General features: G+C 42.8%; 44 protein-coding genes and 1 pseudogene (2 of these 45 cut by a window edge). 24 read left to right on the top strand and 21 right to left on the bottom strand.

The genetic code is table 11. From position 1 onward, the window contains the following. Positions 1–295, bottom strand: the beginning of a protein-coding gene (locus ACIGBM_RS06085) for a response regulator transcription factor (protein WP_397477102.1). 392 nt of this gene lie to the left of the window's left edge; 295 of the gene's 687 nt are visible here — the first part of the coding sequence; it begins with the start codon at positions 293–295; its stop codon lies off the left edge, out of view. A 365-nt stretch (positions 296–660) separates the two neighbouring features. On the opposite strand from ACIGBM_RS06085, the gene ACIGBM_RS06080 reads away from it, so the two are divergent. Beyond that, on the top strand, positions 661–1,188 hold the full coding sequence (locus ACIGBM_RS06080; RefSeq protein WP_397477101.1) for a Spy/CpxP family protein refolding chaperone: 528 nt from the start codon (positions 661–663) through the stop codon (positions 1,186–1,188). A 150-nt stretch (positions 1,189–1,338) separates the two neighbouring features. Here ACIGBM_RS06080 and ACIGBM_RS06075 read toward each other — a convergent pair whose 3' ends face one another. Continuing rightward, entirely contained in the window at positions 1,339–2,931 is a 1,593-nt protein-coding gene (locus ACIGBM_RS06075; protein WP_397477100.1) for a hypothetical protein, read from the bottom strand. Between the two features lie 55 nt (positions 2,932–2,986). Further along, the gene (locus ACIGBM_RS06070; RefSeq protein ID WP_397477099.1) at positions 2,987–5,080 is read right to left on the bottom strand and encodes a hypothetical protein; all 2,094 of its coding nucleotides are present in this window, start codon (positions 5,078–5,080) and stop codon (positions 2,987–2,989) included. 339 nt (positions 5,081–5,419) lie between these two features. Between ACIGBM_RS06070 and ggt the strand changes: the two genes are divergently transcribed. The 5 genes from ggt (at position 5,420) to cysE (ending at position 13,824) form a co-directional block, all read left to right on the top strand. Beyond that, positions 5,420–7,378, top strand: coding sequence for a gamma-glutamyltransferase (ggt, locus tag ACIGBM_RS06065; RefSeq protein WP_397477098.1), 1,959 nt, complete (start codon positions 5,420–5,422; stop codon positions 7,376–7,378). A 294-nt stretch (positions 7,379–7,672) separates the two neighbouring features. Further along, the gene (dnaE, locus tag ACIGBM_RS06060) at positions 7,673–11,392 is read left to right on the top strand and encodes a DNA polymerase III subunit alpha (RefSeq protein ID WP_397477097.1); all 3,720 of its coding nucleotides are present in this window, start codon (positions 7,673–7,675) and stop codon (positions 11,390–11,392) included. Between the two features lie 72 nt (positions 11,393–11,464). After that, positions 11,465–11,845, top strand: coding sequence for an Hpt domain-containing protein (locus ACIGBM_RS06055; RefSeq protein ID WP_397477096.1), 381 nt, complete (start codon positions 11,465–11,467; stop codon positions 11,843–11,845). Then, positions 11,845–12,726, top strand: a complete 882-nt coding sequence (locus tag ACIGBM_RS06050; protein ID WP_397477095.1) for an RNA methyltransferase — start codon at positions 11,845–11,847, stop codon at positions 12,724–12,726. The genes ACIGBM_RS06055 and ACIGBM_RS06050 overlap by 1 nt, the downstream gene beginning before the upstream one ends. A 189-nt stretch (positions 12,727–12,915) precedes the next feature. Beyond that, a complete protein-coding gene (gene cysE, locus ACIGBM_RS06045) occupies positions 12,916–13,824 on the top strand; it encodes a serine O-acetyltransferase (RefSeq protein WP_397477094.1) in 909 nt (302 codons plus the stop codon). Positions 13,825–13,996: 172 nt separating this feature from the next. Here cysE and ACIGBM_RS06040 read toward each other — a convergent pair whose 3' ends face one another. From ACIGBM_RS06040 to pheA, 6 genes are all read right to left on the bottom strand, one after another. Further along, a complete protein-coding gene (locus tag ACIGBM_RS06040) occupies positions 13,997–14,551 on the bottom strand; it encodes a 2-amino-4-hydroxy-6-hydroxymethyldihydropteridine diphosphokinase (protein ID WP_397477093.1) in 555 nt (184 codons plus the stop codon). Beyond that, a complete protein-coding gene (gene folB, locus ACIGBM_RS06035) occupies positions 14,511–14,948 on the bottom strand; it encodes a dihydroneopterin aldolase (protein WP_397477092.1) in 438 nt (145 codons plus the stop codon). Before folB ends, ACIGBM_RS06040 begins: the two co-directional genes overlap by 41 nt. A gap of 42 nt (positions 14,949–14,990) precedes the next feature. Beyond that, a complete protein-coding gene (gene rarD, locus ACIGBM_RS06030) occupies positions 14,991–15,953 on the bottom strand; it encodes an EamA family transporter RarD (RefSeq protein ID WP_397477091.1) in 963 nt (320 codons plus the stop codon). Positions 15,954–16,148: 195 nt separating this feature from the next. After that, positions 16,149–18,482 carry a bifunctional prephenate dehydrogenase/3-phosphoshikimate 1-carboxyvinyltransferase gene (locus ACIGBM_RS06025; RefSeq protein WP_397477090.1) on the bottom strand — a complete coding sequence of 778 codons (2,334 nt, stop codon included), beginning with the start codon at positions 18,480–18,482 and terminating at the stop codon, positions 16,149–16,151. A gap of 110 nt (positions 18,483–18,592) precedes the next feature. Further along, positions 18,593–19,735, bottom strand: coding sequence for a histidinol-phosphate transaminase (hisC, locus tag ACIGBM_RS06020; RefSeq protein ID WP_397477089.1), 1,143 nt, complete (start codon positions 19,733–19,735; stop codon positions 18,593–18,595). A gap of 119 nt (positions 19,736–19,854) precedes the next feature. Further along, positions 19,855–21,027: a prephenate dehydratase gene (gene pheA, locus ACIGBM_RS06015; RefSeq protein WP_102092477.1), complete on the bottom strand. Its 1,173-nt coding sequence runs from the start codon at positions 21,025–21,027 to the stop codon at positions 19,855–19,857. A 482-nt stretch (positions 21,028–21,509) separates the two neighbouring features. Here pheA and ACIGBM_RS06010 point away from each other — a divergent pair, with 482 nt between their 5' ends. Together ACIGBM_RS06010 and ACIGBM_RS06005 are read left to right on the top strand one after the other, a co-directional pair. Beyond that, positions 21,510–22,454: a transaldolase gene (locus ACIGBM_RS06010; protein ID WP_102092478.1), complete on the top strand. Its 945-nt coding sequence runs from the start codon at positions 21,510–21,512 to the stop codon at positions 22,452–22,454. Between the two features lie 110 nt (positions 22,455–22,564). Beyond that, complete coding sequence (locus tag ACIGBM_RS06005) at positions 22,565–23,032, top strand: hypothetical protein (protein ID WP_397477088.1); 468 nt, start codon at positions 22,565–22,567, stop codon at positions 23,030–23,032. A 151-nt stretch (positions 23,033–23,183) separates the two neighbouring features. On the opposite strand, the gene ACIGBM_RS06000 is transcribed toward ACIGBM_RS06005, so the two are convergent. Beyond that, entirely contained in the window at positions 23,184–23,750 is a 567-nt protein-coding gene (locus tag ACIGBM_RS06000) for an adenine phosphoribosyltransferase (RefSeq protein WP_397477087.1), read from the bottom strand. A 365-nt stretch (positions 23,751–24,115) separates the two neighbouring features. On the opposite strand from ACIGBM_RS06000, the gene ACIGBM_RS05995 reads away from it, so the two are divergent. Then, a complete protein-coding gene (locus tag ACIGBM_RS05995; protein WP_011280463.1) occupies positions 24,116–24,280 on the top strand; it encodes a rubredoxin in 165 nt (54 codons plus the stop codon). 27 nt (positions 24,281–24,307) lie between these two features. Next, complete coding sequence (locus ACIGBM_RS05990) at positions 24,308–25,357, top strand: alpha/beta fold hydrolase (RefSeq protein WP_397477086.1); 1,050 nt, start codon at positions 24,308–24,310, stop codon at positions 25,355–25,357. 271 nt (positions 25,358–25,628) lie between these two features. Here ACIGBM_RS05990 and ACIGBM_RS05985 read toward each other — a convergent pair whose 3' ends face one another. Continuing rightward, positions 25,629–26,651: a WG repeat-containing protein gene (locus tag ACIGBM_RS05985; RefSeq protein ID WP_397477085.1), complete on the bottom strand. Its 1,023-nt coding sequence runs from the start codon at positions 26,649–26,651 to the stop codon at positions 25,629–25,631. 481 nt (positions 26,652–27,132) lie between these two features. Here ACIGBM_RS05985 and ACIGBM_RS05980 point away from each other — a divergent pair, with 481 nt between their 5' ends. Beyond that, positions 27,133–28,065, top strand: coding sequence for a DMT family transporter (locus tag ACIGBM_RS05980; RefSeq protein WP_057759795.1), 933 nt, complete (start codon positions 27,133–27,135; stop codon positions 28,063–28,065). Between the two features lie 151 nt (positions 28,066–28,216). Here the strand turns inward: ACIGBM_RS05980 and ACIGBM_RS05975 are convergent, their stop codons facing one another. After that, positions 28,217–29,641 (bottom strand): solute carrier family 23 protein, encoded by a 1,425-nt coding sequence (locus ACIGBM_RS05975; protein WP_397477084.1) that lies wholly within the window; start codon positions 29,639–29,641, stop codon positions 28,217–28,219. 530 nt (positions 29,642–30,171) lie between these two features. On the opposite strand from ACIGBM_RS05975, the gene ACIGBM_RS05970 reads away from it, so the two are divergent. After that, positions 30,172–31,608: an L-serine ammonia-lyase gene (locus ACIGBM_RS05970; RefSeq protein ID WP_397477120.1), complete on the top strand. Its 1,437-nt coding sequence runs from the start codon at positions 30,172–30,174 to the stop codon at positions 31,606–31,608. Between the two features lie 115 nt (positions 31,609–31,723). On the opposite strand, the gene ACIGBM_RS05965 is transcribed toward ACIGBM_RS05970, so the two are convergent. The 3 genes from ACIGBM_RS05965 to xthA all read right to left on the bottom strand — a co-directional run bounded on the left by ACIGBM_RS05965 (position 31,724) and on the right by xthA (position 34,731). Next, entirely contained in the window at positions 31,724–32,122 is a 399-nt protein-coding gene (locus tag ACIGBM_RS05965) for a DUF4377 domain-containing protein (RefSeq protein ID WP_057759787.1), read from the bottom strand. Between the two features lie 370 nt (positions 32,123–32,492). Next, positions 32,493–33,716: a bifunctional glutamate N-acetyltransferase/amino-acid acetyltransferase ArgJ gene (gene argJ, locus ACIGBM_RS05960; protein WP_397477083.1), complete on the bottom strand. Its 1,224-nt coding sequence runs from the start codon at positions 33,714–33,716 to the stop codon at positions 32,493–32,495. A 190-nt stretch (positions 33,717–33,906) separates the two neighbouring features. Beyond that, entirely contained in the window at positions 33,907–34,731 is an 825-nt protein-coding gene (xthA, locus tag ACIGBM_RS05955) for an exodeoxyribonuclease III (RefSeq protein ID WP_397477082.1), read from the bottom strand. Positions 34,732–34,936: 205 nt separating this feature from the next. On the opposite strand from xthA, the gene ACIGBM_RS05950 reads away from it, so the two are divergent. From ACIGBM_RS05950 to ACIGBM_RS05930, 5 genes are all read left to right on the top strand, one after another. After that, positions 34,937–35,524 carry a thioesterase family protein gene (locus tag ACIGBM_RS05950; RefSeq protein WP_397477081.1) on the top strand — a complete coding sequence of 196 codons (588 nt, stop codon included), beginning with the start codon at positions 34,937–34,939 and terminating at the stop codon, positions 35,522–35,524. A gap of 7 nt (positions 35,525–35,531) precedes the next feature. After that, the gene (locus tag ACIGBM_RS05945; RefSeq protein ID WP_397477080.1) at positions 35,532–36,368 is read left to right on the top strand and encodes an ATP-binding cassette domain-containing protein; all 837 of its coding nucleotides are present in this window, start codon (positions 35,532–35,534) and stop codon (positions 36,366–36,368) included. 146 nt (positions 36,369–36,514) lie between these two features. Beyond that, a complete protein-coding gene (locus ACIGBM_RS05940) occupies positions 36,515–37,291 on the top strand; it encodes an ABC transporter permease (RefSeq protein WP_397477079.1) in 777 nt (258 codons plus the stop codon). Positions 37,292–37,752: 461 nt separating this feature from the next. Next, complete coding sequence (locus ACIGBM_RS05935) at positions 37,753–39,450, top strand: AMP-binding protein (RefSeq protein WP_296207766.1); 1,698 nt, start codon at positions 37,753–37,755, stop codon at positions 39,448–39,450. A 653-nt stretch (positions 39,451–40,103) separates the two neighbouring features. Next, entirely contained in the window at positions 40,104–41,804 is a 1,701-nt protein-coding gene (locus ACIGBM_RS05930) for an AMP-binding protein (protein WP_296207764.1), read from the top strand. 80 nt (positions 41,805–41,884) lie between these two features. Here ACIGBM_RS05930 and ACIGBM_RS05925 read toward each other — a convergent pair whose 3' ends face one another. The 5 genes from ACIGBM_RS05925 to sohB form a co-directional block, all read right to left on the bottom strand. Further along, on the bottom strand, positions 41,885–42,754 hold the full coding sequence (locus ACIGBM_RS05925) for an SDR family oxidoreductase (protein ID WP_397477078.1): 870 nt from the start codon (positions 42,752–42,754) through the stop codon (positions 41,885–41,887). A gap of 128 nt (positions 42,755–42,882) precedes the next feature. After that, complete coding sequence (locus ACIGBM_RS05920) at positions 42,883–43,647, bottom strand: histidine phosphatase family protein (RefSeq protein WP_397477077.1); 765 nt, start codon at positions 43,645–43,647, stop codon at positions 42,883–42,885. Between the two features lie 48 nt (positions 43,648–43,695). Continuing rightward, on the bottom strand, positions 43,696–44,940 hold the full coding sequence (locus ACIGBM_RS05915) for a phosphotransferase family protein (protein WP_397477076.1): 1,245 nt from the start codon (positions 44,938–44,940) through the stop codon (positions 43,696–43,698). A gap of 241 nt (positions 44,941–45,181) precedes the next feature. Beyond that, positions 45,182–46,432, bottom strand: a complete 1,251-nt coding sequence (locus ACIGBM_RS05910) for an acyl-CoA dehydrogenase family protein (RefSeq protein WP_227526716.1) — start codon at positions 46,430–46,432, stop codon at positions 45,182–45,184. Between the two features lie 258 nt (positions 46,433–46,690). Next, positions 46,691–47,671: a protease SohB gene (gene sohB, locus ACIGBM_RS05905; protein ID WP_397477075.1), complete on the bottom strand. Its 981-nt coding sequence runs from the start codon at positions 47,669–47,671 to the stop codon at positions 46,691–46,693. 374 nt (positions 47,672–48,045) lie between these two features. On the opposite strand from sohB, the gene aspS reads away from it, so the two are divergent. The 4 genes and pseudogenes from aspS to ACIGBM_RS05885 all read left to right on the top strand — a co-directional run bounded on the left by aspS (position 48,046) and on the right by ACIGBM_RS05885 (position 52,920). Beyond that, positions 48,046–49,872, top strand: coding sequence for an aspartate--tRNA ligase (gene aspS / locus ACIGBM_RS05900; protein ID WP_101204567.1), 1,827 nt, complete (start codon positions 48,046–48,048; stop codon positions 49,870–49,872). Between the two features lie 67 nt (positions 49,873–49,939). Further along, positions 49,940–50,821, top strand: a pseudogene (locus ACIGBM_RS05895) (lysophospholipid acyltransferase family protein); the annotation flags it as partial. A gap of 344 nt (positions 50,822–51,165) precedes the next feature. Further along, positions 51,166–51,966, top strand: coding sequence for a glycosyltransferase (locus tag ACIGBM_RS05890; RefSeq protein ID WP_397477074.1), 801 nt, complete (start codon positions 51,166–51,168; stop codon positions 51,964–51,966). A 96-nt stretch (positions 51,967–52,062) separates the two neighbouring features. Continuing rightward, entirely contained in the window at positions 52,063–52,920 is an 858-nt protein-coding gene (locus ACIGBM_RS05885; RefSeq protein ID WP_397477073.1) for a hypothetical protein, read from the top strand. A 59-nt stretch (positions 52,921–52,979) separates the two neighbouring features. Here ACIGBM_RS05885 and ACIGBM_RS05880 read toward each other — a convergent pair whose 3' ends face one another. After that, positions 52,980–54,146, bottom strand: a complete 1,167-nt coding sequence (locus tag ACIGBM_RS05880) for a glycosyltransferase (protein ID WP_397477072.1) — start codon at positions 54,144–54,146, stop codon at positions 52,980–52,982. Positions 54,147–54,405: 259 nt separating this feature from the next. Between ACIGBM_RS05880 and ACIGBM_RS05875 the strand changes: the two genes are divergently transcribed. From ACIGBM_RS05875 to ACIGBM_RS05865, 3 genes are all read left to right on the top strand, one after another. Next, positions 54,406–55,407, top strand: coding sequence for a capsular polysaccharide biosynthesis protein (locus tag ACIGBM_RS05875; RefSeq protein WP_397477071.1), 1,002 nt, complete (start codon positions 54,406–54,408; stop codon positions 55,405–55,407). A gap of 90 nt (positions 55,408–55,497) precedes the next feature. Continuing rightward, entirely contained in the window at positions 55,498–56,664 is a 1,167-nt protein-coding gene (locus ACIGBM_RS05870; RefSeq protein WP_397477070.1) for a nucleotide sugar dehydrogenase, read from the top strand. Continuing rightward, positions 56,664–57,671, top strand: the 5' portion of a protein-coding gene (locus ACIGBM_RS05865) for an NAD-dependent epimerase (protein WP_397477069.1). 6 nt of this gene lie beyond the right edge of the window; the window shows 1,008 of its 1,014 coding nt (coding positions 1–1,008); it begins with the start codon at positions 56,664–56,666; its stop codon lies beyond the right edge, outside the window. The genes ACIGBM_RS05870 and ACIGBM_RS05865 overlap by 1 nt, the downstream gene beginning before the upstream one ends.

Here is a 57,671-nt window from a genome sequence, read left to right as displayed (position 1 = left end):
CAAGCTCTAGACCAATGATACGATCAATCTCTTCCCCTTTTGCGGTCAACATAATGACTGGAATATCGATAATATTTGGTAATTGGCGCAGCACACTCAACCCATCCAGTTTCGGCATCATAATGTCGAGTACGAGTAAATCATAAACCGTATCTTCGTGTGCCACTATTTTGAGTCGTTGTATGACTGCTGCACCATCATGCACGCAGTCACAGCGAATGCCGTGATTGTCCAAGTACTCTTGCAATAACTGAGTCAACTCTTCGTCGTCATCGCCTATCAGGATGTTTGGCATGCTTCTCTCCTTTAATTTTTATTTATCTCTATTTACTCAATCTATAATAATCATGGCGCAATAAGTCCACGTACAAATGTCACTGTAGTATGGTTAGCGAAATTGCCGCCGTGGCATTTTTATTGCTCGTAGACGGTAGTTAACCATATTATCAGGCAAGCACTTGCTAATTCACCAGAAACGTTACCTTTCTTAATACTTCATAAATGTTCGTAACCTTTAACTGTCGTAATATACTCCTATCAACAGCAAGTATTGCATTTCTAAGATGGCTGACCATAACGAGCGATCACGTTCAACAGATGCTACTTGCGAGATAAAAATTTAGTGCTTATGAAATCAAACTCAATGTAATCAAGGATATTATGATGAAAAAATTACTATTAGGCTCAGTATTAGCAGCGTCTAGCATATTTACCGTGACCGCTTGCACCAGCGTTAACGCAACCACTGATACAACGCCAACTGCGCAAATGCAAAAGAACCACAAAGATGGCATGAAAAAAGGTGAGATGAGAGGCCCAATGTCAAAATTGGATCTAACAGCGACACAGCAAGCGCAAATCAAAGCCATCATGCAAAACAAACGTGGCGATCGCACTGCTGACCGTGCAGAACATCAAGCAGAACGCGCGCAAATGGATCAGCAAATACAAGCGCTGACCAATGCCAGCACTTTGAATACTACTGCTTTAAACCGTCTGGCTGATCAACGAGCGGCAAAAGAAAAGCAACGCTTTATCGAACGTGTACAAACCCAACATGCCATCGCTCAAGTGTTGACTGCTGAGCAACGTGCAAAGATGGAACAGATGAAGTCAGAGAGACAAGAAAAAGGTCGCAAGCATTCAAAAGATCGTAAAGGCCATGACAAACAGCATCAAGGTATGTAATAAGCCACTCCGGAAAAGTGTTATTTTGCCCCGCTGTATACGTATAAAATGAAAAAGCGCGCCATTAATAGGTGCGCTTTTTTTTAATGCAAAATTATCCTGTTCAAAAACTAATAATGCTTTCTATTTACTCATTAATACTCTAATCAGTTACTCAACCGAACCAAAACGCTCTCTGACCATCGGCAACATGTTAAAGACCATCTTACCTACTGCCGTGCCATTACCATCTTGATAGTATTGCAGCAGCTCTGGAGCATACTTTCGTAAATCAATACTATTGCTAGCGTTCGGCGTTTGCACATTGCTTGGTAGGTTAGGAAACGCTAAGTCCTTATTGCTAATAGTAGAATACTGCTGCAACACATCTATCCTCATGCCTTTGTTGTTATTCGCTTCGCTAGTGTTATCTAACTGACGACGTAAGTGCTCCCACTTGAGTTGACCGCGTTTATCAAACCCGTACAGTTCCTGTACTTCTGTATTGGCAACGACCTCACCTATCGTTGCTTCCTCATTCATTTGATCTTTTATCATAGCCAGTATTTTTTGTACAACAGACTTACTGGTGAATGCCTTTGGATTTTGAATCGACTCAAACGCTGTCATCGGTTCGGGTTCTTGTACTAGCTCTGGGTATTTTTCACTGATCCGATCATAAAAAATCTGCATATATTTCTGTTGCGACGCTTGATAATCCTCAAAGCGTTGTACTCGGCGAATGATTTGATCACTTGGTAACATAGCCGATAACTGGTGCGCGGGCAGTTTTGGAGACAGTGATGCAAGTGAGTTAGGGGCAACATAATTAAACTGACTGACAGGAGCCGCATCATAAGTCGCATCTAACGCCACAAAGTGGCTTTTGATGACTTCACCACCAAATCCTTTAGGCAATGTACCATCATCAATGGCTATTTTTAACCACTTGTTTTGCCATTTTGTACCGAGTTTATCATCTAACAATTCTGAGTTTAGAATTGCAAAATTATCTGCCCATAGGTAAATATCACCGTTTTTAAGATCCATATAAATAGGCTGGTTGATACTGCTGTGATGATTACGTGCTTGATATTGCGCACTAGCGAGCATCGTAGCCTTGCCTGCCATCGGTTGATAGATCCCTTGAGAGTCGATAGAAAGCGGCTTTAGTAGATACTCCTCTAATAACTGTGCTTTCTTCCTATCTAACGGTCTTTGTTTATCTTCATAATTATCAAATAGCGCCTGATAATCTGGTGCTACTTTTACATCGCTATCGTATTGATGGTCATCCCATGCATGATAGGCATCTACGCACTCAAAATACGACTGCCTTATGCTGTCACGCTTAGTATCATAATCCACTGCCAAGATATCTTTGTTTTGCTGTTCGGCTTGCAGGATTAGAGCGGCGTACGCTTGGTCATGTGCCTCTTCGCAGTGTTCATCTACATAGTCTGATGCCGCCATTTTCTCCGTACTAGTATTAGTATCGGCATCTGTAAATTGTTGGTTATTACCAATTTCAAGATTACTATGATAGCTAAAGGACTGACGACGCTGTTTTTGTAGTGCTGTTTCTAGTGTTTTTTTTGCAATGCTAGGTGCTTGTTTTACAGCCGCCGTGTTGGACTGGCCCAAACTGGTAGACTGGCAACCTGTTAACAACAGCACCCCTGTCAAAAATGCGCTGGTTATTAGCAGATTATTTTTAGTCTTAAATGGCAGACGTTGTGCAATGGTGTGATGTACTGTTTTCATTTTTTATCCTTAATAGATATGAGCGTAAATGCAATAAGATGATGTCATTTGATTTCTATTTTTCATTCATATCATCTTGAGCATCGTCAACTCGGCTCTCATCGACAGCGTTTGCACCATTGTCATTATCGTTACCATACTCATCACGGCCATATTCATCACTGCTATAAGCACCTTCGACACCGCTATCTTGATAGTCGTAGCGTGCATAACGAGCCGTTTGTAATCTGTCTTTTTTCTCGCGCTGCTTAGCCATCCATGCATTGCCATCGATAGGAGGCGTAGCGTCTGAACCAAAAGACTCAGCAAGCAGTGGTGTCAAGGCATGACGGTTAAAGCTGGCTTTATCGTAACGTACTTGGTTTAGCATGGTTGTGGTCGACCCCATAAAATCACTACCGATATTGACACGTTGCTGCTTGGCCAGCAGTCGATCTGAGCTGTCTAAGTAATAGTAGTTGATTTGATTAAACGAGATAGGACCGATGGCTTCGATCAGCTGCAATAGCGAACCGACATCCGCGCTTTGATAGCCTTTATTGTATAATTGCGCTTTAGCAAGTGCTGTCTTTAGTGCGGCACCATCAGGATATTTATCTGGATTGGCATCTACGTATTCTTGCAGTGATCTCGTCACATATTTGAGCGTCTTGCCAATTATTTCACCGCTTTGCTGACTACCAAAATAGACTTTGACTGCACGAGTCGCACCGACTTCTTTGGCAAACGCGTCACCACTGATATCTACTGCGCTAAAATACTCAGGCGCCAGCTCAGCCATGCTGCTCTGTATCGCATTGAGCACCGCATCGTAGAGCACCGCTGGTGGCAACTGTGCCGTGACACTTTCAGGCAAACCAAAGCTCACCGTGTGCGAGGTCATCTGTGCTGGTAGTGGCGTATTCTCAGGGTTAACAAGTGCAACAATCGGCATGATGGCCGATGGATCTACTACGACACTGCTATTATTAAAATCAAATGCTAACGGTATTTGTATCGACGAGCTAATCGTTGGTGTGGCGTAATCGTAGCTATAGACGCTTTGTAATTTGCGCTGCTTGGGACGGTATTGACTGACACTATTGAATATTAAATGCTCATACTGATAAGCATTGGATGCAGCTATTTGCTCAGGAGTACGGTGGAACATATCAAGTATATTGCCAATCATGCCTGTAGATGACATTGGTAGGCTGCCACGATTTACCGTCTCTGTCTTAGCTTGCTGTTTTGCCATTTGCATGGCTTCATACTTTGCAGCCATTGACTTGGGACTTAACCCTGACATTCCTGAGAGCATACCTTCAGTACCGCTACTGTATTCATCATAATTATCATAGTCATCGCTACTGTAATTATCGCTACTATAGTCATCTGCTGTATCGTAAGCATACTCGTTATCGCTGTTGGTATCACTGCTCGTCGGCTCATTCTCCCCTGCTTCCGCCAATATAGCAGCAATGGCTCTTCTTTCTGCTTCAGCTTCTGCTCTAGATTGATCATAATCACTAGGATAGTCGGACTCTATCGAATCTTTCACGTCATCATAATCGTTATAGTCATCATTGTATGGCTCATCATCACTTTCGCTATATGCACTCTCAGGCTGATACGCATAGGTTTCTATAATCGTTCTGAGCAAACTACTCGATCCTACATCGATACTATCTGGGTCAATGAATGGTGCTGAGCGATAGTTGGCTGTAGCGACTGCGACATGCTCGGTCGCCAAGTGTTGACGAATGGCTGCAAGCAAGTGTGATTTGGCTTGGTTTTCGGTATTTGGATACTTCTCTTGATCAAACAGCTGCTCATAACGCGCGGCCTGAGCGTTTTGACTGGCAGTAAAAGCTTGACCCTGACGTTGGCTCTGCGCGGCATCTGCGACACTAAAGTCCATCATGGTACTAGAGGCGCTACTATTCGACGACAGATTGGAAGTTGAGCTAGCTGGAGTTGATTGGCAACCTGCGAGTACAAGCGAGGCACTACCAACTAGCAATGCAATAGAAGTCAATTTACCGGCTGGATATAGATGACCGTTATTATTGTTACCATTATAGTTTTTATAATCAGTGTTCGATAAATAAGCAGGCGCAGTCTCAGAGTAGCGCTGTCGATTGCGGTTATTAATATGGTGTGATGACATAGTAATCTCTTTGTATGAATAGACAGTCGATAATGAGTGTACAGTGGTACCGTTATTTATATCACAAGACGTTACAATTTAGTAATATTAGCGAATATTTTTAAAGGATTTCTTCATTCATAAATAATTTTCTCTATATAACGATTGTCTTATCATTAGCTTCATTTACTTGAAAATTAGCCTCGTTTATTTGAAATAGAGCTGATACAGCAAAGCGCTATAAAAGCGTACACCACAAAAGATAATAAACAACTTTCTACTATTTCATATTTTCGTTACTATTTAGGCTTACCTAATTCCTAGCTCTATGCTTTCCACTCGCGTAAAAAGGACTTTGCGATGTCACAGTTATTATCTCGCCACCATCGAACCGCTCAGCAGCGTAAACCAAAAATTAATACCTTACTCAAATCTAGCGTCGTGCTCATTACCAGTACGCTACTGCTATCTATATCTGTACAGGCTGTAGAGCCAACGACTTCAATAAGTAATGCGACGGTCAACAATACATCAATCAATACCAGTGCCATAAACTTGCCCATCATGGCTGATAGTCCAACGGTACTCTCTGAAACCAAACGCATCACGCGAGCGAAGACAAATACACTTAACACCACATCGAACAATGCTAACAATACTAATAGTGACCAAGCCATCTATTCTGAAGACGCCATTCATCATCCAGTTTGGGCAAAAAACGGCATGGTCGCTACCCAAGAAGCGCTTGCCTCTGATATCGGTTTGCAGATTTTAAAGGACGGCGGTAATGCAGTAGATGCTGGCGTTGCGGTGGGTTTTGCCCTAGCAGTAACCTTGCCGCGTGCAGGTAATATCGGTGGTGGTGGTTTCATGATGATTTATGATGCCAAACAAGGCAAAACGGTGGCGCTTGATTACCGTGAAAAAGCACCAAGTAGCGCCTCACGCGATATGTATCTTGATAAAGAAGGCAATGCTGTCAGCGACTTATCTCGTTATCACGGCTTGGCCGTTGGCGTGCCAGGGACAGTAGCAGGACTACTAAAAGCGCTAGAAGAGCATGGTACGATGAGCCGCGAGCAAGTTATGGCACCAGCGATAGCACTGGCTGAAGACGGTATAGAAGTCACCGCTGGCTTGTCAGAGTCACTCACGGCGCTGAGCGATCGCTTGCAAAAATGGCCAAGTACCAAAAAAGTGTTTTTTAAGCCTGATGGCAGCGCTTATCAGCCAGGCGAACGTTTAAAGCAGCCTGAGCTTGCGCGTTCGCTAAATCGGATTTCGATACAGGGTACCGATGGGTTTTATAAGGGTGAGACCGCTCAAAAACTGGTCAAAGCAGTCAACGAAGCAGGCGGTAGCATGAGCCTAGAGGATTTGGCCAATTATCAAGCCATTGCTCGCGAACCTGTCAAAGGCGACTATCGTGGCTATGAGATTGTCTCTATGCCGCCGCCCTCCTCTGGTGGTATTCACATCGTGCAGATTTTGAATATCTTAGAAGGCTATCCGCTCAAAGACTACGGACAAAACAGCGCACAGACTATTCATTTAATGGCGGAAGCGATGCAGTTAGCATATGCAGATCGAGCTGAGTATCTGGGAGATGCTGACTTTATCGATGTCCCTGTCAGCGGCTTAACGTCACAAGCCTATGCAGATAAACTGCGTACGTTGATTGATCCCAATAAAGCCACGCCAGCAGCTACTATCAAAGCGAACAATCCGCTACCTTATGAAAGCGATCAAACCACGCACTTCTCTATCGTTGATAAAGAAGGTAATGCCATAGCCAATACTTATACGTTGAATTTCTCTTATGGTACTGGTCTCGTTGCGGATGGCACAGGCATTCTGCTTAATAATGAAATGGATGATTTCTCTGCCAAACCGGGCGTACCAAATGGCTACGGCTTACTTGGTGGCGATGCCAATGCGGTGGAGGCCAATAAGCGTCCACTGTCTTCTATGAGTCCGACGCTCGTATTCAAAGACAGCAAACCTTATATCGTTACTGGTAGTCCAGGTGGTAGCCGCATCATCACGACTGTCACTCAGATTATCTCCAACGTCATCGACCATGATATGAATATCGCTGAGGCAACACATGCGCCGCGTATCCACGATCAATGGCTACCTGATGAGATTCGAGTCGAAAAAGCACTGAATATCGACACAGTGAAAAAGCTCGAGTCAATGGGTCATACCGTCAGTCCAAAATCCGCGATGGGATCTACACAATCGATCATGCTCACACCAAATGGTGTTTACGGATCGTCTGACCCACGTATTGTCGATGCAGCAGTAGTTGGTTACTAAAAAACTGACTTTAATTATCAATCATATGGCCCTCTATACTTCGTTGCATTGAGGGCTTTTTGCTGTTACCTATAACCGAGTTTTTATACCTTAATGACTTAACTTACGCAGATTAAACCCTTTGAACCTGTGGCTGTCTGCGGCAAATAATGCTATTATTGACGACCCCATTTAAAACGTATCAATATGGCTATCGAGGTCTTGTCGGCCTCTAGATATCAGCATAATTGATTGATAATAATCAATTATTTTATCGGTAGCTTATTTCTTTGATCGTACCAGTAAGAGTCTTCTATGGCATTTGTACACCTTGGCATTCACAGCGAATATTCCATCACCGATTCTATCGTGCGTATCAAACCGCTGGTAAAAGCTGCTGCGGCTGACAATCAGCGTGCGTTGGCATTGACTGATTTGTCCAATTTATATGCCACGGTGAAGTTTTATCGTGCCTGCTTAGGTGCGGGTATCAAGCCAATTATTGGCAGTGAAGTCATCATGGATAATGAAGACACACGTCTTACCTTACTTGCGATGAATAACGAAGGGTATCAAAACATTACCCGTATCGTATCGCTCGGGTTTACCGAAGGTCGCGCTGATCCTATCAATCATGGCACGCCAGTTATCAAGCGCAGTCATATATTAGAACATGCAGCAGGTGTGATTGTACTGCTCACCGAAAAGTCAGACGTGGGTCAAGCATTGGTCGGCTCGATGCCAGAAAAGGCCGATGAACTACTTACTGAATGGCAGTCAAAATTTGATGATCGTTTATACTTTGCGATCAAGCGTACCAATCGTTCAGGCGAAGATGCTTTTATTAGAGCAGCCATCCATTCAGGTGCCAAACACAGCATTCCTATCATTGCGCATAATGACGTGCGTTTCTTAGAGCAAGATGATTTTGATGCTCATGAAGCCCGCGTCTGTATTGCAGGCTCTTATGTCCTTGCTGATCCAAACCGTCCGCAGACTTACTCGGATGAGCAGTATCTAAAAACACAAGCTCAGATGGAGCAATTATTTGCTGATATTCCGCAGGTCATTGATAATACCTTGCGTCTCGCTACACGCTGCAATGTCACCTTGACACTTGGGATTAACGTCCTACCTGATTTTCCTGTGCCTGAAGGCGAGACGATTGAATCGTTTTTCCGTGCCGAGTCACAACGCGGTCTTGAGCAGCGCTTAGATAAGCTGTTTCCTGTCGAAGCACGTACTGATAATTGGAGCGACTTCCGTCAGAGATACGATGAGCGCCTTGCATATGAGTTAGATATTATTCTATCCATGGGCTTCCCCGGTTACTTCCTAATCGTCATGGACTTTATTCGCTGGGCAAAAGCCAATGGCGTACCAGTAGGCCCTGGACGTGGTTCTGGTGCAGGTTCATTGGTCGCATACGCATTAAACATTACCGACCTTGACCCGATTCATTACGATCTGCTATTCGAGCGCTTCTTGAACCCTGAGCGTGTATCGATGCCCGATTTCGATATCGACTTTTGTATCGAAGGTCGTGACCGCGTTATTGATTATGTCGCGCAAACCTATGGCCGTGATGCCGTCTCACAGATTATTACCTTTGGTACTATGGCCGCAAAAGCGGTTGTGCGTGATGTGGCACGCGTACAAAGCAAATCGTACTTTTTAGCCAATAAAATATCCAAGCTGATTCCAAAAACGCCTGGCATCACACTGAGCCAAGCGCTTGAGCAAGAACCACAGCTCAAAGACTTGATCTCTAATCCCGATAATATGGATTATGAAGATGCCATTGAGATTTGGGAGATGGCGATTAAGCTTGAAGGCGTCTGCCGAAATGTCGGTAAACATGCTGGTGGCGTATTGATTGCTCCGCACAAGATCACTGACTTTAGTGCCATTTACTGTGATGACGAAGGTCACCGCGTCAGCCAGTTTGATAAAGACGATGTAGAAGCCGTCGGTTTGGTGAAGTTTGACTTTTTGGGTCTACGCAACTTAACCGTTATCAACGCAGCGGTTGAAAATATCAATTTGCGCCGTGCAAAAGAAAACGTACCTGCCTTAGTTTTGGAAGATTTGCCGCTAGATGACAGCAAAGCCTATAAGCTGCTGCAAGATGCCAAAACCACGGCGGTCTTTCAGCTAGAAAGTATGGGCATGAAAAAGTATCTGGCCAAACTGCAACCGACCAATATCGAAGATGTCATCGCCATGTGTGCGCTGTATCGTCCCGGCCCACTCGATGCAGGCATGGTAGAGATGTATATCGACCGTAAGCATGGTCGCGAAGAAGTCATTTATGACCATCCCAATCTTGAGCCGATTTTAGAAAACACCAATGGCGTTATTGTCTATCAAGAACAGGTGATGCAAATCTCGCAGGTGATGGCAGGCTATAGTTTGGGCGGTGCTGATATGCTACGCCGTGCGATGGGTAAAAAGAAACCTGAAGAGATGGCAAAGCAGCGCGATATTTTTGTCACGGGTGCCACCTCACAAGGTATCGATGAGGTCACGTCAGGCGGTGTGTTTGACTTGATGGAAAAGTTCGCAGGTTACGGTTTTAACCGCTCGCATTCTGCGGCTTATGGCGTATTGGCTTATCAAACGGCCTATCTAAAACAATACTACCCTGCCGAATTTATGGCAGCGGTCTTAACTTCAGATATGAACAACACCGACAATGTCGTGTTCTTTATCAATGACTGCCGTGAAAACTTTGGGTTAACCGTAGTCAATCCTTCGGTCAATCGTAGTGAATGGCACTTCGTTGCCGATACTCCGACCAATATCATCTATGGTCTTGGCGCAATCAAGGGCGTGGGTGAAGGTGCAGTAGAGTCTATCGTAGATGCACGTCGCCGCGAAGGTCCTTTTAAGGACTTGTATGACTTCTGCCGCCGTGTCGACATCAAAAAAGTCAATAAACGCACACTTGAAGCGTTGGTCAGTGCTGGCTGTTTTGATGACTTTGCCGCCACGCTACGACCTGACTTGCCAGCCGATGAAGCTTACGAGATTCGCGGCGCCTTGATGAGTCAATTGCCAAGCGCCGTACAAGCCGCTGAGCAAGACCGTCAAAACCGCGAAATCGGTATGATGGATTTGTTTGGTGAAATGGACGGTGTGGTCGCAGCGCCGCCGTTAGTGATGACGCCAGAACTCATCTGGGGTGACAAACACCGTCTAAAAGCTGAAAAGAACACCTTGGGGCTGTACTTAACGGGACATCCAATCAATGAGTATTTGGATGAGCTCAAACGCTATACCTCTGGTGCGCGTCTCGATAAGTTAACCGATACTGGTTATAACGGCAGCTGCTATTTTTCAGGGCTTATCATAGATATTGCCAACTTTGGTAATCGTAACGTGATTACTTTGGATGATGGTACATCGAGACTCGAGGTCAGCTGCTACGCTGAGCGTTTTAACCGTGTCAAAGAACAGTTGAAAATCGATGAAGTCGTCATCATCAAAGGCAGCATCCGTGAGCGTGATGGACGCTTATTTGCACGTCTTGATAGTGCCATGAGTATGGTAGATGCCAGACTACGTTGGCTCAAAAAAATCAGTATCAAAGTTCACGGTAGTGATATTAATTTGCTCACACGTCTACAACCACTACTTAAATCAGCCCAAGCTGACATTATTCCCGAGCCGTGTCTGGCTTATAACCAAGAGCAAGACGAGCAAGGTAGCAGCGGTAACAATGTCTATGATCCTGCAATGGGTGGTAGCTTGTATGATGAGAACGGTAATGACTTATTGGCATTAGAGAGCGACATGAACCATGATGCGGCCAATCAAAACGGTATGTCAGCCAGTTATGCCAATAATGCCCTGAGTAATACTGACGCTTCTATCAATGATAACTGTCTGCCACTTGGACTAAGCATTTATGAGGTCTATGGCATCGCAAATGTCGGACTGTCTGAGCACTGGCGCGTTTACCCAAATGACGATAACCTGCAAACATTAAAGACTTTGGTCAGTGAAGAGAACTTACATTTCCATTACAGCTAAGACGTACATTACGTTTTAAAAATTCATTATAGTAATCTTATTGCTTTAACTTTTATAAATTGGACAACCACCATGGATGACACTACAAATAATAATATGCTCGGACAAACTGATGAAGAAATTATCAATCATGAACAGTTCGAGGACATGCGTGACCTGCTCGAAGAAGACTTTGTTGATTTGATACAAGTATATTTTGCTGATAGCAAGCAAAGAGTTGCAGCGCTGCGAATTGCCCATCAAAAAGACGATAATGCCAATGGCTTTGAAACTGCTCATGCTTTAAAAGGCGCCAGCGCCAATTTGGGTACGACTCAATTAGTCCGTCTTAGCAGCCAGTTACAAGAATACTGCCGTGAGCGCCGTATCAATGAGCAAGCCGTCCTGATCGAAGAGATAGCCATTGCGTTACACCTTGCTGAACAAGAAATCAATCAGAGACTGGGACAATAATGAGTAACGACGCTTTATTAGCCGTATCATCACATACAGTGAACGACTACCTTGATTGCTTGCAAGTGGTCATGGTTAATACAACTTTGCCTGCCAATATTGGTTCGGCTGCCCGTGCGATGCATACCATGGGCTTGTCTCGTTTAACGGTGGTCGATCCCAAATTACCGATTGATGAAACCAGTGTATCTCATGCAGCAGGTGGCAGTGAATTATTATCGTCAGCTTTGATTGCACCCACTTTAGAATCTGCTATTTCAGACTGTCAGTTGGTGTTTGCTGCTAGCAGTCGGAGCCGTCACTTACCTCGCCCTGTCGTGACACCTACGCAAGCCGCTAAGATTATGTTTGACTTTATCGATGCACAGGCAGCGTTAAGTGCAGACGAGAATAATGCTGATAACTCATCTGCTGCTACTTCTAACAGATCAAATATTGCTATTCTATTTGGACGTGAAGACCGTGGATTGACCAATGAAGAATTGGCTTATGCCGATTATCACATTCAAATCGACGCCAATCCTGCTTACCCTGTGCTAAATGTCGCATCAGCGGTGCAAGTGATCGCCAGCTTTATTTTTGCTTATGCTCAAACACACACTCAGACAGCTGATAGTTTAGATTCGGATACAAGCACAGACGCCCAATCAACAATCAATGTGAATTTGCGTCAGCAATGGGATGAGCCTGCTATTAATCAGCAGCAGCTGCAACAGCTTACTCAGCGCACCACTGACCTTATGGTGCAGCGTGGATTAGCAAATAGCGAACATCTAAAGTCATTGCCATCACGCTTGTCTAGACTTGGGTCACGCCTACAGCTTGATCAAAAAGAATATCAGCTATTAAGCGCTTTGATTGCAAAACTATCAAAAGACTAAAACAAGCCATAGTTTATGAGCTTGCCTTTATTTGACAGCTTTTTACTATATTTTGCGGTATAAAGCTGTTATAACTTGCAGAAGCTTAGCGAAAATATATATTCCTGATTATCCGAACTTTATGACCATAGATTAGAGACATCGCTGTTTTCGCAACGACACTCTACCGACGAATAGATAGGACGCTTTATGTCATTGCCATCCAAATTATTCAAATCGCTTATTACTATCAAAAACGATTTGAAAGAAGATATTGATGCAGTATTCACCCGAGATCCTGCGGCGCGTAATAGTCTGGAAGTGATCCTAACTTATCCGGGCATACATGCGCTTGTTTTGCATCGCGGTGCACACTGTCTTTGGAACAATGAACAGAAACTAGCCGCTCGCGTGATCTCTTACGGCTCGCGCATCATGACAGGTATCGAGATTCACCCTGCTGCTAAGATTGGTAGACGGTTTTTTATCGATCATGGTGTCGGCGTCGTCATCGGTGAGACGGCTGAGATTGGTAACGATGTGACGCTATACCATGGTGTTACTTTGGGCGGTGTGTCTTGGAATAATGGCAAGCGTCACCCAACGTTAGAAGACGGTGTAACGGTCGGTGCTGGTGCAAAAGTTTTGGGGCCGTTTACTGTCGGTAAAAACGCTAAAATCGGCTCAAATGCAGTGGTAGTCAAACCAGTACCAGCAGGTGCTACAATGGTCGGCAGTGCCGCGCGTATGATCTCAGATCATCACGATGAAAAAGGCAACCCAATCGCGACAAAAGTACAAGACGCTAAGCAACAAGAAAAAGTGGCGCAGGCTGGTGAGAGCAATGATCAAACTAAAGACACTACCCCTACTGCCAAACGTACCAATACCTTCCGTGCTTATGGTATCGACCCTTATTCACAAGACCCTGTCGCAGAAGCTTTTGCTAAAATGCTCGAGCACATTCAACAGTCAGAAAATCGCCTCGATCAACTACAGTCAGCGATGTGCGATATTGATCCCAATTTTTGCAAAAAAGAATATGATAAGCTATGTTTAGAAGATTTAGATGTGATTGGTCGTGCTGATATCAATGACGCAGATAACGAGCAGAAGTAACTACTAGAATTTCAGCAAAAGAAATAAAACTAAGGGGCGTACAATATATTGTACGCCCCTTAGTTTTATCTACTACAAAAATATCAGATGTAGTCAGTGTCAGTTAAAATAAGTCACCCTACTAACTGTCTAAATCTATCACCAATTTTCCCTAAAAACGCTATTCAAATATCTAATCGGCCAATTCCCTGACTCCCGCTTTCTCATGAGCTTTAAATGGATAACGATCGGCCATTGCAATCCAATCAGACATTGATTTAGATATCGACTCTTCGCTTAGGCTATTTTCTTTATCAGCCAATTTAATCATCAAAATATCAATATCCATCGTCACCTGCCGTACTTGATTTGGCTTAGTCTGTCGACATCTATGACAATCGCCTTCAAGCGTTCTAAAGGTTTGCTGTAGTTGTTGTAGGCTCACAGGTGTGATCAGTGCTAGATGGACACATTGATTGGTATAGTCAGGCTTTGGCTGTTCCAAGGTTGCAGTAAAATCAGGATTTTGAAAAGCCGTAGACAATCGCACCTCACCTAGCGCTGCCAAGCGCTGCCGAGCAAGCGGGAGATACTTGTCAGCTTGATAATTACTACCTAGCGCTAACACTAGCTCTACCACAGGCTGCGCTTGCACACTCTCAGGTGCGCATTGTGTTAGCGTTGCCAAATTCAAATCCATTGACGTTTTATGCATCATCAGATTGGCTGACGTTAACTTCTTTGGCATCTTCTTTAGTAGCTAGCTCGTTGGTTGATGCTGGCGCATAGCGCGTTATTTGCACCCCTACCGTATCCGCTTGAGCAATAGCGGTAGGCTTAGCAATGCTCAACGTTATTTTTTGACAGTCATATTTTGCAAATATCTTATCAGAGATTTGACCAGCCAAATGCTCAAGCAGCTTTGCTTGTATCTCTTTACACCACTCACTCACATCATCGCAGACTTCTTTATAACTCAGGGCATCGCTGACATCATCTGATACAGCAGCACGGCTAATGTCAGTCTCAAGCGCGATATCAATGAGTAATGGCTGAGTGATAGCACGCTCCCAGTCATAAACACCGATGACCGCCTCAACTTTTAGACCTTTTATAAATACAACATCAGACTGAGTATGAAACATCCTGTCATCCTTGTTTGCTAATTTTTTTCGTGTTTTTAATATTTACTTAACTGATTTTAACGCTTCTTCACGTAGGCGCGCCGCTTTTAACACTTTACTTGGACGATGGCGCCACAGGTCAATGCTGAATAATAGCAGACCCAACCAAATCAAACCAAATACTGCCAAACGATGTAAATCGAACGGTTCTTTATAATAGAACACCGCCAAAAAGAAAATGAAGGTCGGCGTCAGATAGTTCATAAAGCTTAGAATACTGTATGCAACGAGCTTGGTAGATTTATTGAATAATAAAAGCGGTATTAGCGTAATCGGACCTGCGATCATAAGCAGCCAAATATTTGAGCTAAACCAAAAGCTCAGTTGATGACTTGCTACATCAGATTGCCAAAACCACCAAAGACATAACGGTACTAGCATTGCGGTCTCGACAAACATGGCATCGACAGCAGTCAATGGCGTTTGTCGTTGAATAGTCCCGTAAGTACTAAAGCTAAATGCTAAAATCAACGATATCCACGGCAGACTGCCAAGCATCACCACCTGAATGACCACAGACAGCAGTGCAAATCCAATAGCGACCCATTGTAGCGTGCGCAAACGCTCTTTGAACAAGATCATGGATAGCGCAACGCCGACCAATGGCCCGATAAAGTAACCCAAACTGGCCTCAAGAATACGGTCTTGATTGACAGCCCATACATAGGTCAGCCAGTTGGTCGCAATAATCACACTGGACAATAGAGATAGTGCAATCCATCTTGGGTTTTGCTTGAGCGTTTCTATCCACCCCCAGCGTTTGGTAGCCACTAACACAATCAGTAGGCAACAAAACGTCCAAACGATACGGTGACCTATGATCTCCGTCGCATCATAATCAGATAGCTGCTTGAAGTATAGCGGAAATCCACCCCAAATAAAGAACGCGATAAGCGCAGTAATAATGCCGCGTCTGGTTGTGGTGATTGGGGCAACGGGTTTTTTGATGACATTTTGGGTAGTCATAATATAGGACAACTTTTTAGAGCAAAGCGCACTCTCACCTAATTCTAATTATTATTGTCAATCGAATCGTGAAAGCGCAGGGTTACTACAGTGATATTATAAGGTAAAAAACAATGTACTCATGCCAATAGTGACATGAGTACATTGCTAACGATGTTAGATTAAATCTTTAAGAATTAATGATAGCTTAGCGACTTACTCAGCACCAGTATCTACTTGGATAGACATACCGATCTGGTTGGCAAGTTCAGCAAATCCTGGGAAACTGGTATTAACCGTTTCAACCCCTTCAATGGTAATTTGCTTGGATGCACGCAGACTGGCTACAGAGAAGCTCATTGCAATACGATGATCATGATGCGAGACAATATGACCACCACCAAAGACAGGTTGGTCATTGTTTACTTCACCGTTTTCAGTAGCAGCGCCTTTACCTTCGATAATCAGACCATCATCAGTCACAGTACAATCAATACCAAGTGTATGTAACCCTTCTGCCATCACAGCGATACGATCTGACTCTTTGACACGCAGCTCTTTGGCACCAGTCAATACCGTACGACCTTGTGCACAGCTAGCCGCGATAAATAGCACAGGGAACTCATCAATCGCCAGTGGTACAAGATGCTCTGGTATTTCAATACCGACTAGGTTTGAGCTACGAATCGTAATATCAGCAACTGGCTCGCCGCCCACATGCGTCTCATTGCTTAGGCTAATATCTGCATTCATTAATTTTAGAATATCAATGACGCCAGTACGTGTAGGGTTGATACCTACTTGCGTCAAGGTCAGCTCGCTGTCTTGACTGATGGCCGCTGCCACCATAAAAAACGCTGCAGATGAGATATCGGCAGGAACCGCGATATCGCCGCCTGTTAGTGTGCCACCACCGGTGACACTGATGCGATTGCCTTCTACGGTTACCGGGTAACCAAAGGCCGATAGCATACGCTCAGTATGGTCACGGCTGATCTCAGGCTGTGTGACCGTTGTCGTACCCTCGGCCCATAGACCTGCTAGTAGCAAGCAAGACTTTACCTGAGCTGAAGCAACTGGCATATCATACTCAGTGCCCTGTAATGGCTTGCCAACCGTATCACGACCAGTGATACTCAGCGGCGCAGTACCACTATGACCAGTACTCTGAATCACAGCTCCCATAGACCGTAGCGGTGCCGCCACGCGCTCCATTGGGCGTTTATTCAAGCTAGTATCACCTGTCAACACGCTATCAAACGATTGCGCCGCCAAGATACCAGATAGCAGACGCATACTGGTACCAGAGTTACCCATGTACAAAGGGGTTTTGCTAGGTTTTAAACCATTCATACCGACGCCGTGAATGGTCAAATTGCCATTATCAGGGCCTTCGATAGTCACACCCATATCACGGAATGCTTGTAGCGTTGCTAGCGCATCTTCCCCTTCCAAAAACCCAGTCACATTTGTCACGCCTGTGGCAAGACTGCCCAGCATAATGCTGCGATGCGAGATAGATTTGTCACCAGGAATGGCGATGGCGCCAGAAACAGTATTGCTAGGGGTAATATTATAAGAAGCTGACATAGCAGAAGTATCCGTATAAGGGGTGCTGGCTAACATATGGCCGAAATGTCGCCGTGCGGCTTGCGCGCGGCCCAAAAGTCCCATCAGGGCGGTTGAATCTTTATCAATGATAAGCTGGCGCATTGTCTGTAAATAGACACCATACTCATCAAGGGCGCTGACAATCGCGCTTTGGTTGGCAAAAAATATATCATGCCACATTTTAGGATCACTGGCAGCGATACGGGTAAAATCGCGGAACCCACCAGCGGCATAACGAAACATATCTAAATTGTCATCATGGCTTGCCAATTGCTCAACTAAGTTGAAGGCAAGTAAATGTGGCAAATGGCTGGTGTGCGCTAATATGCGGTCATGGTGCTCAGCATCCATTGACATGACATTTGCGCCTACTGATTCCCATAATAGTCGCAACTTTGCAATAGCGGTTGCACTGGTCGTCGGTAGCTCGCAAATAATGACGCTATGATTAACAAATAAACTGGCGCGGCGCGCATGATACCCTGAATTTTCAGCCCCAGCAATTGGATGCGCTGGCACCAATCCTGTCGGCAGCGAACCGAACACTACTTTAGCGGCATCAATGATATTGACTTTAGTACTACAGACATCCGTCATGATGCAATCACTGGTAAGCTGTCCGTTATCTATCGCTTGTTTGATATCAACAAACACTGCTTGAACAGCCTGTACTGGCACTGCAATAATGATTAAATCACTGCCAGCGATGACGTCCTGTAAGTTTGCACTACCTGCATCTAGCAGACCATGCTCGATGGCTTCTGTGATACTTGGTGCATGCCTATCGACTGCTACCAAACGCTCGCTCAAGCCATTATCTTTAATAGCTTGCGCAAAACTGGCACCAATCAGCCCAAGTCCAATCACACAAACTTGTTTAAATATAGATGGCGTAGTATTTAGAGGCGATTGAAGTTTATTATTTTTCTGACTACTCACGGCTTTTCTCGTTGGACACACTAAGACATAGATAGGGCCAGTCTTAGTGTTATAAATTTTAATGGCTAATTAAGAACAATTTTTAAATTACAAAGCACTTATGGATACGCTTAGTCTTCAGTCAAAATAGAACGCAGAGTATCAATCAAACGTAGGTTGTCTTCAGCCACACCTACTGTGATACGCAGCCAGTTAGGTAATCCATAAGCATCCAACGGACGGACAATAACGCCTTGTTCAAGTAGTGCCTGATGGATAGAAGCAGCAGTTATATCTTCCATCTCAACCTGCACTTCGACCATAATAAAATTGGCATGCGACTTCACAAAACCCAATCCTAGCGCGTCAAACTGCTTTTCTAACCAACGCATTTGCTCATCGTTTATCAGACGAGTTTTTTCGATAAAGTCTTGATCGGCAAGTGCAGCAGCAGCAGCAGCCAAACCGACACGGCTGACGTTAAATGGCTGACGAATTCGGTTCAATAAGTCAGCAACTGCCACCGAGCTTAGGGCATAACCGACGCGCAAACCTGCCAGCCCATAAGCTTTAGAAAAAGTACGCACAATAATGACATTATCGAACTCATCTAATAGTGTGCGGTTGTTACTCTCAGGACTATACTCGATATAAGCTTCATCTAGTACCACCAAGACTGAGCTTGGCACACTGGCAACGAACTGATACAGCTCTTTTTGCTCTAGCTGCGTACCCGTTGGATTGTTCGGATTGGCAATAAAGACGATTTTGGTATTCGGATTGTCTTGTACCGCTTGGCTCATGGCTTTTAGATTGTGGCCGAAGCGTTGAGCAGGTACTTCAATGCCCGTGGCACCTTGCATCTTCGCTAGCATAGAATATACCACAAAAGCATACTGACTATAGACGATGGCATCATCAGCACCCACAAAGCTACGTGCCAAAATATCGAGCAAATCATCAGAGCCATTACCCAAGGTAATTTGATTGGCATTGACATCGTTAAAGTCAGCCAGTGCTTGCTTTAGATAGTAGCCGTTGCCATCAGGATAGCGCGACAATTGTCCTAGCTGCTCAGTCACTGCTAGCGTCACTCGTGGCGAGCATCCCATTGGATTCTCATTGCTAGCCAGCTTGACCACATCTGAGACACCATACTCACGTGTCAGCTCCTCAATTGGCTTACCGGTTTGATAAGGTGCCACTGCCAAAATACTGTCGTAAGCTGGCGTTAACGGCGATAGATCTGACGCGATCAATTGAGTAGTCTGCATGATTTATCCTTAGATGGTATCTATAAATGCTTTGTTTGAATACTATCTCTAAAAGCTAAGACCCATCTATTATGTATGAACACTTGTGAGTAAGCCTATAGTTATCTATAGGTAGTCGCCTATAGGACAGCTTTTGGATATGAGCCTAATATGCGCAAATCTTTGACCAATGGACGAATATCATTGATAGCGGCGCTAACGTTTGGATCATTAACATGACCATTCATATCGATAAAGAATACGTATGCCCACTTGTTAGGACGCTCAGGACGCGTTTCAATACTCGTCATCGATACGCCATGATATGACAAAGGTTTCAAGATTTCGATTAGTGCGCCTGCTTTATCATGAGCAGAGACGACGATAGAAGTTTTGTCTTGACCAGATGGCGCAATCGCCTCATGACCGATAATAAGGAAGCGTGTGGTGTTACTTGGATTGTCTTCGATATTTGAGTAGAGCTTATGCAAGCCATACTCTGCAACAGCGACGTCACCTGCAATCGCAGCTGAATGCCATTCGTTTTTGAGGCGGCGAGCGGCTTCACCGTTGCTTGATACTGCCACACGTTCAACATTAGGGAAGTTTACATCTAGCCAATGACGGCACTGAGCAAGCGACTGCTGATGCGAATAAATACGGCTCAAGCCATCAATCTTAGTATGTTCAGCAACCAAGAAGTTTTGATGAATTGGCAATTCAACTTCGCCAATGATTTTCAAGGTAGAAGATAAGAAGCCATCTAGAGTATGGTTGACTACGCCTTCTGAAGAGTTCTCGACAGGAACCACGCCATACATCGCTGTCCCCGCTTCGACTTCGCGGAACACATCAGTAATGGTTGTCATCGGTACGGTATCCGCTGCTTTACCAAAATGCTTGAGCGCAGCGGCATGCGTAAAGGTACCGACAGGGCCCAAGAAGGCAATACGCTGCGGCGCTTCTAAATCCAAGCATACTGACATGATTTCACGGAACAAACGCGCCATTTTCTCATCAGCGATGGGACCCGCATTACGCTCCATGACAGCTTTTAGCACCTGTGCTTCACGCTCAGGACGGTAAAAGATAGGATTGCTATTGTCATCAGCAGCGGTATGATTTTTCTTTACCATGGCTACTTGCTGAGCCAACTTTGCACGGTTGTTGATTAACGTTTGGATCTCACAGTCTACTGCGTCAATATTTTGGCGAATATTGTCTAAAAACTCTTTTTCAGTTGCGGTATCGCTAGCGCCTGTAGTGGTTTGATTTAGATTATCCATTGTTTGCTCTGGTGACTGCTCGCTCATTACCGCCCATCCTTTTTAGATTTTATCGCTGTTAGATATTACTATTATTTAAATTCTGCTATTACATTGCTATTACTTAGGTAGCTCTATTGCCAAATCTGACTGTTTTCTGTTTTCTGTTTTTAGTTAAAGACTAAAACTGATGATAGAAACTATATTCAAAATCAACCTCAAAACAGTCTATCAAAAACACCCTATATTGCTAGTGCCATTTGGCGTTAATGCTATATTTACTGCCAAATACAGCAGCTTGATACATAGCCGGCTCTACTATAGCAAAAACTAAGGTCAGTGCCCATGCGTAAATGCGTATAAATATACCAACTGCGATTAATATTAGCACAGCTGAGCCAGATAACAGTGACGCATAGCATAACTATGAGGCAACACCTGCCCAAAACTGTGTTACAGTTCCAGTTCAGCTCCCTACCCTGCTATATATAAGAGGAGCATCACGTGATTAATAAGAAAAAGGATACCTGATGAGCGCATTACAACAGCTACGCACTATGACCACGATTGTTGCTGATACTGGTGACCTTGCCGCTATTGCCCGTTTAAAACCTATCGATGCAACCACCAACCCAAGCCTTATTACCAAGGCTCTGATTCATCCTGACAACCAAGGCATGTTGTCAGAGACCATGAGTCGTCACAATGGTGATGTGGATGCCGTGATCGATGCGCTGACCATTCAGGTTGGGTGCGATATTTTAGAGCTGATTGAAGGCCGAGTCTCTACCGAAGTGGATGCTCGCTTATCTTATGATACTCAAGCGACGATAGATAAGGCACTGGCCTTTATGGATGCTTACCAAAAAGCGGGCGTCGATTCAGAGCGAGTATTGATCAAAATGGCGGCAACTTGGCAAGGTATCGAGGCGGCGCGCTATCTTGAGACTCAGAATATCCACTGTAACCTGACCCTACTGTTTGGACAACACCAAGCGATTGCTTGTGCAGATGCTGGCGTGACCCTGATATCACCTTTCGTTGGCCGTATTCTAGATTGGCAAAAACGCCAACAAAGCCGTCAAAATGTACCGGCTTCTGATGACATGGGCGTACAGTCAGTCAAGCTCATTTATCAGTATTACAAACAGCACGGTTACGAGACACAAGTAATGGGCGCTAGTTTCCGCTCTACCGAGCAAATTTTGGCATTGGCAGGTTGTGACTTGTTGACGATAGCTCCCAACCTCATTGATGAGTTGGCAGCCATGGATACCGAGGTAACTCGCCAACTGTCTCCGAGTATGTCGATGGATATGAAGGCGATGACTCAGGTAAGCTTAACGCATGAAGAGTTTAGTGCTGCGTATCAGCAAGACAAGGTTACACAGGACTTGTTACCTAAGGGTATTGATGGCTTTATCGGGGCGCGTGACGAGCTGGCTAAGACATTAGCAGCCATTCGCGGACAATAATAGCCCCACGACAGAGCACGACGGATACTGGGCTGGCACAAAAGATATTTGCCTACTAATAGCAAGTTGGCTATCATTACCTACTTCAAATGACAAGAAGCAAGGCTTATATGAAACGGCTATCAATATTATTGGCAGGCAGTGCTTTAGCGATCAGTGCCCAGGCAGTTAACTGGGTAGAGGTGTCCGAGAGCAGCTCTGGATCAATTTTTAGTATAGATTTGGATTCTATTGAAAGCTCTGACATCAGTATCATAGATGAAAAAGACGTCGAAAATATCACGGTATCTATCCTTAGAACCTATCCTAAAGACACAGATACCAAGTCCGATGACTCGAAGGAAGAAAAAAGCAATATTGACCATAGTGAGCAGCAACTACTCATTTCATGCAAAGATGCCAGTTATTATAGACGAGCCTTTGTTAACTACGATGCTGAAGGCAAAGTAACCAAGTCATGGCAGTCAGAAAAACCAATATTGACCACAAAAGACTTTAAAGTCACCACACCAAAGACAGTTGGTCGTACGGTGATAGAGCAGTCTTGTAAGGACTACGAACAAGACGAAGAGCAATAAATACAGCCTACTTAACACTGTACTTAAAAACATTGATACAGTATCAAAAAAAGCGCCCTGACATAGTATCAGGGCGCTTTTTTATTTGGAGAATCGTTTAGCTATATCGACAATACGATGTGTCTAGTAGTCAAAAACATAGCAATTCATTTTAAGCTTTTAGTACCGTATAAACAGGTACTGGGAACTCGCCATGCAAGTCGACCAAGTCCAGTAACACTAACGCACCGACCACAGTATGGTCAGCTGATTGACACAGCTCGTAAGCAGTGGTCAACGTACCACCAGTCGCCAAGATGTCATCAACCAATAGTACGCGCTCAGGCGGTAGATTGTTTTGCATCTCAAGCGTGTCTTTACCATACTCCAGTGCATAGGCTTTGTTGGCTACAGGGGGTGGTAGTTTACCTGGTTTACGTAGCAAGATCATGCCTTTGCCCAGACGGCCTGCAAGCATACTGGCAAATACAAAGCCGCGCGCTTCTACTGCACCCAGACAATCTACCTCGTCCATAAGCCCTTCTGGCAAAGCGGCAAGTAGCGCATCGATAACAGCGTCAATATGACTGCGCAGTAACGGGGTAATGTCATAAAAATCAATGCCAGCTTTTGGAAAGTCTGGTACTGTGCGAATAATCTGCCAAAACGGATGGTCAGTATTGAGCACATGAGACATCTCATTGTTGGTGGCGGATGTGGCGGCGGCATTGGTACTCATGATGACCCTTAGCTTATGTATTTAGATGGTTTAGTTAGTTTAGATAAGACAACAACTGGATGATATATCAGCGATAAATGCTAAGCATTACTGTGAATTTAGCGGCGATTATTATAGCATAATTGGTTTTCGTGTGGCGGGCTGGCGTCCAGTCTCGTTATTAAGCGCTAATAAGGTAACCTATGTGATTGACTTGATAAAAGAAAAGTCATCTCAATATACAAGTGTAAACTTAACTATGAAAATTGCGGTTATATGCTAAACTACGTGCGTTTTTGCAGTCTAATACAATAGCTGTAATATTAAAAATGAGCGTTTATAGCACGCTGTAACTGTAATACTGGTAATGATCGATAGGACTATTTATGAAACGTTATGAATGTATTGTCTGCGGCTGGATATATGATGAGGCGCTTGGCTGCCCAGAAGAAGGTATCGCACCTGGTACCAAATGGGATGACATCCCTGATGACTGGACTTGCCCTGAGTGCGGTGTCGGCAAGCTTGATTTTGAGATGCTTGAGCTGTAGTAGATGACCCTCTAATTAGGACACTTCATGACAAAATCAAATGACATCAATAGTGCCAAATTGCCTGAAGCTCTAGATAACGACCTAGAAAATCATCTGAATAACTACCCTACTCCTGAGTGGCGCAAGTTTGGGGAGCATCAATGGCGCGACTCCGATTTGAGTAAACACCTTCGTCAAGCGATGATTGACATCGGTGATGGTATCGAGCTGTGCGTCGAGGCTGGCGGCAATCCCAATAATCCGCCGCTGCTGATGATTATGGGGCTAGGCTCACAAATGATATTTTGGCCAGACAATTTTGTGAAGCGCTTTATCGATGCTGGTTTTTTTGTGATTCGTTTTGATAATCGTGATATTGGTTTGTCCTCTAAAGTACAGATAGAGGGCTTACCGCGTATCAGCCAGCTCAAGATGATGGTACGTCTACAGACTGGTCTGTCTAATAAGAGCACGCAGGTTGCTTATAACTTGACGGACATGGCCGAAGACACCGTACGCTTGATTAAGGCACTCAAACTGGGTAAAACCCATCTGCTTGGGGCATCAATGGGCGGTATGATTGCACAAATCGTGGCCGCACGTTATCCAAGTTTGGTGCAGCGAATGGCGCTTATGTTTACCACGACCAATCGTGCGTTTTTGAAGCCACCCAAGCCCAAACAGCTATATACCCTTATCAATCGACCAGAAAGTCATTCTGAGCGTGATATCGTGCGTCACAGCGTGTGGTTTATGAAGACCGTTGGCACACCTGGTCATGTCAATGTGCGTATGGTGCGTGAAATTGCCAAAATTCGCTATCAACGCAATTTTCATCCGCTTGGTACGGTGCAGCAGCTCAATGCTATCTTGGCATCAGGCTCTATCAGTCGGTTTAGTAAGCAAGTCAAAGCACCAACGATTGTATTACATGGTAGCGCTGATGGACTCCTGCCTGCCTCACAGGGCCGAGTTGTTGCCAAGACCATCCCTAATGCTACGTTCCATCTCATCGAAGGTATGGCACACGATATTCCAGAATATTATCAGCCTTATATGGTTGACTTAATCAGTAATCACTTATCGAGCAACTAGCTTTAAAAACATCAATGTCAAAAAAAAGAGTGTAAAACCTATCGAAAAATCATAGGTTTTACACTCTTTTTTATTGCCTATTTAATCCTAGGGTGTGTCCTCAATTCAATCGATAGTTATCTAAATGGGTTAAAAATGGCTAAATCTTGCCAAATGGCGTCAAATAGCTGACTAATATCTCGATATTATCTGCGCTATTTTCCTTGTTTGACTACGATTTATCTCATTTTTATCACCATTTTTCAAATGAGGACACGCCCTAGCAATTGCATCAATCACAAGCAACACCAGCCCCTTCTTTATCAATACACATTTTATTCCCATTCTTTAGGTTACCAATCCACGCCTTGCCACCTGTAAATACAAAGGATGGTTTGCCCTGATAGCTATCGTTAGCGTTCACACCATTATTAGCAAAGCGAAAAGGAATCACTAGCTCACCGCCTAAATTGACAAAGCCCCACTCTTCACCGATACGCACACCAGCATATTCCTCAGAGAACGGACGCACTTCATCAAATGAGTACGTAATCATAGTGACATTATTATCATCGACGAAACCCCATTTACCATCTTGCTGACGCGATTGAAGCGTCGTAAAACGCGCCGATACAGACTGTGATGCTGCGCTAGATTTTTCGTTAGAAGAAGTGGATTTATTCACTGCCTGAGTGTCATTCTGGGCATTCGGATCATTCGCTGCATTACCGTTTTTATCCACCCAACTGGTTGCACGGCCTTTGCGTACACGCGCCACCCCATTACGATAATTGTCGATATCATCAATCGCTGCAGAAAACGAGACAACGGTACTATTGGCTGTATTAATCACACCATAGTTACCCTCTTTTTTTACCACGATACGCCCATCCGATACAGGCCGCGCCCAACCTTGACTCTCTGTCAATATATCGTACATGGCAGGCACGACTTCGCGGCCCTGCATATTGAGATAACCGACGCGACTGTTGCGCAGTACAGGCAACAGACCACCTGACAGTTTATCGGCATCGACTTTTTGATAACGTGATAAATCAACGACTCGTTTGCCTTTTTTATCAATTAAAGCCACCGGCGCACCAAAGTCTTTAATCGCCAAAAAGTAACTGCTACTAGCCGTGCAGGAGACGTTTTTGTAATAACTTTTGGGGATTTTACAACTGGCGGCATGTGCGCTAGGCATCAAAAACAATGCGCCAGACAGCATCGTCACGACGACACTGTATTGCGATATTTTTGGTAGCAAGCCAGACAATGTATGTGGCTGTTTTTTTGACAGCAATCGTTGAAGCATAAATAAACCTAGACAAATAATATAGATTGTTTGGTATAACAAATCAGACGTTAAGTACATTATATCGTCAATCTACTATACATGTGTTGCAGCATTAATGTCGCTTAAAGTGCTACACACATATCCTCCCTACAAATATATCACTTGTATACATTATGCGCTTTCCTACTCCTACGGATCGTCGCCCTGATACAAATATTTTGATATAAGTACTATTACCCAACTGTTATAAGTCTATTGTGAAAAATGCAGCTATATCAAATACTTCGGTTATTTATTTGCGTCTGACATACTCGGAAATTTTCCGAACAGCGATAGTATCTGTATTCAGCATAATAAATTGTGTTTTTACCATTTCATTTTGCGCTTAAAACCACGACAATATGGCTTTATGTCAACATAAGTTCTGACATGATGCAATGATAATAAGAGTGCTGTTATTCAAAATGCTATTATTCAAATACTGTTATAAGGATAAATTATGGCTATTGCTTCAACGCGATCTGCACCTATTGGCTTAGTCATTGGTTGTATCATTTTTGGATTGGGCAGCTTAATTGTCGCTCACGTCGATATTGGTGGTTGGGCCATGTCGTTTTGGCGATTGGCTGTTTCTGGTATTGTATTTGCGGTATTGGCTAAGATAATGGGCCAACGTATGCCCAAATCAAGACGCGCCATTTTTTATGCGCTACTATCAGGGGCGTTTTTGGGATTAGATTTGGCACTGTGGCATGAGAGTATTTATGCGGTTGGGCCTGGTATTTCGACGCTGCTTAATAGTCTGCAAATATTTTTCTTGGCCGCGATTGGGTTTTTGTATTTCAATGAGCGTCAGTCTATCGTACAGCTTATTAGTTTGTTCTTAGCCATGATAGGCGTGGCGATGATAGGTAGCCCTGAATTCGCACACAACACCGCTGCAACTTGGGGTTTTGTCACTGGTATTGTATCGGGTGCGATGTTAGCTGCATCAATGACATTTATCCGCAAAACACACGATACTGAACCGACGCCTATATTTATGCTAATGCAGCTAATCAGTATTGGCGGCGTCTTAGCCATGATTATACCGATGTTTGTATTTGATACAGGTAATATCCTGCCAAATACCTGGTCTGAGATTGGTTGGGTGCTTATCTATGGTACGGTGATGCAGTGTCTGGCATGGGGATTGATTGCCTACTCTATTCCTAAGCTATCTCTGGCACTGACTGGACTGCTATTGTTGACTGAACCTATTGCAGCCCTCGTCATTGATTATAGTTGGCTGGACAAGCCGATTAACACTTTGCAGTGGAGTGGCGCACTATTAACGATGTTTGCTATTTACTTAGGCTCTTTAAAACCAAAGCCACGCGCCCTTCGCCGCTATCGATTTTTTTCGAGGTTTTATAAGCGAGATTATAAATAGTTCCGACACCGTTGTTCGCTACTACTGTTGCTTAATATTGCCATACAAAAAAGCACCCATGCTATCGGTAGCATGGGCGCTTTTTGTTAGATGAGATATGCTTTGACCGTCTTTATTTGATAGGCGCAAACTTCAATCTCATCAGCCTTACTTATTTCGCCTCAGAACTTTGGTTAAACAAAGCGTTTAACACGATAGCGGCTAAAGTAGCAGTACCGATACCGCCTAAATCAAAGCCACCTAAGTGCAAACTAAAGTTACCAGTACCCATAATGACCGTCACTGCCGCGATGATTAGATTGCTGTTTTTACTAAAATCAATATGGCTATCGATCCAGATTTTTATCCCAGCAACCGTGATAAGACCAAAGACAACAATAGAAGCCCCGCCCAATAGAGCCGCTGGTATGGTCTGAATGATCGCACCAAACTTTGGCGACAGTCCCAATATAATAGCAACCAAACCTGCTACGACAAATATCGTCGTGCTATACACTTTGGTAACCGCCATGACACCAATGTTTTCAGCGTAAGTAGTGACACCTGTACCACCAAATCCTGCCGAAAAAGTTGTGGCTAAACCGTCCGCCAAAAATGCTCGGCCCATATAAGGGGTCACACGAGCCTTAGTCATACCCTCTACTGCCTTAAAATGCCCTAGGTTTTCAGCCACCAAAATAAAAGCCACAGGTGCAATTAGAATAATAGCGCTCATCTCAAAGCGCGGCGTATGAATGCTTGGTAGTCCAAACCATGAAGCGGCAGCTACTGTACTAAAATCAATCGCAGTACCAAATCCTAGAATATTGGTCATGACAAAATAAGCAACGTATGACAGCACTAGACCGACGAGTAGCAATAGACGACGCAACATACCGCGAGTAAATACTGCCACACCACTAATGAGCAATACGGTCAAGGTAGCCATCCAAGCATCAAATTGATTGGCAGACACGCCTTGAATGGTCACTGGCGCCAAGTTAAGACCGATAATCATGACAATCGCACCCGTCACGATAGGCGGCATCAAACGCTCAATCCAACCTGTACCCGTCTTCATCACTAGCAGACCAATCAATGCATAAATAATACCGCAGGCCATAATACCGCCTAGCGCAACATTTAGATTGTCATTGAACCCTGCGCCTGCATAAGCGGTCACCGCGATGACTGGACCGATAAAAGCAAAGCTTGATCCCAAGTAGCTCGGCATGCGCCCACCGGTAATCATAAAGAACATTACCGTACAGATACCAGACATCAAGATGGCTAAGTTAGGATCAAACCCCATTAATAAAGGCGCCAGCACAGTTGCACCAAACATGGCAAACGTATGCTGCACACCGAGTAATATACTCTTGGATGGTGGCAAATAGTCATTGATGCCGACTGGATCACGATCCAAGTCGCCCTTATAAGGACGCCATGTCGGAAACCAACGGCCATTTTCAAAATCTGGATTGTGCGGATAATTGATAGTAGCTGAATCAATGCCTGCAGACTCCAAGGCATTTTGAGTCGATAGATCTTGAGCGCTATTGTCTGACGCTGATGAGGGGTCTTTTTGAGATGGCATGCGCGCTTGTCCTATGTGAGCTAAGCTAAAGTAATAGGCTAGAATAACTGATAAAATAAGAATCAAATGGATATATTAATAAATGGACATATTTCTAAGGGCTTGTATAAATAGAAGAACGTTAAGTCTTTCTATCTATAATATGTCATCCCAATTCATTCATTTATGTTGTAATATGACAAACCCAAAGTATTATTTGGTATGATAGCCATATCTTGCTAGATGTATGAATACGGATATGTCTGACTGAAAAAACTAGTCTTTTTTAATCCGTCTTATTTTACGATGATAACCAACTTACAGGATGTTACATAGTTGTTGACTGCGAGCATGATAACGGAGTTTCAAAATAAATAAAAGTTATTATTCAACTGCCCTCAGTGCTCATTTACCTTATAACCTTCATAAATAGTGTCTCGCGCCCACCTATCAATGGTGACTAGGAGCGACGGCTGTCTATTATATTTTTCACAAAAGCGTCTAATGCCACAGGTACAATAGGCTAAAGCGCTTAAAATTTTTGGTGACTTATTATGATCAGTGTTTTTGATTTATTTAAAATCGGCATTGGCCCATCCAGTTCGCATACAGTCGGACCGATGGTCGCTGCAAACTTATTTTTGACCTCGCTAACTGAGCAGATGGAACTGACTGCGGTTAAGACCATTGAGATTGAACTGTATGGCTCTTTGGCAGCGACCGGAAAAGGCCATGCAACCGATACGGCTATCTTGTTGGGATTGCTTGGGCACACGCCTAGCACTATAGACACACGTATGACCAGTAGCTACCTATCTCCTATCTTCTCTGACAAAATTCTCAATGTATCAGGCACGCATACGATTGCTTTTGATACAGAGCAAGACATATACTGGTATGACGACACTGTACTGCCTTATCACCCTAATGCATTGACGCTACGCGCTATCTCAACTGAAGGCGTTCGCTATCAGCAGACTTATTATTCAGTCGGTGGCGGTTTTGTTATTAATGAAGAAGATGCAACTAACCCAGACGAAGATCATGCCAGCCCGACCATCGATAGAGTTCCCTACCCGTTCAATAACGCAGCGGAGCTACTAGAGCAATGTCGTGAGCATGACTTGAGTATCAGCGAATTGGTACTGGCAAACGAATGTCACTTCCATGCCAAAGAAGAAGTATTTGCTTATCTAGATAGCATTTGGGAAGTGATGCAAGACTGCGTCAAACAAGGCTGTGAAAATGGCGGCATCCTACCGGGTGGATTAGATGTAAAACGCCGTGCCCAAGATTTGCATACACAGCTGTGTGCTGAAAAAGACCAACCTATCACCAAGACTGATAAGTTAGCCGCTATGGACTGGGTCGATTTGTACGCGCTCGCCGTCAATGAAGAAAACGCCAATGGCGGCAAAGTAGTTACAGCGCCAACTAATGGCGCAGCAGGTATCATTCCTGCCGTACTGCACTACTATCGTGATTTTTTGCCCAACTACAGCCAAGATGGCGTTCGTAAATTTTTGCTAAACGCCACTGCTATCGGTAGCCTTATCAAACAAAATGCTTCAATCTCTGGTGCTGAAGTCGGTTGCCAAGGTGAAGTTGGTTCTGCGTGTGCAATGGCAGGCTCTGCACTGGCAGAAATCATGAATGGCACACCAGCTAAATGCTTAAATGCTGCTGAGATTGGTATTGAGCACAATCTAGGTCTTACTTGTGACCCTATTGGCGGACTGGTACAAGTGCCTTGTATCGAGCGTAATGCGATGGGTGCAGTTAAAGCAATCAATGCAGCACGTCTAGCCTGTAGAGGTAATGGTCAGCACTTCGTCTCTTTAGACAAAGCGATAGAGACGATGAAGCAAACAGGTGCCGATATGTCTGATAAATATAAAGAGACGGCACGAGGCGGCCTGGCGGTTTATGCTGACAATAGAATCCCTACAGCAACGCGCGGCGTTAGTGTCAATTACAGTCAATGCTAATTTGACTTCTCAGAACATAATTTACTGATAATAAAAACAACAAAAAGGCCTCTAATTCGTTAGAGGCCTTTTTGTCATGTATAACTGGTTTATCGTCTATATATTGCTATCAATATTATTCAGCAGTTTTTGATACCACTTCGTTTAGAATCCAAACTGGCTGTACGACATTAGAGCCCTCTGCTGTTACTGCTTCTTGACGTACATCTAGGACATAACGATAGTTCGGCTCATAGGTAAAGCCTTGAATATTACCGTTTAGCGTGGTGTAGTTTTTCTGATAGGTCTGACGATACTGCAAGCACTGTGATTCGACCATGCTGCCATCAGTAGCAGTCAGGTCACATACTGCTTTACGCGGTGCAATTTCTACTTCAAAACTTGGAATATTTACTACTTTTACATTCATAGGTTGTCCTTCAACAACCATCGTGCGCTCATTGTCCATACCCATCGTAGAGCAACCAGAAAGGGCAAAAGTTGTCATCAATGCTGCAAGTGCTAATTTCTTCATTATTCAATCCTCAGATAATTGTTATTAATTCTTTATTGATAGCTTAGTTACTGGCTTATTTATTGATTTAGCTAATAATTCATTGTTACTCATTGTTACTTAGATAAACTTATTATTTTGAACACTTTATCTTGCTTTGCTACAAGCTAATAAGGCTGTTTGCTTCTTACTGAAACCAGTATAGGTCGCTAGTCGTCTTGCCCTCTATGACTGCTTTGTAAAGTAACGTCAGCTTTTGCAACTGATGTTAATGAAGCGTATTAAATAGCGGAGTTATTTGCTACTGAGGAGATGATTGACATTAAAAAGCCAGAACAATATTTGTTCTGGCTCTTATACAACTATGCAAATTCTGTTTTATTGAAGAGTACTAGCTACGATAATCAGCATTTATTTTGACATAATCGTATGATAAATCGCAGGTATATACGGTATCACTAGCATCGCCACGTGCAAGGTCGATATGAATGGTAATCTCAGGTCGGCTCATGACTGTTTTGCCCGCTTCCTCTGTATAGTCAGGTGCAACACCGCCATTTTGACAAATCATTACCTCGTCTAGATACACATCAACTTGCTCTGTGTCTAAATTTTCGATACCAGCATAGCCCACTGCTGCTAATATGCGTCCCCAGTTAGCATCACTGGCAAAGAATGCCGTTTTTACTAAAGGTGAATGTGCGACTGCATAAGCCACATCGCAGCATTCTTGCGTGGTTTGACCGCCAGTCACCTTGACCGTCATAAATTTAGTAGCGCCTTCGCCATCACGTACAATCAGTTGTGCCAGACGAACAAACACATCAGCTAATGCATCGAACACAGGCTGATAATGTGGATGCTCTGGACTATCAATCACCTCTGAGCTAGCAGCACCTGTTGCAATCAACACACAACAATCATTGGTTGAGGTATCACCATCAACAGTAATGCGGTTGAAAGACTGCTCATTGATAGCGCTTAGCATTTCTTGTAATAAGTCAGCTGCGATGTTGGCATCTGTCGCCACATAGCCCAGCATAGTCGCCATATTTGGGCGTATCATTCCTGAGCCCTTAGACATACCAGTGATATGATAGCTAGTACCTGCTACATCAATTTTTTGACTGGCTAATTTAGGAATAGTATCTGTCGTACGGATGCCATTAGCAGCAGCTAGCCAGCTATCTGGCGCTAGATTAGCCAATGCATTATCCAAACCTGCGATGACCGCAACACTATTTAGCGGCTCACCAATCACGCCGGTAGAGAATGGCAATATCGTATTGGTATCTACACCGGCCTTTTCAGCCAATGCTGTACAGATATCAATAGCGCGGCGCTTACCATCAGAGCCCGTACCTGCATTTGCGTTACCAGTATTAGTGACTAAATAGCGCGGACTAACCTTAGCAAAGTGCTCACGCAATACTCGCACTGGCGCGGCGCAAAAGGTATTTTTAGTGGTTACAACCGCAGTAGTAGCTTGGTCAGATATTTCGATGACTACTAGATCGTCGCGGTCCTTATAACGGACGCCTGCCGCTGTGGCACTGAGTTTGATACCATCGATAGGATAGATAACGTCAGGTACTGATACATTTCCAACAGCCATAATAAGATCCTTATTTTTCAATTTTTATCGTTATTTACGGAATACGAAGTGATAAATATATAGTCAGTTTAAGACAATTTAAATATAAGGATAACTAGCTACAGCACTACAATAAGCAGACTGAACAAGCTAATCATCGTATCTAATTGACATTAGATTGACTATATATAGGCATCACGGTATATAAGCATTACGGTTTCTTTAGGTCGAATGCTGACCAAATTGGTGCATGGTCAGATGGTTTTTCCATAGCACGTAGCTCATAACTGATACCAGCGTCGATACATTTATCGATTAAGTCTGAAGTGCATAGAATATGATCAATACGTAACCCGCGCTTAGGTTCATCATTGAAGCCGCGACTGCGATAATCAAACCAACTGTATAACTCAGTGCTCTCTGGATAATGCAGACGGTAAGTATCTGTCAGCTCACGTGACATCAATGCTGAATACCATTCGCGCTCTTCCGGCAGAAATGAGGTTTTTCTGTTTTTCAACCAACGCTTGGCATTGACTTCACCAATACCAATATCGATATCTTTTGGTGCAATATTCATATCACCCATGACGATAATCGAACGACCTTCCGCTTTTAGCGTATCAATATAAGCCATCAAATTGGCATAATAAGCGCGCTTCATAGGAAATTTGGTCGGGTGATCTTGGCTCTCTCCTTGCGGAAAGTAACCATTGAGTACATCTATTTCACGACCTTCAAACTCGTAACGTGCATGGATAAAGCGCTTTTGGGCTTCTTCATCTTCGCCAGGGAAGCCTTTTTGTACGAATACAGGTGCAGCTTTGGATAAGAGTGCAACGCCGTAATGCCCTTTTTGCCCAAAGTACTCGACATGGTAGCCTAGGCTTTCGATATCGCTAAGCGGAAATTGATCATCATGAACCTTGGTTTCTTGTAGGCCCATAACATCAGGATCTATTACCTCGCGCACCGCCTCGAGCTGATGCTGACGTGCGCGGATACCATTGATGTTAAAACTGACAAAACGGGTCATAAACTGTCCTATACTGATTGGTTGGAATATAGCGCTCTATAAATGGATAAAATATAAACGACTATGATAACAAATGTAAGCGGTTCTAGCGGTTGCATGGCCTGATATCTTGAGCTAGAGTAACTCTATTATAAGCACTATCTATTATTGGTCTATCTGAAACACTTTTATTCAACAATACTTATTAAGAATATCGAGCATCGCTATGACAACAATTAAGCAAAAAAATACGACATCAGCCATGAATGATGACACCAAACCACTATTTGCTAAAGATTATAACGTCTATATTAACCATACTGATGCTGGCGGTATAGTCTATCACGCCAATCATTTGGTATTTTTTGAAAACTGCCGACGCGACTGGTTTACTGAGCTGGGCTTACATGGCTATTTTTTGCAGACTGACAGTGGTGAAGTGCAGCATTTTGTCGTGAGTCAGGCCGACTTGCAATACAAAAGAGCCATTCTATTAGATGAGGTAATTAGCGTACGTATTGATAAAGTGGAGCTAAAACCTGCCAGCATCATATTTTACCAAAGTATATATCGCAATCTACCAAATCATAGTACTACGGAAACAGATGATAGCCAGCTACTAAGCAGCACCAAAATCGTTATTGCCTGCGTACAAAACCTTGTCAAACCAGAGCCAATGAGTAATGATGAAATAGGCAGCGATAAACCAGATACTGCAGCGATAACTCCACCAATGCGTCCCATTCGTGTGCCAAAAAAACTGCGCGTTACGATCGAACAAGCTATCGACGAGCAAGTGAATGGTCAGCAGTAGAACTGCTATGAGCATAGATACGGATATAGTGTTGTTTGAATTTGATAATCTATGGGTACATAGCCAACGAACGATACGTACTCATAGCATTAAAGATAGCAAAGAAGCCTCGAATAAAATCTCTATGCCGTCTAGCATTTATCAAAAATGGACAAGCAAGCTAACCGTAAACACCTCACTGGATAAAGAGACATCAATTCATGATCGAACGCTAATAAGCGGTGCGAGCGGTACGCTATTGTCAGGGCAAGTCACTGTTTTGACAGGAGCGTCTGGTAGCGGTAAATCAGTACTATTGCGAGTATTGGCAGGATTATTACCAATGAGCAGCGGTAATGTTCGTTTGCACGATGACACGTCGAGTAACGTTTATCACGATATGCATGAGACTGCATCTATACGGTGGCGCAAGCAGGTCGCCCTACTCGCTCAGCATCCACAGTTGCTAGATGGCAGTGTCCTTGAAAACTTACAAATGCCTTATCAATTGCATGCTCGTCAATCGCAGACTTTTGATAGAGACTGGCATGTTGCTCAGCTTGAACACTTAGATAGAAGTGCAGATTTTTTGCAACAAGACGCCAAGCACTTATCTGGTGGCGAGCGCCAACTGGTCAATACATTGCGTCTATTGCAACTTAGTCCAAAAGTTCTATTGCTAGACGAGCCAACTGCTGCTTTGGACATTGACACTTCAGCACAGCTAGTCAACTTACTCATCAGCTGGTTGCACGCAGATGCTCAGCGCACACTCCTATGGGTGACTCACGACACAAAAGATATTATGCCTTTGGCAAATAGACATTGGCACATGCAAGCAGGTGTACTCACTACAGACTTTTAAAGAACTTTTATTCAAGAATATTTAATTAAATAATGAAGTCGTCGCTTAGTTGCTCAGAAATTTGGCACGTTAATAACTTCAACCCTCACCGTGTATTATTACTATAACTATTTCCTAAATAAGCTCATATGAGTGGTACGAATGATATGCAAATATTTCTCACTTATAGTGATATCGCTCTTGCTAGCAGCCTAATTATTATCGTATTGCTCATCTCTTGGCGCTTACGTTTAAAACTAAGCAAGACCCTTTTGATAGCGGCACTTCGTACGATTATACAGCTTAGCTTTATTGGGCTGATACTGGCGTGGATTTTTGCACGTGAACAATGGTATGAAGTGCTACTTATCTTAACGGTCATGACTTTAATTGCAGGAAGTGCAGCCAAAAATCGCGTTAAACGCAGTTATAGAGGGTTGTTGACAGATACGTTATTGGCAGTCGGTATCTCAGCAATACTAGTAACGGCGATTGCGATTATAGCGATTTTGAATGTGCAGCCTTGGTATACACCGCAATTCATTATTCCTATATTGGGTCTGATATTAGGGAACTCTCTGACTGCCATTTCATTGACGAGCAATCAATTGATCGAATCCTTCCATGAGCAATCTGGACGTATAGAAATGATGCTCAGTCTATCTGCTAAGCCATTCGAAGCCGTCCATGAGCAGATAAAAGCAGCTATCACTAATGGCATGACTCCAACGTTAAACTCTATGCTAGTCGTCGGTATTGTTAGCTTACCAGGCATGATGACGGGTCAAATCCTAGCGGGCGCCGATCCCACTCAAGCCGTACGCTATCAAATAGTCACTATGTTCCTGATATGTGTCAGCAGCACGCTTGGCTGTACTATCAGTGCATTACTCATCTATCGACGTTTCTTTAATAAAAAAGATCAATTCATTTTACCGCAATAATTTTGGCATCTACACTCTTTTGTGTTTTGTCAGCTCACCAATATTAGTTATATGCTCCTTCTTTAGTCAGCTAACAAAGTTAATATATTCTTATAAGTTAATATATGTACTGCTCAGTATCGCTTACTGTTATTGTTTTAGACTAAATTCATGCTAATGTATTGCTCAAATGTATCGTTTTTTTGATACTTTATTTGTAAGCAGCAAATAAACAGTTTTAGAACGAGCATTATTTTTATTACTAAACATTTTATTTGTTTGTTCTATTTAATGCTTTATCTAAATATTTATTAAATAGAATGCTGTGATAGCAGCAAAAAGACTAGCTATTAATCAATAGACAAGGATGCTATTGAATATAGTATATATCGCCTAAATAAGTGGTGGTTTGTACTATTGATAAATTAACAACTATCCTCTTAAACCATTTTAGCCTATATCAAATTGCAAGGATGCTAACTATGATATCGAACAAACCTTGGCTTTCTCAATATCCAGCCGGTGTGCCAAAAACCATTAATCCCGATAGATATAGCAGCATCATGGAGCTGTACGAAGAATGCTTCGATCGCTTCCGTGGACATCCGATGAGCATTTGTATGGGAGTGACTCATACTTATGGTGATATTGATAACGCTTCAATGGCAGTCGCTGCTTGGCTACAGAACCAAGGCTTGCCAAAAGGTAGTGTCGTCGCTTTGATGATGCCAAACGTTCCGCAGTATCTACCAACCATGATTGGCATTTTGCGTGCAGGCTACGTTTGTACCCCTGTTAATCCTCTATATACTGGCCGAGAATTACGCCATCAGCTTAACGATTCTGGTGCTCAAGCGATCTTTGTGGTCGATAACTTTGCCCAAGCGCTTGAGCAAGTCATTGAAGAAACGGCTATCAAACGTGTGATCCTATCGAAAATGGGCGATATGATGGGTTTGAAAGGTATTTTGGTCAATACGATTATTCGTCAGGTCAAACGCTTAGTACCCAAGTATAATCTCAATGACCCCAAATACCATGTCACTAAATTCCCTGACGTGCTAAAAAAAGGTAAAAACTTACCTTTTCAACAACCAACCATGTCTCTGGACCAAAAAGCATTTTTGCAATATACAGGTGGTACCACAGGACTTTCGAAAGGCGCTATTTTATCGCAGCGTAATATCGTAGCAGCAGCGATGCAATCAGAAGCATGGACCCGCCCTATCACATCAGAAATTAATGAAGTATATATCAATATGGTAATGGCACTGCCGTTGTATCATATCTTCGCATTCATGTTGAGTTTACTTGGTATGCGTTCAGGTTATACTTTTATATTGATACCCAATCCTCGCGATATTCCAGGATTCGTCAAAACCTTGTCAAAACAACCGTTCCATATTTTCCCTGCAGTTAATACCCTCTTTAAGGGGCTGCTCGATAATCCAAACTTTAAAGATTTGGACTTTAGCTCTTTGCGTATCTCACAAGCTGGTGGTATGGCGGCTACTGAGCAAACTGCGAATCGATGGTTAGAAGTGACTGGCTGCGCGATGATCGAAGGTTGGGGTATGACAGAAGGCGTTGCAGTCGGTACCGCCAACGTTATTACCAATCGTGAGTTTAACGGTACTATCGGTGTACCAGCCCCTGGTGTCGATGTCATCATTATTGATGAAGATGGCAAGCATGTAGGTTTAAACGAAGGGGGTGAGCTATGTATTAAAGGCCCTAACGTAACCTCTGGATATCTGAATAGAGACAGTAGTGCTGATTTTACTAGTGATGGTTATTTCCGTACTGGTGATATCGTCAGCATGGATGACAAGGGTTATATTAAACTGCTCGATCGTAAAAAAGATATGATTTTGGTTTCAGGATTTAATGTATTCCCGAACGAAATTGAGTCTGTGATGCTTGACTGTGATGGTATTCTTGACTGCGCAGTAATTGGTATTCCTGACGATCATCAAGGTGAAGCGGTCAAAATATACGTAGTACCTGAAGACAATAATGTTACCAAAGAAGTGATTACAGACTTTGCCTTAGATAATCTAACGGGTTATAAGTGTCCACGCCACATCGAGTTTGTGAGTGACCTACCAAAAAGTAATGTCGGTAAAGTACTGCGTCAAAAATTGCGTGAAAAACATAATGCAGATTACCCACAAAGATAAAACAACCTTAAATTTTAACTTTTCAAAAATTTAATTTTACTTTTACTAAAGAGCACCTTACATTTAATGTAGGATGCTCTTTAGCATATTTATTCTTAATTATTTATATTTGAGAATACTCTTCTAAAACTCTCGTTATTATATTCATAAAATTAATTATTCTGGTTTTCTTAATACAGGTAATGATAGTTATTTGATAAGACAGTGATTTATTTTTATGAACCAATTGCTCAATAACTGTATCCTACAACATATATTCTTTTATTTATCAAATTTAATTATAAACTATCAAGTTCTTGTATAAGAATAACAGACCTAGTTGTAGTTATGTTAATGTATCGCCAAAATGTGTCACTATACTTTCTGTTATTTTAATATTATAGTACTTTTAATTAAGGCCAATTGATTAATATTATTTTACAAGTGGTCATTTTCATTATCAAAAATAGTAATCGGCTTTTTAATCTACTTAGATGTTTACGCTTTGTGGTTAAATCAAACTTTATATAGGCCCCATATTTTAGCAGTATGTGAATACATAGGATAGCACTCGACAATTTCTTGCTAATGGAGCAGCAACTTGAATTGTTGACATGGACGTGACTACTTTTTTATAGAGCCTTAACTTATTTCAATATTTAAGGACACTAATCATGACAGTAGATAAACCTTGGCTTGCTCAATATCCAGAAAACGTACCCAAGACGATTAATCCTGATCAATATGAAAGCCTCATAGAGTTATATGAAGAGTGTTTTAACCGCTTTCGTATGCATCCGATGACTATCTGTATGGGTGTTACACATACTTATGGCGACGTTGATACAGCCTCACTTGCAGTAGCAGCATGGTTACAAGCACAAGGCCTACCTAAAGGCAGTGTAGTAGCTCTTATGATGCCAAACGTTCCCCAATATCTACCAACTATGATTGGTATTCTACGTGCAGGTTATGTTTGCACTCCAGTAAACCCACTATATACGGGTCGCGAGTTGCGTCATCAATTGAACGACTCGGGCGCTCAGGTTATTTTTGTTGTTGACAACTTTGCTCAAGCCTTAGAGCAAGTCATTGAAGAAACCAATATCAAACGTATCGTGCTGTCAAAAATGGGCGATATGATGGGTCTAAAAGGTATTTTGGTCAATACTGTCATCCGTCAGGTCAAACGCTTGGTTCCAAAGTACAACCTAAACGATCCTAAGTATGACGTTACTAAGTTCCCTGAAGTTCTAAAGAAAGGTAAGAATCTACCGATTCAAGCGCCAAAAACCACCCTACAACAGAAAGCTATTTTGCAGTATACAGGTGGTACGACTGGGTTATCTAAAGGTGCTGTCCTAACACAACGTAATGTCGTCGCTGCTGCTATGCAGTCAGAAGCATGGTATCGTCCTGTTACTTCAGACATCAATGAAGTCTATATCAATATGGTTATGGCATTACCGCTATATCATATTTTTGCCTTCATGCTGAGTCTGCTCGGTATGCGTTCAGGTTATACCTTTATCCTAGTACCTAATCCGCGCGATATGCCAGGGTTTATTAAAACGTTATCAAAACAACCATTCCACATCTTCCCTGCCGTAAACACTCTATTCAAAGGGTTACTTGACCAGCCAAACTTTAAAAACTTAGATTTTAGTTCATTACGTATCACTCAGGCTGGTGGTATGGCGGCAACTGAGCAAACTGCAGCACGTTGGTTAGAAGTAACTGGCTGCCCTATGGTTGAAGGTTGGGGTATGACGGAAGGTGTTGCGGCAGGTACTGCTAACGTGATTACTGATCGTAAATTCAACGGTACTATTGGCATACCTGTTCCTAGCGTCGATATCATTGTAGTAGATGACAGTGGCAAACGTGTGGGCCTAAATCAAGCAGGCGAAATGTGTATTAAAGGCCCTAATATTACGTCTGGTTACTTTAATAAAGACAATACCAATGATTTCACAAGCGACGGCTACTTCCGTACAGGTGATATCATCAGTATGGATGAAAAAGGCTATATCACCCTACTAGATCGTAAAAAAGATATGATCTTGGTTTCAGGATTCAATGTATTCCCTAATGAAATCGAATCTGTCATGCTCGATTGTGATGGTATCGTCGATTGCGCAGTAATTGGTATTCCTGATGACCACCAAGGTGAAGCGGTTAAAATTTATATCGTACCTGCCGATAACAATGTCACTAAAGAAGTCATCAAAGAATTTGCGCTGGACAATTTGACTGGTTATAAATGTCCACGTCATATTGAGTTTGTCAGTGAATTACCAAAGAGTAATGTTGGTAAAGTACTGCGTCAAAAGCTGCGTGAACAGCATATGTCAAATAATCCTCAAACGTTGTAATACTTGCCCTGCTATTTCAGAGCAAATAGAAGAAGCCCACTACAATAATAGTGGGCTTCTTCTTTTCTGCTTTAAGAAAATCAGCTTAGTTTATTCATTACCTGTAATGGCAAGTGCTTCATCGCATGACTGACCATAGACCAAGGTAGGCTCGGCACACAGGCTTCATCCACACCCGCTTCAATAGCTGCGACAATTGCTTTAGTACCAGTATCTGTATCGACTTCAAATGGTAATGGCTTAGAACCTTCGTTGATTTCGGTGCGAATATAACCTGGGTAAATTGTAGAAACTTTAATAGGTAAATTGGTCAAAAGCATATCAGCACGAATGCCTTCTGCTAAGTGAGCCAAACCAGCTTTACTTGCACCATAGGTTGTCAGATGCCTAGGCAATCCACGCATGGCTGACATGCTAGATATCACGACCAAATGCCCGCTGTTTTGAGCACGGAAGATATTCATGGCGGCTTCACACTGTGCCAGTGCGGCGACAAAATTGACATCAGCAGTGCGACGATTGGTTTCAAAATGTCCTTTACCAATGCGGCGGCTATCACCAATACCCGCATTGACCACTACTCGCTCAATGCTACCGAAATCATCTGCAAAAGCATCAAACACTTGAAAGACCGTATCGTAATCACTCACATCTAGTGCTTGGTATTCGACTCGAATATCAGGATATTTGTTCATCATCTCCGATTTTAACTGTTCTAAACGATCAGTGCGACGCGCGCATATAGCCAAGTTGTAGCCAAGGCTAGCAAACAGTCTTGCCATGCCCTCGCCCAGACCTGAACTGGCACCTGTGATAAGCACCGTTTTACCGTTGCCTACTTGCTGCTGACTCAGGTCTTTTAGATAGCTTGCAGGTCGAACTGCGCCTACTATCTGGTTTTTGCTATGGCGCGCACTTTTAGCAACCAATTTTATTAATTTATTTTGCATGTACCGTCCTTTGTATATCGATATTGCACAGAATCAAATTGGTAACTTTTTAGTATAAACGTCGATAAGGCTTATACTTTAAGCAGATATGACACTATAACTATATTATTCACAAATCATGTGTAAATTTATCGCCATGTCACAAACGGTTTACCATCAGAAAATAAATGACTGTATTCATTCAAAGACAACAAGCGAGAACTTTGATTTTTTAAGGTAATAGAGGTCACACCCGTATTAACCAAGCTTTTATTCAGCTGATAAGCGGTTTGACTGCCTTGCCGCAATAACTGTGCAGTTATTGCAGCGATGACACCACCTGAAGTGAATACGAGCACGGTACTGTCCTGATCTAAGCTCATACTTGCTACTTTTGTACGTACTTGTTCAAGCGCTTGCTGTGCACGGTTATTAAACTGTGGCCAACTTTCAAGATAGTCTTGATCATTGTCACCAGCATGCCAGCGCTGCATCGCTTGATCAAATAGCTCAGCCAGTCGGGTGGCTGGCGATTCTGCTTTGGCGACTTCAGCTGAGATGTCAGATCGATTACCAGATGCCTCTGCTGACTTAACAAACACGTCTTTATGATTAAACTCATCAAACTGCGGCAGAATATAACTATCAGGCTGATCAAAGTTGATTGCGGGCGCAGTAGCTGTGCCATTGCTATTATTGGCATGTACAGACGATTGGTAACGCTCCCAAAAATGACGTGCTGAGTCTTGCTGTCGAACCAACCTACCAGTAAATATGGCATCAATACGGCGCTGCGTAGCTGCATAGTGCTGACCTAACATTTGTGCCTGAACAGTGCCTAGTTCTGAGAGTTGATCATAGTTTTCTTGTCCAAAAGACGCTTGGCCATGACGTGCTAAAAGTATGGTTGTCATAAATTATTACCTTTTATCATATTTGCTAAAGTACGGTTTGCTGAATGCTTACGCTTCAGGAGAGTCAGGTGCTTTTGCAAAATAACCTTTTGGTAAAATACTTTTGACCACTTTTTGAACAGGGATTGGTAACTGCTCGATAGCAGCAGCATCTACGCCTATGTCTTCTAAATGCGGCTGAACATGCGCATTGAATAAGGCTTCGCCTTCATATTGCGCAATTAATTTGAGACATTTAGCATGCATGACATGTATAACGAGCCAAGCGTTTTTGAAAGCTGGATTGGTAGTTTGCTTATGATAATAACGGTAGTAGATTTGCTGAATAATGCCTGAGAGGCGGAACAAACCAAACACTTCATAGAAGGTCCAGTTATCTATCTCTAAACCTGACTGTTTCAGATAATATTCAACCACTTCATCACGCGTCATCATGCCTTCTAAATGTGTTGGCTGACGACGGAACTGCTGCATGATGATATTGTCATCTTCTTCAATCCAGTAAGCCAACGCACTACCCAAGTCCATCAATGGATCGCCAAGGGTTGCCATTTCCCAATCGAGCACGCCAATCACTTTGGTTGGCTCATCTGCATCAAGTATGACATTGTCAAAGCGCCAATCATTATGAATGATACAAGTTTTGCTATCAGCAGGCGTGTGCTTAGCAAGCCATTGTCTGACCAGTGCAAAGCTCGGTACGTTCGGCGTCTTTGCTTTGACATAACGTTTATCCCAACCACTAATCTGGCGTTCACAGTAACCTTCACCGCGGCCCAAATTGACCAAATCAGGATGCTCGGTATAGTCTATCTGATGTAACTCTACCAAAGCGTCTAATACATTGGTGCAAAGCAGACGCGTTTGCTCAGGATTTAGATCGATACCTTCTGGTAATTCTGCACGAGGGATAATACCTTCCATCCGCTCCATTACATAAAAATCAGCGCCGATAACAGCTTCATCCGTACATAGCGCAATCATCTCAGGTACATAAGGATAAGCATCTTTTAATGCTTTTTGAACGGTGTACTCACGCACCATGTCATGGGCAGATTTTGCTTTGGTTCCTTTTGGTGGACGACGTAATATGAGGTCTTGGTTTTTATCTTCACCTTCATACTGTAGTCGATACGTCCAGTTTGATGCGCCGCCTGAGAACTGAGTGACTGTAGGCTCGCCTACCACGTCGACACCTTGACCGCGAAGCCATTCACTGACTGCTTTGGCATCAAGCTCTTCACCCTCGCGTACGGCACCGCCTTTGTCTAGTACTTTATTATCAGTTGCCATGAGACATTCCTTATCATGTGGTCATTTATTTTTATAACAGATATGCGAACTAGTTCTCAATTCAATTTATCTCATTTTTTTCACTATTTTTGAAATGAGGACTCGCTCTAGTGATGAAAAATTCACTACTAAGTTGTTAATAGTGAATTTTCAATTAGCATTTTGATTGGCTTATTCTTGATAGTTGCGTGAGCAAATCGAAACTAACTCACAAAACCGTTTGTTAAGATCAAACTTAAGACTAAGCTTTGTCAGATTTAGCAGAACGACTAAAGCCCTGACGTTTTAGTTCTAGTTTGGCAATCATGGTTTTATGTACTTCATCTGGACCATCTGCTAAACGTAGTACACGTGCTTGCGCATAAAAGTTTGGTAACAAGGTATCTTGACATACGCCCATACCACCATGAATCTGAATCGCCATATCGACTACTTCTTGTAGCACAGTTGGCGCCACTACTTTAATAGCAGAGATTTCAGTCAATGCGGCTTTGGTGCCTTGAGCATCCATTTTTTGGGCGGCGTACAATGTGAGCAAGCGTGCTTGGTCGATTTTGATACGGGCCTCGCTGATACGCTCAAAGTTACCACCCAATTGTAGTAATGGCTTACCAAAGGCAGTACGCGACATACCACGCTTGACTGCTAATTCAAGAGATTTTTCGGCAGCGCCGATACAGCGCATGCAATGATGAATACGGCCTGGCCCTAGACGACCCTGTGCAATCTCAAAACCCTTACCAGGTCCACCAATAAAGTGGCTGACTGGCACACGCACATTCTCGAAGCTAATCTCACCATGGCCGTGCGGTGCATCATAATCACCAAACACTTTAAGCATACGTTTGATGTTCACACCTGGTGTGTTGACTGGCACAAGCACCATCGAATGCTGATGATGACGGTCTGCACTTTCATCCGCGGTATATGCCATCACAATCAAGACATCAACCGCTGGATCACCAAGACCAGATGACCACCACTTGCTACCATTAATGACAATCTCATCACCATCTACTACGGCTGTTGCTTGCATATTGGTTGCATCACTTGACGCGACATCAGGCTCAGTCATACAAAACACAGAGCGTGTCTTACCTTCTAGAATTGGGGTAAGCCACTTGTCTTGCTGCTCTTGAGTACCGTAGCGCCACAACAGCTCCATATTACCGCTATCAGGGGCATTACAGTTGAACACATGAGGTGCTAGCAAACTACGACCAGTCAATTCTGCGATAGGCGCATAATCAGTGACTGACAGTCCTGCACCTAGTGTGTCATCTGGCAGGAATAAATTCCACAAGCCTTCTTCACGTGCTTGCTTGCGCAGGTTTTCGTAGGCTTCTGGCCACTCCCAGTTTTCCCAATTACCATCAGGGTTTTTCTTATGACAATCTTCCCAGAATTGGGCTTCGATAGGCTCAATATTCGTTTCGATGAACGCTTTGACTTTGGCATGCATGGCTTGACCATGTTCTGTTGCGGTAAACATTAAATTGTCGTTAGACATAAATGACTTCCTTTTCTTTATTGATTGTCTAAATCAAATGTTGATAAAAAGCTCTACTAGAGCTTTAGTGCACGCACGTATACTGTTTTCCGTGTGCTACATTTATAACACAGCAATTGTCAATAAACAGCAAAAAGGCGCGACCAGCTAGGCTACGCCTTTTACAAAATGTAAACAATGTATCTAAAAAATTTTGAGCACTAAAACACCATCATTTAACTATCATAATGATAACTAACATTATTTCAGAATATTTAGGCGACTATTCAAATCAAAACGTGCAAGTGCATCAGGTAATTTATCTACAGCCATGCTCAGTGTCGCTTCTGCTGCCTGAGCCAGTCCTAACTTTTCTGCTAACGTCGGCTTCTGACGTGAATATAATGCGTACACTTCGTTGTCTTCCATACGTTCCAAAATATAGCTGTCTGAAGTCTGTAGACTATCAATTAAGTTAAGCTTTAACGCATCCTCGCCATACCAGTGCTCACCCGTAGCTGCTTTAGCAACATCAAGTGCTGGACGATAGGTATTAACGAAATGCTTAAATAGCTCATGCGTCTGCTCTAGCTCTTCTTGATATTTGGCACGGTCTTCGGCATCATTTTCACCAAATACAGTTACCGTACGCTTGTAGTCACCAGCGGTAAACATCTCATAATCGACGTCATGGTTTTTTAGCCATTTATGGAAATTTGGCAGCTGCGACACCACACCGATTGAACCAATAATAGCGAATGGTGCTGCTATCACCTTGTCTGCAACACAGGCCATCATATAGCCACCGCTCGCCGCCACTTTATCAACACAGACCGTCAATTTCAGACCAGCATCTTTTAAGCGAACCAATTGCGCTGCGGCCAAACCATAACCATGTACCAAACCGCCGCCTGATTCGAGACGGACGATAACTTCGTCACCTTTATTTGCAGTACTAATTAAAGTACTGATTTCTTCACGCAAGTGTTTGACCGCCGTTGCTTTGATATCACCGTCAAAATCAAGGACAAAAACTTGTGCCTTATCATCAGTATGTTTTTTCTTATTTTTAGTTTTTGCTTTTAGTGCTTGCTTGGCTTTTTTGGCCATGACTTTTTTGAACTGTTTGAGGGCAGCTTTGCCTTGGGTGGCTTCCATCAAATCTTCGCGGCGCTGCTTTTGAGCATCATTTAAGTGGCGTATTTTAAGCTCAACAGGGTTTTTAGGGGGATGAAATAGCATGGTTACAAATCCTCAAGTCAGTAAATATATTGATATGGCTGTTTTTATTAGCGTGCGGTTGATATGTGCACACTAAGCGGCGTTTTCAAGCATGATGACAATATTTAACCCAATATAAATAACGCAGAATAAATACCTCAGATACTTGCAGACTCCCGTTCTTTGATTGAACTCAGCCGGTTGTATAACAAAGGCAGATTAGGCATAATATGCGTTTATATCAAATTTTCTGCAGCCAACGTGATGACCATATGTCTTAATCGCGTTGTTTGTGTGTTTTTTTTGCAAATAGCTTGAAACGCACAACAATGGCTGCATTATTGTACTTCGAATTGGGCTGATAACTGGATAACCATATTATGACGCAAAGCACTATGACGCATAGCGAATACCGAGACGAGTATTGCGGAGCCGTAACCGAGAGCTTGCTTGAGCAAACCATTAGTATCGTAGGCTGGGTACATCGTCGTCGCGATCACGGTGGCGTAATTTTCTTAGACATGCGTGACCGCGCTGGTATCTTACAGGTCGTGGTCGACCCTGATACCCCAGAAGCTTTCGCAGCAGCAGATGCTGTACGTCCTGAATACGTACTAAAGATAACTGGCCGCGTACGTCGTCGTTATGAAGGTACTGAAAATAATAATATGACCAGTGGCCAGATTGAGCTATTGGGCAAAGAAATTGAAGTACTGGCTAAGTCTGAGACACCGCCATTCCCATTGAATGACGAAAAAACGACCGTATCTGAAGACCTGCGTCTGAAGTATCGTTATCTTGATATGCGTCGTCCGCAAATGCAAGAGCGTATGGTGTTCCGTGCCAAGGCGACTTCAGCGATTCGTCGTTATTTAGATGACCATGGTTTCTTGGATGTTGAGACGCCTATCTTGACTCGTGCAACGCCTGAAGGTGCGCGTGATTATCTTGTACCATCACGTACCCGTCCAGGTAATTTCTTTGCCCTGCCGCAGTCACCACAGCTATTTAAGCAATTATTGATGGTGTCAGGTTTTGACCGTTATTATCAAATTGCCAAATGCTTCCGTGATGAAGATTTACGTGCCGATCGTCAGCCTGAATTTACTCAGGTGGATATCGAGACGTCTTTCCTGAACGAAGAAGAAATCATGAACATCAACGAAGGTCTTATCAAGCATTTGTTTAAGACAATGATGGACGTTGAGTTTGAACAGTTCCCTCGCATGACTTACGCAGAAGCCATGCGTGACTATGCATCAGACAAGCCTGACTTACGTATTCCTCTAAAGTTGGTTGACGTTGCAGATTTGATGAAAGACGTCGATTTCAAAGTATTTGCTGGCCCTGCTAACGATCCTAAAGGTCGTGTCGCTGCCCTACGTATCCCTGGTGGCGCATCATTAAGCCGTAAGCAAATCGATGCTTATACCAAGTTTGTTGGTATTTATGGCGCACGCGGTTTGGCTTATATCAAAGTCAATGACGCTAGCAGCATCAACAACGGTGTGGATAAAGAGTCAGGCCTACAGTCTCCAATCATCAAAAACATGACTGATGACGTGCTTGTGAGCCTGATCGAGCGTACTGCTGCAGAAGATGGCGACATTATCTTCTTTGGTGCGGATAAAGCCAGTGTCGTGAATGATGCAATTGGTGCATTACGCCAAAAAATCGGTCTAGATCTTGAAATGACAACTTGTGAATGGGCACCACTTTGGGTAACTGACTTCCCAATGTTTGAAGAGACTGACGACGGTCGTTGGACGTCGATGCATCATCCGTTCACTAAGCCTAAAGGCTCAGTTGAAGAGTTGAAAAACAACCCAGAATCCGCCCTTTCTATCGCTTATGACATGGTATTGAACGGTACTGAGATTGGTGGTGGTAGCTTACGTATCAATACTTACGACATGCAGCAAGCTGTACTTGAAGCGTTGGGTATTGGTGAGCAAGAAGCTGAAGATAAATTTGGTTTCTTACTTGATGCCCTAAAATTCGGTGCACCACCGCATGGCGGCCTAGCATTTGGTTTGGATCGTTTGATTATGTTGATGGTAGGCGCAAGCTCTATCCGTGACGTTATCGCCTTCCCAAAAACCAAAACAGCTGATTGCCCATTAACTCAAGCACCTGCTGGCGTTGATAGCAAACAACTACGTGAGCTTGGTATCCGTGTGCGTGAAAAAGCACAGGCTGATACCAGCAAGCCTGCTGAATAAATCGTTTGATGATGCACGGTTGCTGTCTACAGTACTTGTTACATGATTCATTACCATGTGAGTGGTCATGAATCCGTATCATATTTTCAAAGTCGTGCCATTGTCTGTATTGCAGATGCTGGCACGTTTTGCCGCTTGGGTTATCATTAAGATACCCAGTTTAAGTATCATGCGTACCATTCATATTAATATGGCGTTGATTACAGACAAATTGTCTGAGCAGCAAAAACGAGCGCTGACTAAAGACATCATCTATCATCAATGTTTGACCAGTATTGAATCTATAAAAAGCTGGGCGATGCCACCTGAATGGAGTATCGCTCAGATTCGTGATATTCATAATAAAGACATTTTTTTAGAGGGTCTTGCCAATCCAAATGGCATGCTTGCTATCGTACCGCATCTCGGCACTTGGGAGATGATGAATGCTTGGCTCAACCAGTTTGGCGCGCCAACCATTATGTATAAGCCAGTTGACGGCAAATTCGCTAACGAGTTTATCCTTCAGGGTCGAGCGCGACTTAATGCCACTTTGGTACCTACTGATGGAAGCGGCGTTAAAGCCGTGTTTAAAACGCTCAAGCAAGGTGGTTTTAGTATTGTACTGCCCGACCACGTTCCAGAGCCATCAGGCGGCGTTGTCGTTCCATTCTTTGGTATCAAAACATTGACCAGTACCCTTGCCTCTAAACTGGCCAGCAAAACCAAATGTGCGCTGGTTGGCTTATCTTGTATTCGCCGTACCGATGGACGCGGCTTTGATATTTACTGCTACAAACTCGATGATCCAGCCTTGTATGACCGCAATGCTGAAGTGGCAACTCATGCTCTCAATCAGGCCATGGAGCGTATGATTACAGATAACTACAGTCATTATATGTGGGGCTATCGACGTTTTAAGCGTATACCAAACTTAGGCAACCCTTACCGAAAAGATAAAGAGACTTTAGCAGCCTTTATACAATCTCACCATTCTAGCGTTTCTAGTCGTTCTGATAGCGATATCAACGATAGCGTTAAAAATGACAACGTTAAAATCGACAACGTTAAAATCGACAATGTTAAAATCGACAATGTTAAAATCGACAATGTTAAAATCGATAGTACTGTTAAAAATGATAACACTAAGCTCGACAATCATTAGTCATCACCAACCTAGCGTTGCCTATTTAGACATACCATCAGTTTAGACGTACCATCAGTCACAGCTATGTTAATATTGGCTGAACTCTATATTTTTTTATTTTTATTAGTCCTTCATTTATCTGACTATTATCTCAATACGAGTGCATTATGACATCTGACGTAACTAAGACCTCATCTATAGGCCCTAAGCAAACCAGTACAAATGCTGCTGAACAGCGTTATATCATCTGTATGAAATGGGGCGACAAATATGGTCCTGAATATGTCAATCGTCTCTATAACATGGTTAGTCGACATCTAACCTTAGATTTTCAGATGGTTTGCTTGACCGATGACAGCACAGGTATTGACTCTGCGATTGCCTGTTATCCGATACCCGATATGGATTTGCCAGCAGGTCCTGAACGTGGTTGGAAAAAACTGACTACCTTTAAGCCTGAGCTGTATGATTTAAAAGGTGTGGCCTTATTTTTAGATATCGATATCGTCATTGTCGATAATATCGATGTATTTTTTACTTACCAAGCTGAGCATGAGGACAGTGTCGTCATCATCCGCGACTGGAAAAAACCTTGGCGCATGATTGGCAACAGCTCCGTCTACCGCTTTAATATTGGCATGAATACCTATACTGATTTGCTGTCCAATTTTGAGCGGAACTTTGAAACCATTCGCACCCAAGTACGTCACGAGCAGGCTTACCTCTCTAACTATTTGCGTGAGCATCACCACTTAGAGTATTGGGATAAGACATGGTGTGTCAGCTTTAAATACCAATGTATTGCGCCGATTCCTTTTAATTTTGTACGCACACCTACTCTGCCGGATGATGCCAAAATCGTTATTTTCCACGGTGAGATTAACCCGCCCGATGCAATTGCTGGTAGTGGCGGTAAATGGTATCGACATGTGAAGCCAAGCCCATGGTTAAAAGACCATTGGCAATAAATGCTTAGTAATTAACCATATTTAGACAATTTATAATTAGCGTAAAGGCAGTGTATTAAGATATAAGATAGGTGAAATAAACGACTGGAAAATAGTATGGCGCTATATTTGAGATTACCTGCTACCGCTGGGTTCAATATTGATAATGAGCTCATCATTATCAATGCTTTTAATGCCAATGAACCTGAACAAAGCCTGCATGGAAAAGATGTCAATATTATCGCTTCAGGTCCATCTATACAGCAGCTACCGTTAGCAGAGCTCCTAGATACGCCTACTATTTTTGTCAATGGCAGTATCAGCCTGATTGGGCAGCATCAGTTTACCGATATTGCTGGTTACGTCATCAGTGATGCGCGCTTTATCAATCATCAGCCTGAGATTTTACAGCAGTATTATACGGGTCAACCTCTATATGCAACGCTAGCTGTCTTTGAAGCGATGGCCACCACGCACCCTGATATTATGCAAACGTACCATCATGCCATGCGAGTGTTGTATCCCGTAGATAGGCCATGGGGAGTTAAGTCAAACAAGTTATCTTTTAATAAGCTTATCTTTAAGAAAAAATTACTCAATAAAAAAATGCCGCTATCGTACTTTATCAATAATCCAAACTTTATCATTGATAGCGATCATAAAGCGGCTGACATCGGCGTCTCTCTTAACATTACTCATGGATTTGTGGAAGCAGGAACCGTTGCTTATGTAGCGGCGCAGTTGGCGTTTTCGCGTCAAGCAGCGAGTATTCATCTGTACGGTATTGACCTGCTTAACAGTAAGCAACCACGGTTTTATGAAAATAAAAACAATAGTGCACCAAGTATGCTCAGCAAAGTCATGCACGAGCGCATTGTGCCCTCATTTAACTTGCTAGGCAGAATCTATCAATCGCATGGTGTACCCGTCGTCAACCACTCTCCTATCTCTAAATCGCTATTTGATACTTTCTAGTTAATGACTCGCCGTTAGTAACCTCTACTTGATGGCGTTTAATTAAGAACCACTACAAGTTATAAACCCTCATTTCTCTCTGAATCTAAAACAGAACCAAACGCTAAGTACTGTCTTGCAATATGTTCAGGAAGTAACTGCTGGTTTAGCGGAACGATATAATCTATAAGGTTATCTATGGCTTGATCGATGAGCATGGCCAATCCATCAATATCGCCTACCGCAATTAAGTTTTGCTCGGGTAATAACTCTCGTGGACCAAAAGGACAATCCGTACTGATTACTGGTACGCCCAGTGCTTGTGCCTCTACAATGACATAGCCAAAGCCTTCAAATTTAGAAGTAAGCACCATCAGTGCAGCTGTTCTAATTAATGGATAAGGGTTGGTCTGAAAGCCTAAAAACTTAATACAATCGCTAATATTTAGTTGGATAGCCAACTGTTTAATCTCTGCTTCAAGCCTACCTTTACCTATTAGTACTAATGGCAGCTTCCGTTCTGTTTTGGCATACGCCTGTAGCAAATCTCGATGACCTTTCATGCTATCAAAAGAGGCAACATGTACGATGTATTTTTTATCTACTAAGCTGAAATGTTCAAGATGGCTAGATGCTGCTGCTTTGGTATTTATAGCGATAGCATCACAAGGGTTATAGATTGTTGTGGTTTTGGTGATATCTCCTATAATATCAATCAAATCTTGGCGTGCACCCTTACTCACACAGCTACAAGGATGAGCGCCATAGACCATTTTCAAATGACTTATAGTCTGTACTGGCGTCTCTAATAATTGATTTTGGAACTGCTTAGATAGTGCTGTATGCAGTACATTTACGATATTTGGCAACTGACTATATGCCATCATCCAGTTTATCTTATAGATATTAGCCAGTATCAAATCTGGCCTCCCTATTTGGCTAAGCACGTAAGTATCAATACGTTTAGCGACTGATTCATAGGCTTGTGCTTGCGTAGATTCTGGGTCGAGATTCTGCTCAGAAAACACCTCATCATATGGCACGATATGATATTGAACACGAGCGTCTAGTAGCATATCTTGCGTCGCTTCCAAGCATAGGATATGAGTACGATAGCCCATATCTGCATAAGCGCTTGCCAAAGTCGTAACCATACGCTCAGCACCGCGACCTTCAAGCGCTTTTAAAATAAATAGAATAGTAGGTGGCATCAGTGTCTCAGCTTGATTTTTTAACGGTGTAGGCATGATAGGTTAGCCAAATGAATGCAACTATGGTCATAATTATTGCAGCATTCTGACTTTATATGCTAGTCTCACCTACCGCTGGTGCTCGGCATTTACTTAGTAAAGTACGAGCAGGATTTAACGGTATCTCTATAAAAATTATAATTAGTCTAACTATCTAAATCGATTAAACCTTGTTAATAATCGCATCAGCAAATATCATAGCTGATCTAATAACGCTACTAAAATAGATGTGTATCCGCAAAGAACAGGATCAGTTATGAAGCAGCCTAATGAAAATACATTAGACATCGTCATTGCTTGGGTAGATGGCGCAGACCCTATACTCAAGCAAAAGCGAGAACAGTATAAACCAACTAAAGAAGTGGCATCTGACGCAATAACTGACACGCGTTTCGCCAGTGACGATGAGATATATTATAATATTGCTTCTATCATCAAATATGTGCCTTTTTGTCGTCATATATATCTTGTCACAGATCAACAGAGGCCAGCTTTCATTAACGAGTTTGCCAAGCAAGGTATTTGCTCAGCAGATAAAATACGCATCGTTGATCATAAGGACATATTTTCGGATTATGAGCAATTTTTGCCTACGTTTAATACCCGATCGATTGAGTCGATGATATGGAATATTGAGGGGCTGTCTGATTACTTCATCTATATGAATGATGATTTCTTTTTTAACCAACCAGTAAAAATAGATGACTTTTTAGATGGTAAAAAGCTAAACATTCACGGCCACTGGCGTAAAAGTGCGGCATTAAATGCTAAGCTTAATTTCCGAAAATCGCGCTTTAAATTGTTTGGAACACCGATTCAACCAAGGCATACTATCGCCCAAATGCTAAGCGCCAAAATAATCGGTATGGATCAATTCTTTGAAATTCATCACTATCCTCATATCGTTGATAGGAACATACTGAAAGATTATTTGCTAAACCAGCCTCAGCTACTGACAGAGCAGATTAGATATAAATTTAGAGATGTGGCTCAGGTGAATCCGATAACCCTGATGAATCATCTAAAAATTCAAAAAGATGAAGCAAATCTAAAACCCGATACCTCTGTCAACTATCTAAAAAATGAAAATAGTGTCGATGACTTTATTACTGCTTTAAAAGATAAATCTATCAAGTACGGTTGTATCCAAAGCCTAGACCTTCTTGAGACAGATTCGCACAAGAAAATCAGCCAAGCTATGAAGCATAAATTTTTAGCGCATCTTCCCGCTTCTGTGACGGGAATACCAGTTAGCTGAGCTGACACGGTATCGTGATTTTTAGTCATATTTAGCATAAACCAATTTTGGATTAGATCCATCAAAGCGTAAACATTACTTGGATATATTATGAAAATAGCAGTAGTAGGTACAGGCTACGTAGGCCTATCAAATGCAATGCTATTGGCACAGCACAACGAAGTCGTCGCTGTCGACATTGTTCCTGAAAAAATCGACTTATTGAATACTCAGCAATCCCCTATTGAAGATGATGATATTGAGGATTTTTTATCAAATAAAAATCTCAACTTTTCTGCGACACTTGATGCAGCGGCAGCCTATGAAGGCTCTGATTTTATTATTGTGGCGACACCAACTGATTATGATGCCAAAACCAATTATTTTAATACATCAACGGTAGAAGCAGTGATTGAGCAAGTACTTTTAGTCAATCAACAAGCAACCATTATTATAAAGTCCACCGTACCAGTGGGATATACGGCGGGTATTAGAGAGCGTTATGCAACTGACCGTATTATCTTTTCACCCGAGTTTTTGCGAGAAGGTAAAGCGCTGCATGACAACCTTTACCCTTCTCGAATCATTGTAGGTGAACAGTCAGAACGAGCTCAATTATTCGCTAACTTACTCCTTGAAGGCGCAATCAAAAAGGACGTGCCGCTACTGTTTGTAAAGCCTACTGAAGCTGAGGCAATCAAGCTGTTTTCTAATACTTATTTAGCAATGCGCGTGGCCTATTTTAATGAGCTTGATACTTACGCTCAAACCTTTGGACTTGAAACCAAACAAATCATAGAAGGTATTGGTTTAGACCCGCGCATTGGTGATCATTATAACAATCCATCATTTGGCTATGGTGGCTACTGCTTGCCTAAAGATACCAAACAGTTATTGGCAAATTATGACGAGGTGCCAAGTAACCTAATAAAAGCCATTGTCGATTCCAACAGAACTCGTAAAGATTTTATCGCTGATAAAGTTATTGAACGAAAACCGAAAATTGTAGGTATACACCGATTGGTTATGAAAAGCGGATCAGACAACTTTAGAGCTTCTGCCATACAAGGCATCATGAAACGTATTAAGGCAAAAGGTATCGAAGTCATTGTTTACGAACCAGTATTGAAAGAAAGTACCTTTTTCAACTCACAAGTTATTCAAGACCTAGAAGCGTTTAAATCAATGAGTGATGTCATTGTGGCAAACCGTTTATCTGCTGAAATCGAAGATGTGGCGGACAAGGTCTTTACTAGAGATTTATTCGGGAGCGACTGATGAATATATTAGTCACTGGTGCGGCAGGTTTTATTGGTTTTCATCTAATTAAAGCTCTATTAGAAATGGAGCTGCCTAATAGTAATCATTGCATCGTTGGTATTGATAATATCAACGACTACTATGACGTGAGCTTAAAAAAAGAGCGCTTAAAACTACTAAATGAAATATCAGAACCAGAATACTTTACTTTCATTAAGCTAGACCTTGCTGATCGCGAAGCCATGTCTGATCTTTTTTCTACCTATCAATTCGATATTGTCATTAATTTAGGTGCACAAGCAGGTGTCCGCTACTCTCTTGAAAACCCTAATGCATACATTGATTCAAATGTGGTTGGCTTTGTTAATATACTTGAGGGCTGTCGCCATCATGATATTAAGCATTTAATCTATGCTAGCTCCAGCTCTGTCTATGGTATGAATATAAAACAGCCATTTACTACCGCTGATTGTGTTGATTTTCCTATCAGTTTATATGCGGCCACGAAAAAATCTAACGAGCTCATGGCGCATAGCTACAGCCATTTATATAATATCCCTACGACAGGATTAAGGTTTTTTACCGTTTACGGTCCTCATGGTCGACCTGATATGGCATATTTTTCTTTTACCAAAAAAATTATAGCTGGTGAGCCAATCAATGTCTTCAATAATGGTGATATGCAGCGTGACTTTACCTATATTGATGATATTGTAAAAGGTATTATTCGGATAATGGATAAAGCTCCCTCTCCTCAATACTCTACTATCACTACAGCGGCCGCCCCTTATAAAATATATAACATTGGCAATAACCAACCAGTAACTTTACGCCGTTTTATCACTGCCATCGAAAGCGCTTGTGGCAAAAAAGCGCAAGAGAATTTATTGCCGATGCAAGCAGGTGATGTGCCTATTACTTATGCAGATATAGACGAGCTAGTAGATGATATTGATTTCAAACCTGATACCAGTATCGAAGATGGAATCACAAAGTTTGTCAAATGGTACAAGCAATACTATTCA

The organism is Psychrobacter sp. NPDC077938 (assembly GCF_044542635.1).
Classification (GTDB): Bacteria; Pseudomonadota; Gammaproteobacteria; order Pseudomonadales; family Moraxellaceae; genus Psychrobacter.
Note: the sequence above shows the minus strand (reverse complement) of the source record. Positions and strands in the feature narration are given on the sequence as shown.

What these genes read in the sequence shown, in the direction of transcription:
- ACIGBM_RS06080 (WP_397477101.1), top strand. Translation starts at nt 661, where the DNA reads ATGATGAAAAAATTACTATTAGGCTCAGTATTAGCAGCGTCTAGCATA.
- ACIGBM_RS06075 (WP_397477100.1), bottom strand. Translation starts at nt 2,931, where the DNA reads ATGAAAACAGTACATCACACCATTGCACAACGTCTGCCATTTAAGACT.
- ACIGBM_RS06070 (WP_397477099.1), bottom strand. Translation starts at nt 5,080, where the DNA reads ATGTCATCACACCATATTAATAACCGCAATCGACAGCGCTACTCTGAG.
- ggt (WP_397477098.1), top strand. Translation starts at nt 5,420, where the DNA reads ATGTCACAGTTATTATCTCGCCACCATCGAACCGCTCAGCAGCGTAAA.
- dnaE (WP_397477097.1), top strand. Translation starts at nt 7,673, where the DNA reads ATGGCATTTGTACACCTTGGCATTCACAGCGAATATTCCATCACCGAT.
- ACIGBM_RS06055 (WP_397477096.1), top strand. Translation starts at nt 11,465, where the DNA reads ATGGATGACACTACAAATAATAATATGCTCGGACAAACTGATGAAGAA.
- ACIGBM_RS06050 (WP_397477095.1), top strand. Translation starts at nt 11,845, where the DNA reads ATGAGTAACGACGCTTTATTAGCCGTATCATCACATACAGTGAACGAC.
- cysE (WP_397477094.1), top strand. Translation starts at nt 12,916, where the DNA reads ATGTCATTGCCATCCAAATTATTCAAATCGCTTATTACTATCAAAAAC.
- ACIGBM_RS06040 (WP_397477093.1), bottom strand. Translation starts at nt 14,551, where the DNA reads ATGCCAAAGAAGTTAACGTCAGCCAATCTGATGATGCATAAAACGTCA.
- folB (WP_397477092.1), bottom strand. Translation starts at nt 14,948, where the DNA reads ATGTTTCATACTCAGTCTGATGTTGTATTTATAAAAGGTCTAAAAGTT.
- rarD (WP_397477091.1), bottom strand. Translation starts at nt 15,953, where the DNA reads ATGACTACCCAAAATGTCATCAAAAAACCCGTTGCCCCAATCACCACA.
- hisC (WP_397477089.1), bottom strand. Translation starts at nt 19,735, where the DNA reads ATGCAGACTACTCAATTGATCGCGTCAGATCTATCGCCGTTAACGCCA.
- pheA (WP_102092477.1), bottom strand. Translation starts at nt 21,027, where the DNA reads ATGAGCGAGCAGTCACCAGAGCAAACAATGGATAATCTAAATCAAACC.
- ACIGBM_RS06010 (WP_102092478.1), top strand. Translation starts at nt 21,510, where the DNA reads ATGAGCGCATTACAACAGCTACGCACTATGACCACGATTGTTGCTGAT.
- ACIGBM_RS06005 (WP_397477088.1), top strand. Translation starts at nt 22,565, where the DNA reads ATGAAACGGCTATCAATATTATTGGCAGGCAGTGCTTTAGCGATCAGT.
- ACIGBM_RS06000 (WP_397477087.1), bottom strand. Translation starts at nt 23,750, where the DNA reads ATGAGTACCAATGCCGCCGCCACATCCGCCACCAACAATGAGATGTCT.
- ACIGBM_RS05995 (WP_011280463.1), top strand. Translation starts at nt 24,116, where the DNA reads ATGAAACGTTATGAATGTATTGTCTGCGGCTGGATATATGATGAGGCG.
- ACIGBM_RS05990 (WP_397477086.1), top strand. Translation starts at nt 24,308, where the DNA reads ATGACAAAATCAAATGACATCAATAGTGCCAAATTGCCTGAAGCTCTA.
- ACIGBM_RS05985 (WP_397477085.1), bottom strand. Translation starts at nt 26,651, where the DNA reads ATGCTTCAACGATTGCTGTCAAAAAAACAGCCACATACATTGTCTGGC.
- ACIGBM_RS05980 (WP_057759795.1), top strand. Translation starts at nt 27,133, where the DNA reads ATGGCTATTGCTTCAACGCGATCTGCACCTATTGGCTTAGTCATTGGT.
- ACIGBM_RS05975 (WP_397477084.1), bottom strand. Translation starts at nt 29,641, where the DNA reads ATGCCATCTCAAAAAGACCCCTCATCAGCGTCAGACAATAGCGCTCAA.
- ACIGBM_RS05965 (WP_057759787.1), bottom strand. Translation starts at nt 32,122, where the DNA reads ATGAAGAAATTAGCACTTGCAGCATTGATGACAACTTTTGCCCTTTCT.
- argJ (WP_397477083.1), bottom strand. Translation starts at nt 33,716, where the DNA reads ATGGCTGTTGGAAATGTATCAGTACCTGACGTTATCTATCCTATCGAT.
- xthA (WP_397477082.1), bottom strand. Translation starts at nt 34,731, where the DNA reads ATGACCCGTTTTGTCAGTTTTAACATCAATGGTATCCGCGCACGTCAG.
- ACIGBM_RS05950 (WP_397477081.1), top strand. Translation starts at nt 34,937, where the DNA reads ATGACAACAATTAAGCAAAAAAATACGACATCAGCCATGAATGATGAC.
- ACIGBM_RS05945 (WP_397477080.1), top strand. Translation starts at nt 35,532, where the DNA reads ATGAGCATAGATACGGATATAGTGTTGTTTGAATTTGATAATCTATGG.
- ACIGBM_RS05940 (WP_397477079.1), top strand. Translation starts at nt 36,515, where the DNA reads ATGCAAATATTTCTCACTTATAGTGATATCGCTCTTGCTAGCAGCCTA.
- ACIGBM_RS05935 (WP_296207766.1), top strand. Translation starts at nt 37,753, where the DNA reads ATGATATCGAACAAACCTTGGCTTTCTCAATATCCAGCCGGTGTGCCA.
- ACIGBM_RS05930 (WP_296207764.1), top strand. Translation starts at nt 40,104, where the DNA reads ATGACAGTAGATAAACCTTGGCTTGCTCAATATCCAGAAAACGTACCC.
- ACIGBM_RS05925 (WP_397477078.1), bottom strand. Translation starts at nt 42,754, where the DNA reads ATGCAAAATAAATTAATAAAATTGGTTGCTAAAAGTGCGCGCCATAGC.
- ACIGBM_RS05920 (WP_397477077.1), bottom strand. Translation starts at nt 43,647, where the DNA reads ATGACAACCATACTTTTAGCACGTCATGGCCAAGCGTCTTTTGGACAA.
- ACIGBM_RS05915 (WP_397477076.1), bottom strand. Translation starts at nt 44,940, where the DNA reads ATGGCAACTGATAATAAAGTACTAGACAAAGGCGGTGCCGTACGCGAG.
- ACIGBM_RS05910 (WP_227526716.1), bottom strand. Translation starts at nt 46,432, where the DNA reads ATGTTTACCGCAACAGAACATGGTCAAGCCATGCATGCCAAAGTCAAA.
- sohB (WP_397477075.1), bottom strand. Translation starts at nt 47,671, where the DNA reads ATGCTATTTCATCCCCCTAAAAACCCTGTTGAGCTTAAAATACGCCAC.
- aspS (WP_101204567.1), top strand. Translation starts at nt 48,046, where the DNA reads ATGACGCATAGCGAATACCGAGACGAGTATTGCGGAGCCGTAACCGAG.
- ACIGBM_RS05890 (WP_397477074.1), top strand. Translation starts at nt 51,166, where the DNA reads ATGACATCTGACGTAACTAAGACCTCATCTATAGGCCCTAAGCAAACC.
- ACIGBM_RS05885 (WP_397477073.1), top strand. Translation starts at nt 52,063, where the DNA reads ATGGCGCTATATTTGAGATTACCTGCTACCGCTGGGTTCAATATTGAT.
- ACIGBM_RS05880 (WP_397477072.1), bottom strand. Translation starts at nt 54,146, where the DNA reads ATGCCTACACCGTTAAAAAATCAAGCTGAGACACTGATGCCACCTACT.
- ACIGBM_RS05875 (WP_397477071.1), top strand. Translation starts at nt 54,406, where the DNA reads ATGAAGCAGCCTAATGAAAATACATTAGACATCGTCATTGCTTGGGTA.
- ACIGBM_RS05870 (WP_397477070.1), top strand. Translation starts at nt 55,498, where the DNA reads ATGAAAATAGCAGTAGTAGGTACAGGCTACGTAGGCCTATCAAATGCA.